Below are 46,255 nucleotides of genomic sequence, written 5' to 3'. Positions count from 1 at the left end.
GCGTCAACACCCGCACGAAGAGGATCATGCGCCAGATGCACGGCCGCGCTGGGTTCGACCTTCTGCGCCACCGCATCCTGCTGCAGTGAAGATCACTCAACGCCACCACCGATTACGGGCCAGAGCCGGTTGCCGGACAGTCCCTACAGGCCGGCGCGCTGCATGAGCAGATGAAAAGCTGGAAGGCGCTGACCAAGCTGCGCTGTTGCCCGCGCCGTGCCACCGCACTCGTACAAGCGATCCTCGTGTCGTAGCTCGTCGAGGAGGGCCGCTACTCAGGATGAAATGGGCTCATATGCACCCCTTTGCCGTCGGCGGCAGGAAGCCTGCCGCCGACGGCGGGCCGATGGCTCAGAAGGCGCTCAACATCGTCCAGGTCTCCCGGGGGACGAAGCCGAGGCTCTGGAACAATCCGATCGAGGGGTCGTCGCCGGCGTGAAGGTACGCGGCGATGCAACCGGACCGTGCCGCCACCTGGAGCATGTGCCGGGTCAGGAGGCTGGCGTGGCCACGGCGCCGGAAGTCGGGCAAGGTTGCGACGTTGCCAATGGCCACATGGCGGTCGGCCAGAACCGCGACTCCCGCCGCGACGGCAGTACCGTCGTGCTCGAGGACGTAGGCCTGGATGTCTGGCACGCCGAGCACGTCGCCGTCGTACACCTGCGAGACGATCTCCGCGGGCACGCCGAAGGCGGCCCCGATGATCTCGCCGAAGACCGCGAACTCTGCACCCGCAAGCAGGCGCACGCTCGGGGACAGGTTCGCCACGGACTCCTCAGCGGTCAATCCCTTCGTCATGAGAAGCTGCTGCGAGGCGACCGTCAGGTGGTGCTTGTCCGCTGTCTCGCGGATCTCCGCGGCCACGAGCTCGCCCCGCACGCGGATGCTCCACGGCCGCCCGTCGCTGAGCTCGGCGGCCTTCGCGGCGAGCACGGCGATCTCGCCGGCGTCCGGTTCGCGGGACGGGCTCAAAATGGGGTTCAGCGCGGGGACAACGGCGCGGTTGAACGCCAGCAGCGTGCCGTGTGGAGCGATCTCGAAGTGTGCTCCGGCCAGCGATTCCGCGATTCTCGCCATACCCGTACGGAAGGCGAGGGCCGCCGCGTCCGTCGCCGCGTCCTGCGACAGCGACGGCGAGTTGCCGGGAGTGGTGGTGTCCATGGGTCTCCGATCAATGGTGGGTGGGATGGACGCCCGGCAAGACGCGTGGCGGAAGGGAAAGTTCGGTCCGGGGGATGTGACAGTCATCACACGAGGCGGGGCGGTGCAGGCCGGTGCGCTGAAAAGTACCTCGAGGCTCATGACCGGTGCCGGCGTACTGATGGGGCCGAAGGTGAGCAAGTAGGTAGCCGGCAAGGCGTGGAGCGATGCCGGGTTCAAGACCGCGGTCGCCGCCCATGGCGCCGGCCTGGGCACTGACGTGGAGGCGGTCCAGCACGCCCCGCACACGCTCGGCTTCGCGCCGCTGTCCAAGCGGTGCAAGGCCGAGCAAATCTTCGGCACCCTGATGCTGCACCGCCGGCTGGGCGGCACCCTTATAGCACCCCGAGGGCTTCGCAGGCCTTTCGCACGCCCTCACCGTAGGCGGAGTCGGCCCTGGCGCAGTTCTCGATATGCCTTTGTACGGTTTCCTTTCGTGCGCCCTTGATCGCGCGCGCGGTGTTCTCGAAGAGTGCCTGCTGTTGTTCGGCCGTCATCAACCGGAACAGGTCTCCGGGCTGGGTGAAGTAATCGTCGTCGTCCTCGCGGAAATTGAAATGATCGGCCGTCGACCCGCATCGCTCCGTCGCGGTGGTAGCTGTTCACCACATTGGCAGCGCGCGGGTAATTGACCGGGACCTGGTGATGGTTGACGCCGATCCGGTAGCGCGCCGCGTCACCGTAGGAGAACAACCGGCCCTGCAGCATCTTGTCGGGGCTGTGGGAGATTCCGGGGACGAGGTTGGCCGGGGTGAAGGCCGCCTGCTCGACCTCGGCGAAATAGTTGTCGGGATTGCGGTTGAGCTCGAATTCGCCGACCTCGATGAGCGGGTAGTCCTTCTTGCTCCATACCTTGGTGAGATCGAACGGGTGGAACCGGTAGGTCTCCGCGTCGACCTCCGGCATGATCTGCACGTACAAGGTCCACTTCGGGAACTCGCCGCGCTCGATCGCCTCGTACAGGTCACGCCCGTGCGACTCGCGGTCCTGACCGATGAGGTTCACCGCCTCCTCGTCGGTCAGGTTCTCGATGCCTTGCCGGGTACGGAAGTGGAACTTCACCCAGCGCCGCTCGCCTTCGGCGTTGATGAGGCTGAAGGTGTGCGAACCGAATCCGTGCATGTGCCGGTAGGACTTCGGGATCCCACGGTCGCTCATGATGATGGTGACCTGGTGCAACGACTCGGGCAGGTTCGTCCAGAAGCCCCAGTTGTTCTCCGGGTCGCGCAGGTTGGTGCGCGGGTCACGCTTCACCGCACGATTGAGATCCGGAAACTTCAACGGGTCTCGGTGGAAGAACACCGGGGTGTTGTTGCCGACGACGTCCCAGTTGCCTTCCACGGTGTAGAACCGCAGCGCGAAACCGCGGATGTCGCGCTCCGCGTCGGCGGCGCCACGCTCGCCCGCGACGGTGGAGAAGCGGGCGAACATCTCGCATTCGTTGCCGACCTTGTTGAAGATCGCGGCTTTGGTGTAGCGGCTGATGTCGTGCGTGACGCGGAACGTACCGAAGGCTCCGGCACCCTTCGCGTGCATGCGCCGCTCGGGAATGACCTCGCGAGCGAAGTGAGCGAGCTTTTCGATGAGCCACAGGTCCTGAAGCGGCAGCGGGCCCCGGGGCCCGGCGCTCATGCTGTTCTGGTTGTCGGCGACCGGCGCTCCTGCGGCTGTCGTCAACGGGTTGGTGTTCTCTTCGAACGCCATCATTTCTGCTTCGTGGTGGGCAGCGGATTTCCGTGGCGTGTACCGGTTCGTTGCCGCGTCCGGCAGGAGGCGCACAGGTCCCAGAAGGTCAGCCGACATCGGCTACGGCATTGCTCGCCCAGCACACGACGTGGTGGTGGTCCTCGTGTGTGCGCAGCTCGAAGAGGGCGGGCAGGCTCGCCGGCTCGATCTTGCCCACGAGGCCGACGTCGCCCAACGCGGCCAGAATGTCGTGGACGGCCTGCGTCGACACTGCGCCCATTTCCTCGCGCACTGCCTGCGCGACGAAGCCGGCATCCGAGTGAGGATGTCGTTCCAGTACGCGGAGTACGGCGGTGCGCTGTTTCGTGACGCGAAGCGACGCCTGGCGCAGCCGGTCCGCGGGATCGTCAGCAGACAGCGAGCGGCTCGCGCCGCCATGGCCGGGCCGATCCCGCACGTTACTCGGGCCAGGCGTTGTTCTGAATGATCTGGACGAAGTCCTTCCTGGAGAAGGACGGGTCGAAGTATGCGAGCACGTCGTCGTTCATGGTCCCGAAGGTGGTGTCGGGACGGTCGATCATGCCGTTGTAGAACGCCCGCAGAATGCGCTTCTTGAAATCCGGCCGCGGGTGTGCCGCGATGACCTCGGAGGTCTGCTCGTCGCTGATCTCGTCGAGGTCGAGACCGAGGACGTCGGTCTCCACACCGAGTGTCACGACCGCGACCTCCGGCGCGAGCTGGAGCGGCACTTCGGGAGTGGTGTGCAGCGCGATCGCCAGCCAGACATTCCGGGCCTGGGTCTCGTTCCGGCCGTGGTCGAGCAGGAACTTCCGCGCAGCCTCCGCACCGTCGAGCTCGAAACGTCGATCCTTGGTGGCGTAGGCGGAAGTGAGGCCGAGGTCGTGGAAGAGCCCTCCCACGTAGGCGAGCTCGGGATCGACCTCAAGGCCGCGTGCGGTCGCCTTGAGCATCCCCCAGAGAAACACCCGGCGTGAGTGGTTGAAGAGGGTATCGTCGGTGACCGCCCGTACGAGGGACGTGGCTTCCCTGACCAGCTCGGTGTCGGGAATGGTGATTCCTGCGATGGTCTCCGGCATGACGGTTCCTTGGCTGTGGGGCAAGTGGACTGCTTCCAGTCTTACGAGCCGCCACAGCCCCGGCACACAGCGCAAGCTGACATCCATCGCACAGATACTGACCTCACGCGGACGCCGTCACCGTCGTCCAGCAGCCACGTCACAGCGGTGAGAGGCCTTCGCCGGCGCCATCACCGATCGTTGCCCGGCTTCCGCTTACCCGGGCCGGTGGTCTCGAACCGGGCCCGGTACTGGCTCGGTGAGATGCCAAGGCGGGCGGTGAAGGTCCGGCGCATGGTCTCGGGGCTGCCGAAACCGGCTACCCGCGCCGTCTCCGCCACGCTGTGCCCCGCGGCCAGCAAGACCTTCGCGTGGTCCAGCCGCACCTGCTCGACGTACTTCGCCGGAGTCGTGTTCAGCTCGGTGGCGAACAGCCTCGCCAGGTGACGGGGGCTGACCGCGACGAGAGCGGCCAGCCTGCTCACACTGTGGTCGAGCGCCGGCTGCGCCGCGATCAGGTCAACGACGCGCCTGAGCGTGGGGGTACGGGGCGGCCGGACCTCCAGCGGAGCGGAGAACTGGGACTGCCCGCCGGGCCGCTGCATGAACATCACGAGACTGCGCGCGACATCACGCGCCAGGTCGGGGCCGTGGTCCTGTTCGACGAGCGAGAGCGCCAGATCGATACCCGCCGACACTCCTGCGGAGGTGAAGACGCCGTCGTCCTCGACGAACAAGGCCTCAGGCTGCACCTGAACATCGGGGTAGGCGCAAGCCAGGAGCCGGGCGTGCCGCCAGTGGGTGGTGGCCCGACGGCCCGCGAGCACCCCGGCCGCGGCGAGCGCGAATGAGCCCGTACAGATCGACACCAGCCGGCGGGCGCGAGGGCGGAGGCTCTGGATCGTGGTGATCAGGTCGGGCGGCACGGGGAGGCTCACAAGGTCGTCGCCGCCTACGACGATGACGGTGTCGGGATCGGGCTCGTCCTCAGCCGTCCCGTCCACGGGCAGTTCGACCCCCATGGACGTCAGGACCGGCTTCCCGGACGGCGAGACGTGACGCAGCGCGTACTTGGCGCCGAACAGGTTGGCTTCGGCGAAGACCTCGGCCGGTCCGGCCATGTCAAGCATCTTCATGCCGTCGAAGACGACGAACACGACACGGTGGTCACCTGCCATGATCTCCTCCTTCGTCGTACCCCTCGCCGACAGGTGTCAGAAATGGTGGGATGCGCGGCTCGAGTGCAGGGTCCCTGGTCAAGAGCCCTCAAGTTCCGAGGCTAGTACTCCAGCCGGTGTGCCCGGAGGTCGAGGAGGTGGTCGTCCAGCGGCCATGCGGACAAGGACCACCACGCCATCGTCACGCGTGCACCTGGCGGAACGTGTCCCGTTCGGGCCGCCACGAGCGGCCGGCCTCGGCCACCGCGCAACGCGGCGAGCTGCCGACCGGCTGCGACTCCACCGCCGCAAGCAGATCCGCCACCGGATCCCCACCGGGAATGGCCCGATCCGGCACCACAACCCATCCCCGGCGGTGTCCGCCGTGCCCGGAGAAAACCAGGGCCCGCCTCCCGCAGCCGGTCCGCCCCGGCCTTGCTCTGCAGGGTGGATCGCCGCCAGCACGTCCGGATCGCGCAATTCCGACAGTCCGGACAGCGCCGCCACGCTCGGCGCATCGGCGGTGAACCCGGTGATGAGGTGGACCCTCCGCGCGCAGGCCGCGCCAGGGCCGGTCACGTACCGGTTCCCCGTCGATCACCAAGCCGTACGGGGCGACCTCGCACGACCATACGTGACCAGTTTCACGAAGCCGCCGCCGGTGTCTCCTCGACGGGTAGCCAGGTCTCGGCCCAAATGGACAGCTCCCGCACGGCCGCCTCCAGGGCGCGGCCCTTTTCCGTGAGCCGGTATTCGATGGTCACGGGCGTGGTCGGGAGGATGACGCGTTCGATGACGCCTTCACTCTCGAAACGCTTCAGCCGTTCGGAGAGCAGCTTGTCAGAGATGTCGGGGATGGCAGCGCCGATCTGCCGGAAGCGGGTGGCCCCATGGAGCAGCTCACGCAGAATCACCCCGGCCCAGCGGCGGCCGATCATCTCGACGGCTGAGTGGTAGCGGGGGCAGAAGTCGGGCTCGTACGTGGACACGGCTGACAGATTACCAAAGGATAGCTACTTGCTCCTAGTTATCGCGCGTGTCAGCTTCTCACGGCAAGCCGCTTTCCACGCGTACGGTCGCATCCGCATGGTCCAGACCTTCACCAGGCGGATCACCGAGCCGGAGTGCTGCCGTGGGGATGTCCGGTGACGCGGCATCCGGCCGCGTGGTCATCCACGGCGCTCGCCGAAGAACGGCCACTCTCGATAGCACGATCTGCGGGGCTGCACCGTGCCAGACGTGTGGCCAACGCGAGGCCACACCAGATTGGATGGCACCTGACAGTCGCCGACCACCTCGGGAGCCGGCGCGGGTGCGCCCGGGAGGTGTGCAGGCTGGAGGCGCCAGGGATCCCGCGGGTGACGGCGAAGGAGCTCGCCGTGACGCCCATGGTTGCGAAAGTTCAGCCGGTGGGTGCGTGGAAGAGCCGCAACTGATCACACCGGCCGTCTTTCATGGACATGAGCCAGGCGACCGCGGGCGGGCAGTGATTCGGATCGTCCGGCGGGTTCACCAGGTCCATTTCCCAGATGGTGATGTCCTTGCCGGCGACGGCGGTGACGAAGCGCTGCCGTACACCCGCCTCCAGATCACCCTCCATGCCGCGGACCAGGAAGTCCCGGCCGCCCACGCGTTCCCGGCCGACGTAGTAGCCGAAGTCCGGGGCCCAGCGCTCGGCCACCAGTTCGGCGAACCATCCCTGCTCCGCCGCGGCCAGCGTCTCCTCCGCCTGCCGGGCACTGGCCCGGGTCAGTGTGACGGCGTCATCGTGCACCGAGTCTGCGGTCGTGGCCAGCGCCCGCGCCAGTTTGGCCCTGGCCTCGCTCAGCCTGCTGCGGACCGTGCCAACCGGCACGCCGTACAGGTCAGCCATCTGCTCGTAGGAGGGCGTTCGCGGGCTGAAATGCCGCAGCATCACCGTCATGCGCAGGGTGGGGGACAGCTCGTCGATCGCCCGCCAGAGCCAGTCCCGCATCGCGTGCCGGTCGATGACCTGCTCGGGACCGTCCTGTTGCGCGGGCGCCGCCAGGTCGGGAAGCGGCGCGGTGGGGACCGCCGCACGCAGGCGCGAGCGGCACACGTTCCGCACAATCATGCGCAGCCACGCGCCGACGGACTCTGGCTGCCGGACGTCGCCGATGCGCCGCAGGGCGATCAGCGACGCGTCCTGCACGGCGTCCTCAGCGTCCGGCACGTTGCCCATCACGCTCAGCGCGACCGCCCGCATCCCTGCCTGATGCCGGTCGAGGAGCGCGCCGAGCGCGGCGGCCGTACCGTTCCGTGCGCCACGCCACAGATCCACATCGGACGGAGATCCGGACTTGTCGCCTGTCACCCGTCCAAGCGTACGGACGCGCGCCGATGCCTCGAACGCGCGTCGAACCATCGGCCGGATCGCATCGCCCGGCCGCGATCTGCCCGTTGGCCGGCCCCTCGCCGAGGCAGCCGAGCCCGTCGCGCTCGCTCAACGCGTCGGCCTTCTCGCCGGCCGGTCCTGGTGTGGTCGCCGATCCTGGCGGAGCTCGCGATGAGGTGGCGGGCGGCGACCAGGGACAGCATGGTGCGCCCGGAGCCGCCACCGTGACGAGGGTCGCGCCCCTGCCGCGCCGCGCCCCGGGACGAGCAGCGACGCGGCGGCGCTCAGGCAAGCCGTCACCCGGACGGCCGCGATCTCGGGCACCGCCACCTCGAATCGCCGGTAGCCGCCGCGCAGGGGAACGCTCCAGGCCGCCGAATCGCGGCGCAGTATGGTCACCGGGACTTCGGACCGCGGGACCGTCCATCGCACCGCGAGACGAGGCCCAACCCCCGATTCCGCATTCAATTCTTGACGAAGTTAATTAGTGGTACGATCGCGCACATGCCGCCTCGCCTCGCTGTCGCCACGCGCGCTGAGACCGCCGTCTTCACCATGGTGCTCGTCCAGGGTCCGGTTTCCCGGGTGGAGATCGCCAGGCGCAGTGGCCTGTCGTCCGCTGCCGTGACCAAGGCCGCCCGCCCGTTCATCGAGGCGGGCTACCTGGAGGAACTGGCGGCCACCGAGCGGACGGGGCCCGGCGCCGGACGTCCGGCCAGCCCACTGGCCATCAGGCCGGACCGGGAGTTCTTCACCGGTGTGAAGATCACCGACGACGAGCTCATCGGCGTGGTGACCGACCTGCGCGCCCGGCCGGTGGCATCGGCGCACCGGAGACTGGCCACGACCTCGGCCGAGGGCGTGGTCGAGGCGCTGGCCGAGCTGGTCGGCGAGCTGCTCGCCACCGACCCCGCCTACCGCGAGCGCTGCCACTCGCTGGGCCTGGCCGTCTCGGGCGACGTGGACAAGGCGCACGGGATGGTGCGCTACTCCCCCTTTCTGGGCTGGCACCAGGTGCCGCTGGCGCGGCTGGCGGCTGAGGCGACCGGATTGAGCGTCACCGTCGAGAACGACGTCAAATCGCTCACCGTGGCCGAGCAGTGGTTCGGAGACGGAGTGGGCGCCTCGTCGTTCGCGCTCGTCACCGTGGGGATCGGAATCGGCTGCGGGCTGGTGGTGAACGACCGGGTGGTGGCCGGCGCCCATGGCGTGGCCGGGGAGATCGGCCACATCCCTGTCGGGGGCGACGAACCCGTGTGCCACTGCGGCGGACGCGGGTGCGTCGAGGCCATCGCGGGGAGGGCACCCCTCGTCGCGGCGGCGCGCGCGGCCACCGGCGACGCGTCCATGGACATCGACGCGGCCATCGACGCCGCTCACGCCGGGGATCAGGCCGTGCGTGAGGTGTTCGACCGGGCCGGGCACGCCATCGGCCTGGCCATGGCCGCGATGGCGAACCTGTTCGGCCCCGAGCGCATCATCGTGACCGGTGACGTGGGCGGCCTGGCCGCCTACGACCTGTTCGAGGAGCACCTCAACCGGTCCTTCGCGGCGCAGGCGTTCGGGGCGGCGGCCGACTGCCGGCTGCTGCTGCGGCCGCGCACGTTCGAGCAGTGGGCGCGCGGCGCCGCCGCGGTCGCCATCCAGACCCTCTTCACCTGAGCAGGGAGCGTCGAGTGAGCGTGGCCCCCGGAATCTGGCAGCCGCACGACCAGGCCGAACGGCGGGAGGAGGTACGCATCCCGGCGGCGGGGCTGGAGCTCACGGGCACGTCCGCGGCCGCGCTGACCTGGACGGTGCACGAGGAGAGCCCGGGCGTCGTGGAGGTGCGGGTCGTCCCCGACCGGGCGGCCGAGGTGCGGCTGGGCTGGCGGGTGCCCTGCGTGGACGCCACCGCCTTCTGGGCCGCCGACGGTGGTGAGCATCGCGGGCTGCCGCCCTTCTGGCGCAGGCCCCGCACGGCTGCGCTGGAGAAGAACGCACCGGTGGGGTGCCTGATCGGCGCCGGGGACGTGGCCCTGTGCACGTTCGCCGCCGGTGAGGTCGTCAGGCCCGTGCGCACCCGGACCGGAGTGGTCGAGGAGACCGGCGAGTTCGGGTTCTGGGTCGAGCACGAGGCCGGGCCCGGGACCGGGCTGCTGCTGCGGATCGACCTCTCCCGGCGGCACTTCGCGACGACGCTGGCCGGCGTGGCGGACTGGTGGGGCACCCTGCACGGCCTGGGCCGCGACGTCCCGCTCGCGGCGCGGATGCCCGCCTACTCCACCTGGTACGCCATGCAGCAGCACGTCGACGCGGCCGGCGTGGAACGGCAGGCGGGCCCGGCGGCAGAGCTGGGCTGCGAGGCGCTCATCGTGGACGACGGCTGGCACAGCGACGACCGGGGGCGCGGCTACGGCCACGTCGGCGAGTGGCGGCCCTCCCCCACCTCGTTTCCGGATATTTCAGCGCATGTCGCGAAGGTTCGTGGCGAAGGCCTCGCCTACCTGCTCTGGTACGCCCTGCCCTTCGTGGGCCGCCACACCGAGCTCTGGGATCGCGTGCGACCGTACACGCTGGTCTACAAGGAGCACATGAACGCCGCCATCCTGGACCCGCGCTACCCCTACGTCCGCGACCTGCTCGCGGGCCACCTCACGCGGGCGGTCACCGAATGGGGCATGGACGGCCTCAAGATCGACTTCATCGACCAGTTCGCCGTCGAGGACCCGCCCCGGCCGGGCCCAGAGGCCGACTGCGCCACGGTGAACGAGGGCGTGCGCAGGCTTCTGGCCCAGCTGCCCGAGGAGTGCCTGGTCGAGCTGCGGCAACCGTACGTGAGCCCGGGCCTGTGGCCGTACGCCACGATGATCCGCGCCTCCGACTGCCCGCTCAGCCCGGCGCACAACCGGCAGCGCACCGTGGACCTGCGGCTGATCGCCGGGCCCATGGCCGTGCACGCCGACATGCTGATGTGGCACCCGGACGAGAGCCCGGAGCGGGTCGCCACCCAGCTCATCAACGTGCTGTTCGCGGTGCCGCAGATCTCGGTCGACCTGACCACGCAGACACCGGCGCAGGCACAGGTGCTGCGGTTCTGGCTGGCGTTCTTCCGGCAGCACGTCGATGTGCTGCAGCGGGGCGACTTCGCACCCGCGCGCCCTGACCTGGCCTATCCGCAGGTGTCGGCCCGCTCCGGCGACACGGTGATCGTCGGCAGGTACGCGCCGATGCCCGTGGAGGCGCCCGCCACCGGCACGCTGTGGGTGGCCAACGGTGACGCCTCCACTGACGTGCTGCTCCGGACCTCCCGTCCCGGTACGGCCCGGGCCACGGTCCTCGACTGCCGGGGCCGCACCGAAAGCGACGATTTCGTGGACCTGACCCCCGGGTCGGTGGAGATCACCGTCCCCGAGGGCGGGCTGCTACGACTGGAGACCACCGCGTAGCCGGTCCAGGAACTGCGCCTCGTACAGCGAGGGCGGGAGGAGCCCCGGCTGGTTCGCGCCCTCGATGTAGCCGGCCGGCTGCTGGAAGGGGCCGTCGCCGGTGATCGTGCCGTGGCAGCCGATCGCGTAGTTCTGCGCGGTCGGCGGCTTCTGGACGATCAGCCTGCTGGTCGCGACGTCGCAGTTCCAGGCCACCGAGTGGGCCGCCGACCAGCCGTGCGAGGTGCCGTAGCGGCCCCGGTTGTACAGGCCGAGCGTGTAGTCGTAGTGCGGGTCCACGTCCTTGTGGCCGTCGAACAGCAGGCCCTGGGACCAGCGGCGGTGACCCTCGCTGGAGTTGAGGGCGTACTCCGACGTGCCACGCAGGAACACCACACCCGACACCGTGCTGTGGCCGTTGGAGACGAACGCGTGCCTGGCCTTGTAGGCGTAGCAGTCGCGGAAGAGCACCTGCTGCGAGTAGACGTAGGTGTTGAAGTTGTAGCGCCTGCTGCCGGTGACGATGCTGACCGGGTCGATGGCCCGGCAGTTCGCGACGGTGGCCCGCGTGGTCTCCTGGGTGGCGACGCCGGCCTGGGTGAAGTGCAGCATGGTGCAGTCCCGCACCCACGAGTCCTCGGTCCGCAGCAGGACGATCGCGTTGTAGGCGTGCTCCTCGTCCTGCTCGGGGTCGCCGTGGTACTCGATGTCCACGCGCAGCCGTTCCACGCCCACCTCGGTGACGAGCCCGGCCCGGTCCCACCGGTAGAGGAAGGAGGTGGCGTGGGCGCGGTTGAGGTGGTTGAAGACCGGCACATCGATCTTCACGACATTTCCTGATACGTCGCGTACATAGCGGTTGTAGTAGATGGGGTGCTCGCCGACCTTCCACGGCGGCCCCACGTCGTGGCCGCCGTAGTCGATGGCCTTGAGCCACTCCTCGGTGCAGGGATGGGTGATGATGATGTTGTCGCCCGGGCGCAGCGCCCCCGGGTTCGCCACTGCGAACTCGCGCGACCCCACCTGCACGAACCCGGTGGTGATGTCGGTACGGGTGCCCGGCACCTCGCCCGTCCAGCCGCCGCCCGCGGCGCCGCCGACCACGATGACGTCGCGATCCTCAGGCGTGTTCCCGGTGGCCTTGATGATCGTGTCCGTGGCCGGGTCTCCGCCGTCGCCCACGCCGCGGAGCACCGTGCCGCTGGCCCGCACGTACAGGGTGCCCGCCACCGGGTACACCCCGGGCAGCATGAGCAGGGCGCCGCGCCGGGCACGGGGCAGTGCCGCGATCGCGTCGAGCGCCGTCTGGATGTGAGCCGTGTTGTCGCCCTCGATCGGGCGGATGGTCTTGACGACCGGCACGTGCGGGATGGGCCGCTCGCCGTTGCGGTACCCGGCGTGGCTGAAGTCGGGGACACGGTTGCCCTCGGCGTCCTGCTCGTAGGCCAGACGTCCGTGCCGGTCGTGGCGCACGAGCCGGGACTGCCAGATCGCGGTGGCGCCCGCGGGCCGCGCACCGGCCGCCGCCAGGGCCAGCGCGCCGCCCGCGGTCAGCACGGCGCGCCTGCTGAGGTTCTGTCTCATGGGCTGATGACAATCTTGTCGAGCTCGGGTGAGCGAGCGGTGTGGCTGTAGAACCGGATGGTGTTGACGCCGGCCACCAGGTTCACCGGCACGGTGGCGGTGGTCACCGTGTCCTTGGTCCCGGTCATCGGCACCTGGACGGCGTCGCCGCCGTTGACGCTGACCGAGAACGTCTGTGAGCCGTCCGCCAGCGCGTGCACGGTCAGCCGCCGGGGCCCGGTGGTCCCCGACAGCACGCCCTTGACCACGGCGTAGTCGTAGATGTTGCCGCCGATGAGGATCACCTTCCGGCCGCCGGAGCAGACGGCGCAGTAGGCGGGCTCGGCCGCGCCCTCCCAGACGTTGCCGACCCGTTCGGCCTCGTACGTGCCGGGGCTCCGGTCCGGCGGCGGCAGCCGCACCGGCGGTGTCGCCGGCTCGAGCTGCTCAGCCTTGAGGTCCTTGACCAGCAGGTACGTCTCCTGCAGCCCCGCGCTGTTGATGCTGCGGTAGATGCCCCACTTGGGCCGGTTGTACTGCTCCTGTGTCCACCACAGGTCGACGTTCTCGGCCTTCTGGTCGACGATCGTCCGCCGCCCGTCCTTGAGCACCCAGCGCAGGTAGCCGTCGTCGCCCGACCTGAACTCGATCGTGGTGTCGATCCACCGGTTCTGGATCGGCGCCAGGTCGGCCGTGGCGAAGTCGTGGGACTTGTTGTCCTCCAGCGTCCAGTAGCGGGCCGCGATCTTCGGCACGCCGTTCACGACCGGGAGCGAGAGCTGCGCGAGCGGCGTGCCGACGTCAGAGTTCTTGAGCTGCCAGATGTGGGTGAAGCTCGTGGTCGCGTCGAGGGTGTCCGGGATGTACATCTGGTAGCTGATCCGCCAGGTCTCGTCCTTGCGGATCTCCAGCGGTCGGCCGTCGGCCGCACGCATGCCGCGTACCTCGTTGCGCATGCGGTCGGACCCGTCGCGGTCCTCGAGGTGGGCGTCGAACCGCCAGGCGTTGCCCTGGACGCGGACGTGCGGCTGCCCCTCGGGGTGCGAGCCGCGCCGGTCGTCCTCCAGCGCTTCGAAGGCGTTCACCCCGTCGCGCCACGGGTTCGGATTCCACCGCGTCTCCCAGCGGGGAGCCACGGCGTGGGCGGGCGGGGCGATCGTGAGGATCAGCGCGATCGCCGTGAGCACGCCCGCCGCCCGCCGGCCGCGCGTCCGCATCGAAGAGGTGCCGGGCGTCATGAGAGCGTCACCCCGTCCAGGTCGGGCGCGCCCGCGCTGTCGTTGGAGAAGCGGATGGCGTTGGCGCCCGCGGAGGAGGGCTGGACGTTGTGCGTGACCGCGTTCCCGGAGCCGCCGCCGATCCAGCCGACCGTGGTGCCGCCCGAGCAGCCGGAGCAGGACGCGGTCCGCGCCGTGCCACTGAAGGAGCTCTGCTCGGCCTCGTAGGACGAAGGATCCTCGGCGCTGCCGGTGAGCTGGTGCGCCTGGAGGTTCCTGATCAGGAGGTAGGTGTCCTGCAGGCCCGAGCTGTTGATGCTGCGATAGATCCCCCACTTGGGCCGCAGGTACTCGTCGTCGCCACGCCACAGGTCGGTGTCGTCCAGGCGCCTGTCGACGAGCGTGGTGGAGCCGTCCTTGAGCGTCCAGCGCAGGTAGCCGCTGTCGGCGGCCTTGAACTCGAAGGTGGTGCTCAGCCACTTGCCCTGGATCGGGTTGAGATTCGTGCTGCCCACCTCGTGGGTCTGCTCCGCTTCGTCCCAGTACCGGACGTTGATCTTCGGTGTGCCACCGGAGATCGGCAGCGACATCGTGTAGAGGGGCGCACCGGACCCGGGTGTCTTCATCTGCGCGATGTGGGTGAAGCTGCTGGTGGCGTCGAGCGAGGTGGGGATGTACAGCTGGTAGCTGATCCGCCAGGTCTCGTTCTCGAGGATCTTGAGGTACGAACTGCCGCTGCCGGTGCGCATGCCCTTGACCTCGTTGCGCTGCCGGTCCGAACCGTCGCGGTCCTGGGTGTGCATGTCGAAGCGGTAGGCGTCCCCGGAGACGTAGATGTGCGTCACGCCGGGATGGGAGCCGGCTCGGTCGTCCTCGATTCCCTCGAACGCCTCGGCGACGGTGTCGTCCGCCGGGTTCGGGCTCCAGCGCGGCGTCCAGGCGGCGGCCGAGGCGGCGGGGGCCTGCAGGGCCGCGACGGCGGCGAGGGCCAGGGCGGCCAAGCTCGCGGTCGATCGCTTCGTCATGGGGTTTCTCTCTTCAGGTGGAGGGTGAACCCGCCGTTGGGGGCGACGGCGAGGTCGAGCTTGTCCCCTGCGCAGACGGTGACCGTCTCGGCGAGGATCCGATCGTCCGGGGCGTCCCGGTAGATGTCGGCCGCCCACTCCCCGTCACCCAGGAAGCCGAGCGGCACCGTGAGCGTGCGGGCCTCGCCGGACACGCCGGCACCGACGTACCACTCGCCGCCGCTCCTCCTGGCCAGCACGATGTGGTCGGCGGGGTCGCCGGACAGCAGTCGCGTCGCGTCCCACGCCGTCGGGACGGCCGACAGCAGCCGCAGCGCCTCCGGCCTGGCTTCGTAGGCCTCCATGCTGTCGGCGAAGTGCTGGATCCCGGACTCGAAGAGCACCGCCAGGGCGAGCTCGAACCCGGCCGAGATGGCGCGCACCCCGGTGAAGGTGCACGGCGTGAAGTCCATCGGCCCCTGCACGTTGCGGGTGAACGCCAGCGACAGGTAATGGGTGGCCGGGTAGAGCGGCTCCTTGCCGGGCCTCGGCTTGATCCACTCAGCGCCCTTGACCGCCTCGGCGGTCATGAAGTGGGGCCAGGTGCGCTCGGTGCCGCGCGGGATCGTGCCGCCGTGGAAGACCACCATGAGCCCGAGCCGGGCGGTGGCCGCCAGGACGGCGTCGAACCAGCGCATCCGGTCCTGGCCGTCGGACTCGGTGAAGTCGATCTTGACTCCGGCCGCGCCCCACTCCTTCCACAGCGCGAGCTTCTCGCGGTGCTCCAGCTCGGTGTCGACGTGCTGCCAGTGCGACCAGAGCCACACGCCGACGCCCCGGTCGCGGGCGTAGGCGATCAGCTCCGGCATCCACTCCTTGTTCCAGCCGGCGTCGGCCAGCACGTACGGCCAGCCGTGGGCGGCGGCGAAGTCGACCCAGCGCTTCTGGGCGCCGAGGTCGCGGGTGGAGGGGCCGTCGGACCACCACGACCAGGCGGCCGCCCCCGGCCTGATCCACGAGGTGTCCTCGACCCTGGAGGGCGCGGCGAGGCTGGTGACCAGGTCGCTCTCCACGATCGTGGCCAGGTCTCCCATGATCGTGGCACGCCAGGGCGTGGTCAGCGGAGAGGCCGCGGTCACGTACGGGTCGGGCAGGTCGAGGCGGAAGGCCCGGCCGTCGAAGCGCAGGCGTGACCCGGCGTATCCGCTGTCGAGGCCCGCCTCCGTGACGAACAGCCACGTATCACCGGTCCGGAAGAGCGACGGGTAGCCGTACAGGACGGGCTCGGCGGCGGCGACCGTGGTGTGCCGGTGGATCTCCTCATAGTCACAGCGGCCGTTCTCGTACGGGAGCAGGACCGCGCGAGCGTCGGCCGGCACCACGTATTCCGACATTTCCTCGACCACGGTGACCGGCCCGCTCCATGGCACTACATACCGATATGCCACGGCGCCTGCGCCGACACGTACCTGCAGGTCGAGCCGGTGCCCGTTCTTGGCGAACGACAACGTCCACTCCCCTGCCACATACCGGTGCTCGCGCCGCTTCCCCGTCACCGTCCGGTAGGACTCCTCGACCTGCCGCTCCGACATCCCGGCGAGCCTCAGCCCGGTGCTCAGGTCCTCGTGCGCGGTGCGAAGACCGAGCCTGGACGGCTCCACCACGACCCGCCCGGCGTACCGCAGTTCCAGCGTGAGCTCTCCCCTGCCGGAGAGGGCGAGCGCCGCCTCCACGTCCCCGTCGTTGAGCGTCCAGTTCGGCACGTGGCCCTCCAGGAGTCAAAGAGATAGGAGGAGTCGATCGCAGCCCGCTGACCGGTCCATGCCCCGCCGGCGGCGGCGGATGGAGCCGTCCGGCTCCCCTCACAGTGGGCATGAGCCTAGGTTGAGAGCGGTTTCAATTCAATTCTTGACGAAGTTAATTACCAGGTCTACGGTACGGCCATGCCCCATGGATCAGAGCGAGACGACCGGAGAGCCGGCGGCATTCATCCGATCTCTGCCGCCAGACTGGCAGAATTCCGTGAACAGCGCTTCGGGTTGTTCGTGCACTGGGGCCTGTACGCGCTCGCCGCCCGCCATGAGTGGGTCAAGCAGCGCGAGCGGTTGACGGACGAGCACTACCAGCGGTATCTGGACCACTTCGACCCCGACCTGTTCGATCCGGACGCGTGGGCGGAGGCGGCGGCCGGGGCAGGGATGCGCTACCTGGTGCTGACCAGCAAGCATCACGACGGCTTCTGCCTGTGGGACTCGGCCCACACGGACTACTCGGTGGCGCACACGCCGTACGGCAAGGACCTGGTCGGCCCGATCATCGAGGCGTTCCGGGCGCGCGGGCTCGGGGTGGGGCTCTACCACTCGCTGATCGATTGGCACCATCCGCACTTCCCGATCGACGGTCTGCATCCGGCGTACCACGAGGGTGTGAGCAATACTGGCCGAAATATCGGGATATACCGCTCTTATTTGCACCACCAGGTCGAAGAGCTGCTTACCCGCTATGGCCGAATCGACACCATGTGGTTTGACTTCTCATATTCGACGAGAGTCAGGAACGGCCGGCTCACACCCGGCGGAAAGGGCGCGGCGGACTGGCACTCGGAGGAGCTGGCCGCACTGGTCCGCCGGCTGCAGCCGGACTGCCTGATCAACGACCGTCTGGAGATCCCGGGCGACTTCACCACGCCCGAGCAGTTCCAGCCGGCCGCGCCGCCGGCCCGGGTCTGGGAGGCGTGCCAGACGCTCAACGGCAGCTGGGGCTACGACCGCGACAACCTCGACTACAAGCCGGTGGACCTGCTGGTGCGCATGCTGGTCGACACCGTCTCCAAGGACGGCAACCTGCTGCTCAACGTCGGGCCCGACGGGCGCGGCGCCTTCGACCCCCGGGCGCTGGCGACGCTGCGCGGCATCGGGGACTGGACGCGGCTGCACGGCCGCGCCCTCTACGGCGCCGGCCCGAGCGCGTACCAGGCGCCACCGGACTGCCGCTACACCCAGCGTGACGACCGGCTCTACCTGCACCTGTTCGCCTGGCCGTACAAGTATCTGCACCTGCCTGGGCTGGCGGGCAAGGTGCGTTACGCCCAGTTGCTCAACGACGCATCGGAGATCCGCACGCTGACCCCCGACCCGGCCGTGGACAGCGGGCACACGAAGCTGGGCGCGCTGCCGCCCGGCACCCTGACCCTGCAGCTCCCCGTGCAACGGCCCGACGTGGCGGTGCCGGTGATCGAGCTCTTCCTGTGAAAGGCCCACCCCCATGGAGATGAACCGTCGGCAGATCCTGGCTCTGGCGGCGGCGGCCGCGGCCGCGCCGGTGTTGGCCGCCTGCGGCGACAGCCGCACGCAGAAGCAGGCCGCGGCCCCCGTCAAGTCGGGCGCGCAGGTCATCGACCCGAACCGGCCGGGCAGCGACGCCTGGCCGTTCGAGGAGGCCGAACAGCTCAACAACTCGCTGACCTGGCCCAGGACGAGCGTGCCCGACCCGGCCACCAAGATCGTGATCACTGTGGCGCTCACCACCGACGCCGTCACCGAGGTGCGCAACGCGCAGTTCGACTTCTTCTTCAAGCAGCGCCACCCGAACATCGAGATCAAGCGCGAGTCGGCGCCGTTCGACCAGTTCCTCACCAAGTACATGACGCAGGCGGCCGGCGGCACGCTGCCCGACGTGCTCTACAACCACTACTCCTGGACGCAGAACCTCGTCGCCAACAAGGTCCTGCATCCCCTGGACGACTACATCGGCAGGACGCCCGGGTTCGACATGGACGACATCCCGCAGTCCGGGCTCGGCTACTTCAAGCGTGACGGCAGCCTGTACGGCCTGCCCACCGACATGGCGCCCAAGCTGCTGTTCTACAACAAGGACCTGTTCGACCAGGCCGGCATCGCCTACCCCGACGAAACCTGGACCTTCGACCGCCTCTTCGAGACCATGCGGAAGATGACCAGCGGATCGGGCGTCGAGAAGGTCTACGGCTTCTCCCCGATGCCCAAGCCGTCACCCGACCTGACCGCCGTGTTCCTCCTCCCCTACGGCGGGCGGTTCCTCGACCAGGCCGAGGCCAAGGTGATGATCGATGACCCGGCGGCCAGGGACGTCATGGCTCGCTGGCTGGACCTGCTGATCAAGGACAAGGCCGTGCCGAGCCTGGCCGAGCTCCAGCTGCTGGAGAAGGTGGATCCGTTCAAGTCCGGGCACGCGGCCATGATGATCAACGGCGCCTGGCTGATGCTGGAGCTGTCCAAGCAGAAGGCGTTCAAGTGGGGCGCCACGCACGTGCCCAAGGGGCCCGAGGGCCGCTTCACCCCCGCCGTGGGCAGCGCGCTGGTGATGGCCGAATCGTCGCGGAACAAGGACGCCGCCTGGATCTACATGTACGAGTGGCTGTCGGCCTCCGGCTACAAGTTCCGCCGGATCGCCGCGCCGGCCCGCCAGTCCGCGTGGGAGGACAACGCCAAGGCGCTCGGCATCCCGGCGCAGGAGGTGAAACTGGTCAAGGACGTCCTGGCCGACTACGCCTCCGACGACGGCGTGCTGCGGCTGCCGGCCAGCAAGAAGGTCGAGAACACCGCCGCGCCGGTCTGGGAGCGGGCGATGCTCGGCAAGATCGGTGTGGACGACGCGCTGAGGGAGATCGCCGGCAAGGTCACGCCCGTCCTGGCCGAGAACAAGGTCGCATGACCGCCGTGAGCGCCACCAGCACGCCGGCCCGCCGGGAGGCCCGGCGCTTCCACCTGTTCGTCTCGCCATGGCTGATCGGGTTCGTGCTCTTCAGCGCGGGCCCGATCGTCGCCGCGGTGGTGCTCAGCTTCATGCAGTGGAACCTGCTCCAGCCGCCGAAATGGGTGGGTCTGGCCAACTACGAGCGCATGCTCGGCGATTCCGAGTTCTGGGAGTCGATCGAGAACACCGTGCAGTACGGCGTGGGGGCGGTGGCGCTCGGCGTCACGTTCACGTTCCTGCTGGCGATGCTGCTCAATCAGCCGCTGCGCTTCCAGGGCCTGTTCCGTACCGTGATGTACCTGCCCTCGGTTGTGTCGGGCCTGGCCACCGCGCTGCTGTGGCTGAACATCCTGCACCCCGACTACGGACTGATCAACAAGATGCTGGCCTCGGTCGGCATCGAAGGACCCGGCTGGCTCGCCTCCCAGGAGTGGGCCATCCCCGGGCTCGTGCTGATGAGCGTGTGGGGCGCGGGCAACACGATCGTCATCTACCTGGCGGGCCTCCAGGGCATTCCGAAGACGCTCTACGAGGCGGCCGAGATCGACGGCGCCGGATGGTGGCGCAGGTTCTGGAGCGTGACCGTGCCGATGATGTCGCCGGTCATCTTCTTCAACGTGGTGACCGGCTTCATCGCCGCGTTGCAGAGCTATGTGCTCATCCTCGTCATGACCGAGGGCGGCCCCGGCAACGCCACGATGGTGCTGGGGCTCTACATCTACCGGCACGCCTTCGTCTACTTCGACATGGGATACGCGGCCACGTTGTCGTGGGCCATGTTCGTGCTGGTCATCGTCGTGACCGCGATCCAGTTCAGCCTGGCCAGGCGCTGGGTGCACTACGAGTTCAAGTGAGGTACGCCGAGTGCTCGTCGAAACCGCGACGCATGATCGGGGACCCGCGCGCACCAGGCCGGGCCCGCCCCTGACCTCGGAGCAGGCCGAGCGGATCAGGCGGATCCGGCGCAGCGGCGCCTACGTCCTGCTGATCGTCAGCTCGGCGGTGTTCCTGCTGCCTTTCCTGTGGATGCTGACGACCTCGCTGAAGTCGGACGCGGAGAACCTGGCCTTCCCGCCGCAATGGTTCCCCGATTCCTTCCACTTCGACAACTACGTCAAGGGCTGGACGGGCTCGCTGCCGTTCGACAGGTTCCTGCTGAACACCATCGTGATCACCGCCCTGTCCATGGCCGGCAACCTCGTCTCCTGCGTGCTGCCCGCCTACGCCTTCGCCAGGATGCGGGCGCGGGCCTCCGGCTTCATGTTCGCCGCGCTGCTGGCGACCATGATGATCCCGCGGGAGATCACCCTGGTGCCGAAGTTCATCATGTTCTCCGAACTCGGCTGGGTGGACACCTACCTGCCGCTGATCGTGCCGGAGTTCTTCGGCGTGGCGCTCTACATCTTCCTGCTGCGGCAGTTCTTCACCACGATCCCGCAGGAGCTCATCGACGCGGCCCGCATCGACGGCGCCTCCGAACTGCGCATCCTGTGGAGCATCATGCTGCCGCTGGCCAGGCCGGCCATCGCGGCGATCTGCCTGTTCTCCTTCGTCGGCAACTGGAACCAGTATCTGGAGAACTCCATCTACCTCCGCTCGATGGAGAAGATCACTCTCGCGCAGGGCCTGGGCATGTTCAACGGCCAGTACGTCACCCAGTACAACCAGATGATGGCCGTCGCGCTGCTGTCGATGCTGCCCATCCTCGTCGTCTTCTTCCTGGCGCAGAAGACGTTCATCCGGGGCGTCACGCTCACGGGAATCGCCGGAAGGTGAGCTCTTGAATCACGAACGACAGCCATACCGCGGCGGACCGGCCACCAAGGGGGCGGGCGACGGTGCGTAGGAGCACGCTGGCGGACATGCGCGCGGGGGTTTCGCTGCCCGGCTTCCGGGTGGCGTCCGGTGGGGTGTCGACACTCCGCCCCGGCCAGGTGAGCCATGCACACGAGGCTCATACGCACGTGGACCCGGAGATCTTCCTCATCCTCTCTGGCAGCGGAAAGGTCCACATAAACGGCGAAATTTCACAGTTTTCTGGGGGCGATGTGCTCATCGTGGAGGCCGGCGAGGATCACCACCTGGAGGCGGTCTCCGAGGTGGTCACCACCTGGCTGCACCTGGAACTCCGATGACGCCCGCCGTGGGGCTGGGCGGCGGGCCACTCGGCAACTACGTGCACGCCGTCTCGGACGCGCAGGCCGCCGCGGTGATGGAGGCCGCCTGGGAGGGCGGCATCCGCTACTTCGACACCGCCCCCTTCTACGGGCTCGGCCTGTCGGAGCGGCGCATGGGCCGCGCACTGCGACTGCGGCCCCGGTCGGAGTTCGTCCTGTCGACCAAGGTCGGCCGGCTCGTCCGCCCGGGGCCGGGTGACAACGGCGGCTTCGCCGTACCGGATGACCGGCACGTCGAGTGGGACTTCAGCCGCGAGGGGGTCCTGCGCAGCGTCGCGGAGTCCCTCGACCGCCTGGGCCTCGACCACGTGGACATCCTCTTCATCCACGACCCGGACCACCACTGGCCGCAGGCGCTGAACGAGGCCTATCCGGCGCTGGCGGACCTACGTTCCCAGGGCGTCGTGCGGGCCATCGGTGTAGGCATGAACCAGTCCCCCATGCTGGTGGACTTCGTCAGGCACACGGACCTCGATCTGCTGCTGGCCGCCAACCAGATCACCCTGCTGCGCCGCACGGCCTTCGACGAGTTGCTCCCGCTCTGCCTGGATCGCGGGATCCCGGTCATCGCCGCCGGCCTGTTGCACCGCGGCCTGCTGGCCGGATCCCAGCCACCGCCGGACGCGCCCGCCGAGGCCCACGCACTCGCCGCCGTGTGCGCCCGGCACGGCGTCCCGCTGCCCGCGGCGGCCCTGCAGTTCCCGCTGCGGCACCCGGCCGTGCGTACGGTCCTCGTCGGGGCCCACCACCCGGCCCACGTCGCCGCCAACCTGCGGGCCCTGGACCACCCCGTCCCGGCCGCCCTGTGGGACGACATCGCCTCTCACTCCACGACCCCCCGGTGGTGACCATGCCCTCCCGACGCTCTCTGCTCAAGGCCGGAGGATCCCTCGCCGCGGCCACACTCCTGCCCGGGACCGGCCCGGCGGCGGCCGAGTCCCGGCCCCCCGATCCGTGGCGGAAGGTGCCGGACATTCTGCGCAAGATCCGACCTCCCCGGTTCCCGAGCCGGAAGTGGGACATCACCGCGTTCGGCGCGGTGGGCGACGGCACGACCGACTGCACGGCCGCGTTCGCGGCGGCGATCGGCGAGTGCCATCGCCGGGGCGGCGGCCGGGTCGTGGTGCCGCCGGGACGTTTCCTCACCGGTGCCGTCCACCTGCTGAGCAACGTCGAGCTGCATGTGTCGGAGGGCGCGGTGATGGCCTTCAGCACCGATCCGAACGCGTACCTGCCAGTTGTCCTCACCCGGTGGGAGGGCACCGAGTGCCGCAACTACAGCCCCTTCATCTACGCCCACGGGCAGCGGAACATCGCGGTCACGGGCAGGGGAACGCTCGACGGCCAGGCGCGGCAGGGTCCCTGGGAGAGCTGGTACGCCAACGGCGGACCGCAGGGCGGGGACCAGCGGGCGCTGCGGAAGATGGGCGACGACGGCGTGCCGGTGGAGGAGCGCGTGTTCGGGGCCGGGCACTACCTGCGTCCCGCCATGGTCCAGTTCGTGAAATGTCAGAACATCCTGGTCGGCGACATCACGATCCTCGAGCCGCCCATGTGGACCGTGAACCCGGTCCTGTGCACGAACGTGACCGTGCGCGGCATCACCGTCGTCAGCACGCTCTACAACACCGACGGCTGCGACCCTGAGGCGTCGTCGTACGTGCACATTCACCATTGCCGGTTCAACACCAACGACGACTGCGTGGCGGTCAAGTCCGGGCGTGACGCCGACGGCCGCAGGGTGGGCGTGCCCAGCGAGAACATCGTGGTCCAGGACTGCCAGTTCTCCGGCCGCTGGGGCGGCATCACGGTGGGCAGCGAGATGTCGGGCGGGGTGCGCAACGTCTTCGCCGAGCGGTGTGTGATCAACTCACCGGACTTCCCCGGCAACTACCCGGTGAAATACCCCGTCTACATCAAGGCCGGCAAGAAGCGCGGCGGCTTCATCGAGGGTGTCTACACGCGCGACTTCACCGGCGGGAACGTGGACCGTGAGGTGATGTTCGTCAACATGGACTACGCGAGCAACGAGCAGGGCACGGAGCCGGTGTCGGTGCGCGACATCCGGATGGAGCGGACCCGGCTCGACGGGGCCGACGCCGTGCTCAACCTCGTCGGCCTGGAGACCGACCACCTGGTCGGGGTGCGCCTGGAGAAGTGTGCGTTCACGAACGTGACCGGGCCGGACACGATCGCGTACACGGACGGGCTGAGCCTGCGGAAGGTCTTCGTGAACGGGGTGGAGCAATGAGGCACCTCCTCGCCGTCCTGATCCTGCTGGCGACGGGCGTGGTGGCGCTGCCCGCGCGGGCCGAGGCCGGACAGCCGGTGCGCGGGTGGACGATCCTGTCCGACAGCGACGCCGGGGCGGACGCCGTGATCGCCGCCGCGAAGCCGTACAAGATCAATCACCTGCAGCTGAGCCACGAGATCGTGCACGACCTGCGTGAGGTGCGCGACCCGGTCAAGCGGGCGCGGGCCAACCGGCTCGCCAAGGCCGCGCACGACGCCGGGATCGCCGAGGTGGCGATCTGGGACCACTCGCTCTACGACCTGAGCCACTACCCGGCCGAGTTCCGCACCGGACCGGGCGGCACCATCGACCTGGACGACCCGGCGTTCTGGGAGTGGTTCAAGCAGGACTACCGGGAGATGCTCGATCTGGTGCCGGACATCGACTCGGTGGTGCTGACCTTCATCGAGACCGGCGCACGGGTGGAGCGGCAGCACTCGGCGAAGCTGGCCACGGCCGAGCAGAAGCTGGCCTACCTGGTCGACCAGGTCGCCGACGTCATCATCGGCGAACGGCAGCTGGGGCTCTACCTGCGCACCTTCGGCTACTTCCCGGAGGAGATGGAGCGCACGATCGGCGCCATCGCGTTGGTACGCAACCCGGACGTCAAGGTGATGGCCAAGGCGACGCCGCATGACTTCTTCCTCACCCACCCGAACGATGCCACGATCGCGCGGATCGGCAGGCCGGTGCTCGTCGAGTACGACGCGGCGGGCGAGTACAACGGCCAGGGGAAGATCGCCAACGCGTGGCCGGAGGAGCACGTCAAGCGGCTGCGCCACTATCAGCGGCTCCCGAACGTGATCGGCTACGTGGCCAGGACCGACCGATACGACGACTCCGGCATCATCGGCACGCCCACCGAGATCAACCTGTACGCGCTGGCCCGGGCCGCCGAGGATCGCCACGTGAGCGTGGAGACGATCTATCAGGAGTTCGCGGCCAAGACCTACGGGCGGGCGGCGGAGCCACGGGTTCGGCCCGTGCGGGTCAGGGCGCGGTGCGGAACCGTTCAGCGTGTTCCCGCGCCCACTGGGCGAAGGTTCGCGCGGGCGTGCCGGTGACGTCCTCGACGGTGGGCAGGACCACACCACCGGCCCCGGGCGGGTTCGTGGCCAGTTGGATTCCGAACTCCACGTAGTCCTCGTCGTATCCGTAGCCGCGCAGCCGGGCGCGCTCCGCGTCCTCGCTGAGGTGTACGAAGGCGATGTCCTGCCCGGTGGCCTCGGCGATGATCCGGACGCGTTCCGCCGGGGTGAGGGCTTCGGGCCCGGTGATCGGGTAGCTCCGGCCCTCGTGGCCCTCGTGGGTGAGCGCGGTGGCGGCCACGGCGGCGATGTCGGCCTCATGCACCATCGCGCTGGGGAAGGTGGCGAGCATGGACGCGGTGCCCTGGGAGCGGATCTCATCGGCCCATTCGAGGGCGTTGCACATGAACTCCGCCGGCTGCAGCAGGGTCCAGCGGATCGCACTGGACTCCAGGGCGCTTTCGATGCTGGTGGGCGACCAGCCGCCGAGGACCGTGGCCCGAGTGATGCCGTGGCGTACGGCGAGGTGGATGATCTCGGGGCCGTTGGTCAGGTCGTGGTCGCCGCCGAAGGTGATCAGGTGGATCGCGTCGACCCCCTCGAAGGCTGTTGCGAGCGTGGCGGCATCGGTGAGCTCGCCCGCCACCACCTCGACACCGGCCGGGAGGTCGGCTTTGGCGGGGGTGCGGGAGAGTGCGCGGACGTCGTGTCCGGCTTCGTGGAGTTGTCCGACGAGGTGCCGCCCGACCTGGCCGGTCGCTCCGGTGACGAGGATGCGCATGTTCGTGGGTCCTTTCGCGTGAGTGTTGTCAGTCGGTGCTGGCGCGCAGCCCAAGGAGAAAGCCGAGGGCGGCGGTCGCACCGGTGGCGAGGAATCCGTAGCCGACGCCGGGGGTCGCGATCTGTCCGGCGAAGAGGTCGCGGGCGGCGGCCCGGTCGAGGCCGTAGATGCGGCCCTGGGTGACGACCTCGTCCAGGGCCGGTTGGGTGTGCCCGGCGCCGTTGCCCTGGCCGACGTAGCCGATGCGCTCGCGCACCAGCGGAGCCTGGGTCCGTACGCCGAAGCCGGCGACGCGCGCGGTGCCGCCCGTGGGCGGGAGCAACGTCGAGAGCATCCGCATGAAGGTGCTCTTGCCCGCGCCGTTGGGGCCGAGAGCGGCGACCGTTTCCCCGTGCGCCACGGAGAGGTCGATGCCCCGGACGGCGCGGACCTCATCGCCGCCGGGAGCCCGAAGACTCCGGGACAGATCGGCAGTGCTGATCATGTGTCGGCGTACGCTCCATTCCCGCTTCGGTGGCGGTTCCCATCATCACCGGGCTTGTGGCCGCTATATGTCCACAAGCGGGCCTAGAGTGGGCCCATGTCGACCGGCACCCGCGTCCTCGAACTCCTCGGCCTGCTGCAGAACCGGCGCCATTGGCCCAGCCACGAGCTCGCGCGCCGCCTCGGCGTCAGCCAGCGCACGCTCCGCCGCGACATCGACAGCCTCCAGGAGCTCGGGTATCCGATCACCGCCGCACGGGGCACCGGCGGCGGCTACCAACTCAGCCCCGGCGCCTCGCTCCCGCCCCTGGTACTCAGCGAGGACGAGGCCGCCGCCATCGTCATGGGGCTCCAAGAGATCACCTCCGGCCCCTCCCTGATGTCAGCCGACGCCGCGCTGAGCGCCATGGCCAAGATCGTCCAGGTGCTTCCCGTACGGATCCGACGCCGCATCGACAGCCTCCGCGCCGTCGCCGTCCCAGCGCCCACCCCAGAGGCACGCGTGGGCGTCACCGATGTCGCCTCGTTGACGACCCTCGCCCTGGCCTGCCGCGACACCGAGACCGTGGGGTTCGCCTACCGCACCCGCACCGGTCAGACCGCGGCCAGGACCGTCCACCCGCACCACATCGTCCGCGTCGAGAACCGCCTGTACCTCATCGCCTGGGACCTCGACCGGGCCGACTGGCGCACCTTCCGCGTCGACCGCATCGGTGATGCGAGCCGCACCGGCACGACGTTCGCTCCCCGCCCCCTGCCCGCCGACGATCCCGTCGAGTACGTGCGCGCCCGGATCAGAGCGATGCCCGCCAGGTATCCCGTCCGCGCCACGGTCGGGGCCCCCGCCGAACGGGTGCGGGCGGAGATCGCGCACTACGGGACAGTCGAACCCATCGACGACACCTCGTGCCGGGTGGAGATCGCCACCGACTCCCTGGACTGGGCCACCTTCTGCATCGGAGCGCTCGAGGCCCCCGTTGTGGTCCACGGCCCACCGGAAGCCATCGCCTACATGCGCGCCTGGGGACGACGCCTCACCGCCGGCACCCAAGAGCCCCCGTGACCGGCGCAACCGTCTTCAAAGGGCACAGAACCGGGCGACGCCGACCCGGAGCAGCGGACACGCACCGCCCCAGGCCCCCGGCCCACCCGCCACCCCTTTTGCGTCAACGCCCGGCGCCGGGCTGCATGGCCGGCGAGGGGTAGACGGTGAACACCCGCTGGCAGCCACGCGCCCAACCGCCGCGCTTCGGCCGCCAACGCCTCGCGGGCCTGCGGGGAGACCTCGTCACCAAGCAGACGCAGCTCGACCACACCGCCGGGATCCCGCACCCATGCACCGACGACGCGTCCGTCGACCCCAGGCGGTGGTGCCGGAGGCCGAGATGCGGCGCGAGGTCGGCGATCCATGGCTGGAAGGCGGCCTGTGGGCCGTGCAGCGGCTCATAGACGGTGTGGCCGATGTCGGCAGGATCGCGGGCCGGCGGGCCAAGCCCTGGACGAGGTGGTCCAGGGCTTGGCCGTTCAGGCGAGGGTGTAGTCGATCATCAGGTTGTCGCTGTCGGTGCCGCCGAAGCGGCCGCAGTCGATCTTGCATGCCAACGCAGTACTTGCCGGGGTGTGGGGCGATACCGAGTTCGACGCAGCCGCCCTCGTCCGGGACCCGGCCGTCCAGCACGGGCTTGAGCACCTGGCACTCGTCCATGCCTTGCGCGACCAACCGGGCGGCCTCGCCACCGTCGCACTGCGGCAGACAAGTGTCCAGGCCCAGGCCGCGTACGGCGGCGTCCAAGACCAGGTTGAACTGCCTGTCGGCGTCGCAGGACAGCGGCGCGGCCGGCTAAGCCTTCACGGTCGTCGCCCAGGACCGGAGGGCGGCGCTCCGACGTGGCTCATCTCACCTCGATCAAGGTGAACTCCACCTCGGGCACGCTTCGCCCACTGTCATGGTCGTAGACGGCCGCGCCCCACTGGGTGAACTCGGGGGTCTTGTCGCGGTAGCCGCGGTTGCCGCGCAGGGTGATGCGGCGGGAGCCGCGGACGCTCACGGCGTACGGGTGCGGCCCCAGGACGGTGGCCACGCGGAAGAGAACGGAGTTGGCCAGCAGGATGTCGCGGCTGCGCTCGATCTCGACGGCCTGGGATCGCCAGCCGTAGATGTGGTCCTCCGTCTGCAGGCCGAGGAAGCGCCATCCTGACACGCCGCGCAGCACCACCTCGCGGGTCTCGTGGTGCTCCACCGAGATCTCGTACAGGCGGGCGGGGACGTGGGTGTCCTCCACCAGCAGGCCGTTGTCCGCCCAGCCGTTGACGCTCCACACGTTGGCGAACGTGCCGCCGCCTCCGCGTACCCAGATGCTGTACTTGTGCCTGCCCCGGTAGCTGTAGCCGGGGTCACCCGTCGGGGCGTCCGCCGGGTGCCACTTGACGAACTGGGTCGCGATGTCGGCCAGATAGGAGTCCGCGCCCGACTGCCACAGCAGGTTCACCGCGCCCGGTGTCTGCCTGGCGGTGTCGAGTCCGATGCCCGTCACGACGGTACGGCCACCGCGCGGGGTCGACACCAGTGCGCGTGGCGCGTCCGGGTCGGAGAAGGCAGGGTGGCCGTCGGCGGCGAGCAGCCAGGTCTGGCGCGGATGCAGGCCGATGAGGCGGGTGCCGGCCCGCAGCCGGAGCGTGCCGGTCAGCGTGTACTGCCCGATGGGGACGAACACGGTGTCGTGGCGGTCCACGGCCGCCTGGAAGACCGCCAGGTCGTCCTCGCCCATGCCGATGGTGCGCCCCATCCTGGCCGCGACGTCGGCGACGCTGACCCACTCGCGCGTCGGCGGCGGCACGGGGGTGTCGGGCCTCAGGTTGGTGAGGGAGCGGCCGATCGGGGCGCCCGGGCGAAGGTCGGCGTGCACGCCTTCCCGCCGGGTCTCGCCGCTGGTCAGGGCGTGTTCGACGCGCAGTCCGTACGTCAGCTCGCGGATGTGGACCGACGGCGACGGTGCGGAGGTACGCGACCCGCTCTGCGCGAGCAGGAGCAGGTCGCTGACCCGCGAGGACGTGCAGTTCAGCAGGGTGAGCTGGGTGCTGCGCCGGATGAGGTCGTTCTCCGAGCCGGGGACCTGGTCGTTGAGCACCACGGCGACGTCGCGGACGTCGTGGAAGTGGGAGTCCTGGACGTACAGGTGCTGCCACTGCCCCGGCGCGCCCTCGAACGCCCTCGGCGTGCGCGCGACCACGGCCCTGACGACGACGAGCTTGGCGTCGTTGACCATCGCCACCGCGGCGCGGCGCTGGCCCTCGAACCGGCAGTCGAGCAGCGTGGTCTGCCAGCCGGCCGAGGCGGCGTAGGCGTTCAGGCCGACCTCGCCGCCGCGCACCCGTACGCGGTGGATCAGGTTGGCGTTGTGGTCGATGCCGGCGCGGGCGTCGCCCGCGTCGATGTCGAGGTCCTGCAGCAGGCAGAGCTGCGCGCCGCCGAACCGGACGGCCACCGCGTCCGGGTTGCCGGCCGCGATGGTGATGTCGAGGTTGACCAGGCCGGAGCCGAAGGTGTCGTTGTTGGCGTAGGCGATCGGCCCGCCCACGGGACGCCGTACGAAGGAGAGCACGTCCTTCGCCGTCCCCGACGCGTAGCCGAGGGTGTTCTCCCCCAGCAGGAGACGGGGACGCCGGCGGCCGAAGCCGATCACGCGGACCGAGTCGTACACCCGGACGGTACCCGACAGCCGGTACGTGCCTTCGGGCACGAGGACGACGCCGCCCCCGTCACCGTGGGGGAAGTCGCGCACGCCACCGAGGATGTCGCAGAGCTTGTTGGCGATACCGCGCCGGGAAGCCTCATCGATGGCGGCCTGCAACGCCGCCGTGTCGTCGCCGACGCCATCGGCGTGGGTCTCGAAGCCGGGCCCGCCGAGCAGCACGGCCTGCGGGTCGGGCGGCGCGGTCACGAACACCGACCCCGGCAGGTCCCACCCGCTCGCGAGCGGATCGGCGGCGGCGGGCTCGGGCAGCAGCGGTAAGGCGGCCGCGCCGGCGGCCAGGGAGACGAAACCACGTCGGGAGTACACAGGACATCACTCCTTAAGCCCGGTGTGCGCCAGTCCCTCGATGAACTGGCGCTGGGCGAGGACGAAAACGATCAGGATCGGCACGGCGGTCATGGAGGCGGCGGCGAGCTGGACGTTCCACATGGGCCTGCCGAAGGCGTCGACGAACTGGGTGAGCGCCTGCGGCTGCGTGAACATGTCGGGCTGGACAGGCACACGATCGGCTCCAGGTGGAGGTTCCAGGAGTGCAGGAAGGCGAAGATGGCCGGGGCGCCGAGCGCCGGTCTGGCCGGCGGAAGCGCGACCCGGTAGAAGGTGCCGAAGTGGCCCAGGCCCTGTTGAACATCCGGAACAGCGGCACGATCGTGACCTCTCGGGATGAGCAGGCCCTGGCTGTCGTCGTTGAAGATCCGCCGCTTGCCGCGCGTGGCCCGCGCGCTGGTGAACAGCAGCAGGTCGTACCCGGCCTCCTCGGCGAGCCTGCGGGCGGCGGGGTCGGCGATGTAGCCGGTCTCCCTGATCACCCGCAGCACCCGTTGCCGGGTCTCGGGCGAGATGCGCACCGCGCTGTCCACGCGGTTGCTGAGCACCAGCGACACGGTGGTCTGGCTCACCCCCGCCATGCGGGCGATGTCCTGCTGGGTGAGGCGTCTTGCCACCATCCGTCTCCTCGATAATGCGCATTAGCAGAGAGTGTGGGACTTCACGAAGGGTGGGGTCAAGAGGTGATAGCCCAGTAATAATCCGTATTAGCAGAAAACGCCCGGATCGCAGCCCTCCGACCGGGCCCGGAGCCGCCGACTCGCCGGAGACCGCAACGACCGCCTCGGGCAGCGGCTTCCCCCGCCGCTCCCCCGGTGCGCGCTCGCCCTTCTGACTGGCGTGTTTTCATTAACACGATCAGCGCCACGTACGCAGTACGCAAGGGCTCAATTGCACAGCTCCTGACCTGGGACGACGCTCCCCGCACCGATACGACATCATCGGTCCTCGTACTCGTGCGACTGCTCCACCTGATCGCCACGCGGATCTTCGCGTGGCTCGTCCCGCTGTCTCGTTCCTCCGCGGCCGAAGACGCAGAAATATTGATCTTGCGGCACGAGATGGCGGTGCCGCGCGAACCAGGACGACCGGAAGGGCCATGATCGGGCGACACGCCGTGACGCAGTCCGCCACAGCGGACACTCGCTGCTTAACCTGGGCATACGCCAGCACATGAAGATCGATCACTGGATCGGCCGCGTGGGCGTGCCCTGCGCTCCAAGGACGATGTTCCGCGATGCCGCGCACGGGATTTCGATCGTCGGCATGCGGCTACGAAGGAGAAGTCATGACGAGTACGTCGCCGCACATCACTTCTTTGGCGGCTCTGCCACCCGCATTCGAGAACGAGCTCGGATCGGTCACCATGGTGGACGCCACCGTGCTGCCGATCCTCAACCGGCTCTCGCTCAAGCATGTCGTGCTGGAGCCCGGCGCCATCCGCGAGCCGCAGTGGAACGTCAACGCCAACCAGCTCGGCTATTGCCTTGCCGGCACGGTCCTGGTGTCGATCCTGGGCGACGCCGACGCCTTCTCGTCGTTCATCGTCCGAGCCGGTCAGATGTATCACGTCGAGTCCGGCGCCATCTACCACATCGAGAACATCGGCGACGAGCGCGCCGAGTTCCTTCTCGCGCTGCGCAGCGAGCGCCCGCAGCACTTCTCGTTGCACGCCAGTTTCAACGCCATGACCGATGCCGTGCTGGGTAACACCTACGACCTGCCCGCGTCGGCGTTCGCCGCCTTCGAGCGGTCTCCGGCTCAGCAGATCGTCCGGCGCGCCGGTTCGGCCGATGTCCCGTCCACGGCGGGGCTGCCCAACGCCCATCTGTTCGACGCGGAAGGTCAGCATACGCCGCTGTCGTACGCCTACGGCGACGCGCGCCTGGCCCGCAAGCAGTACTGGGCCGCCCTGGAGGACATCTCCATGTACTCCCTGCGTATCAGGGAGAGCGGGATGCGTGAACCGCACTGGCATCCGATCACCGCCGAGATGGGATATGTCGCCAAGGGGCACGCCCGCATGCGCGTCCTGGACCCCGACAACACCCTCGACGAATACCTGCTCGGCCCCGGCGACATGTACTTCGTGCCGCGCGCCTTTCCGCACCACATCGAGGTCATCGGCGACGAGGACATTCACTTCCTCATCTTCTTCGACCAGCCCATGCCCGGCGACATCGGCTACCGGGCCACCGCCTCGGCATTCTCCCGCGAAGTCCTCGCCGCGAGTTTCGACATTCCCGAGCGGGAGCTGCCGCAATTTCCCTTCACCCCGATCGACCCGCTCATCGTCGCCCGCGCAAACCCCGGTGACCCGGTCCGCCGATGACGGCTCACGGCTTGCATCGCGATTCACGCTTCGGCGGCATGAGGAGAACGGAACGGATCAGCTCCGTCCCGCCCAGGATCCCCGCGGCCAGCAGAATGGCGACAGATATGAGCAGCAGCACGAGGGTGAGCCACACGGTCGCCTCCACCATCGCACAGCCGACGGTCAGACCGGCGAACACGAAGAACTTGCGCCTTATCCGGCACAGGGAAATCGGAATGAACGTCTCCGGTGAGGCCCCGCCGGAGCCGGGCCCGGTCTGGTCGTGCATCGAAAGATCCCGTTCACAGCTCACAACAGCAGGAAAACCGGCAACGAGCAGCCCAGGGCCGCGACGATCACTGCGGCCGTACCCGCGATCCAGGTCGTGTGCGGGGCGTTGACCAGCTCACCCATCAGCGAACGATCACGACAGAAAGAGACGAGCAGGAACAGCACCACGGACACGCCGAGGGAGATGACCACCTGACTCAGAACCAGCAGGTCGGTCAGGGAAGCGCCGGAGAACAGGGCAAGAACCGCCGGCGTCATGGTCACGATCCGGCGCACGCGCACCGGCACCCGCCGGCCGAGGAAACCCCTCATCACGATGTCGCCGGCGAGGGTTCCGATCCCGGAGGAGGAGATCCCCGACGACAGCAGCGCGACAGCGAAGGCGAGGGCGGCGGCTCCACCGATCCGGGCGCCCAGCTCCGCATGGGCGGCCTCCAGATCGCCGGTCCACCCACCGCCGGTCGCGGCGCCGAGCCCGGCGCCGAGGGCGATCATCGACACGTTGATGACCGTGGCCACGCCCAGGGCGAGCGAGCAGTCCAGGCGCAGAATCCGGCGGACGAGGACGGGCTGGCGGCGGACCGCCTCGGTCGTCATGCCGCGCCCCTGCACCAGGGCCGAGTGCAGGTAGACCGCGTGGGGCATGACCGTGGCGCCGACGATGCCCATGGCCAGCAGCAGCGCTCCCTCACCGCCAAGGCTCGGGATCAGCCCGGCGGCCAGGCCGCTCACCGACTGGTTGCCCGTGACGACGATGTCGTAGCCGATGCCCGCGCCGACGAACATGAGCGCCGCGGCACTCATGAGCTCGAACGGGCGAGTGCGCCCCTTGCGCCGCAGTTCCAGCAGCGCGAGCGACACCACGGCCGTGGACAGCGCCGACACCGCCACCGGCATCCCGAACAGCAGGTGCATGCCGATGGCCGCACCCACGAACTCGGCGAGATCGGTCGCGAGCACGACGACCTCGGCCTGCAACCACAGCATGAGACGGCCTGCCCGGGTGAAGCGCCGACGGCACAGGCTCGGCAGGCTCTCCCCGGTCGCCATACCGAGTTTCGCCGCCTGGAACTGCACCAGGATCGCGACGAGACTGGCCGCCACGACGACCCACACCAGCGTGTAGCCCAGCGTCGCACCTGCGGTGAGGTTGGTGGCCACGTTCCCGGGGTCGACGTACGCGATCGCCGCCACAAAGGCCGGCCCCAGCATGGCGGCGACCCGGGTGGCCCCCGTTTCCTGCGGCGGGACCGGACGAACGCCCGCACCACCGGTGGACCTCGGCGAAATGGTCCACCATGATGCGCGTCGGCCTGCCCACCCGCGCGAATGCGCTGTTCTGTGACGAGCAATCACCGGGATCCTCATGATTATGCGATGGACATTTCCGTCGGCCACCGAATAGGCATATCGAGTCAGGGGTACCCAGGAAAAGCCGGCCCTGAAACATGCGCCACCCTCGACGGCGACTCCAATGAGAAATGGTGTCATTCCATTCAAAGCCGATTTATTTCTTGATTTGTCCACTAAAAGCGGGCGATCCGGATACGGTGCACGTGGGACTCTTTTCGCCGCTCCCGCACCAGCCGTTCACCGTTCTGGCGGCGAAACCCTGCCGCCGACCGACCCGCTGTTTGTGTGCGAGACATGGAGCGAGCGCGGCGGCGCTGACCCGCCGACAGGCGGGATGCTGCGGCGTGCGACAGCTGCCGGCAGGCCGGGGGCGGCGATGAGCTCGTGCACGCCCTCGCGCCGCAGGCGGACGCACACACCTGACCCGGCCCGATCGCCAACCGCGCACTGTTGCGGCGGCTGCTGGTGCACGTCGAACACGTCGCCGCAGGCGATCCGACCGCCGACCACCTTGCACGCCAACGGCCGCGCCCTGCTCAGCCGGCCACCTCGATGACGGATCGCCGCATGTCGAGGCGGTGCACCGCTGCCACCTCGATTACAGTCAGTGATCGAAAGGAGGCGGTGATGCGTGTGACCGCCGGCCCGTGAAGGAGTGGGCGAAGCGGGTCCTGATCGGCCGCCCGCTGCCGACCGGGAGCCTTGCCACACAGCTCCTGCCCAAGCGGCTGGCGTTGCCCGTCTTCTGCAGCGACCCCATCTCATCGGTGGCGTACGCGACCGAGCAGATCATCATGGCCCTCACCCTGGGCGGGCTCGCCCTGCTGCACGTCACGGGGTGGATCGGGGCGGCCATCGTGGCCATGCTGGTCATCATCATCGTGTCCTACCGGCAGACCTGCTACGCCTACCCCAACGGAGGCGGAGCGTACGTCGTCAGCCGGGAGAACCTCGGCACCAACGCCAGCCTGGTCGCGGCGAGCGCGCTGCTGGTCGACTACGTGCTGACGGTAGCCGTCTCCGTCGCCGCCGGAGTCGACGCCATCACCTCCTATCTACCCGCGCTGGAACGCTGGTCGGCCGCGCTGAGCGTGGCCTGCATCGCGATACTCACCCTGATCAACCTGCGCGGCACCCGGGAGTCCGGGCGCGGCTTCGCCGTGCCCACCTACGCCTTCATCGCCGGCATCTACCTGCTGTTCCTGGTCGCGGCGTGGCGGCTGGCCACCGCCGACCTGCCACGCGCCATCAGCGCGGACTTCGCCATCGACCCGCTCTACCAGCCCGCCGGTGTGGTGGCGATCTTCCTGGTGCTGCGGGCGTTCGCCTCCGGGTGCACGGCACTGACGGGAGTCGAGGCCGTCAGCAACGGCGTGCCTGCCTTCCGGCCGCCCAAGAGCAAGAACGCGGCGAACACCCTGGCGATCATGGGCGTGCTGTCGATCACCATGTTCTCCGGCATCACCGCGCTGGCCCTGTTCACCGGCGTACGGATGACCGACCCCGATCACCCTGGCCGGGTCACCGGGATGCCCGCGAACTACGTCGAGCCGACCGCGCTCGCCCAGATCGGCGACGCCGTCTTCGGCGGCGGCGTCCTGTACGCCTACCTCCAGGCCACCACCGCGGCAATCCTGATCATGGCCGCCAACACCGCGTACAACGGGTTCCCCCTGCTGGCCTCCATCCTGTCCGCGGACTCCTACCTGTCCCGGCAGCTTCACAAGCGGGGAGACCGACTGGTCTTCAGCAACGCGATCCTGCTGCTCGCCACGGCCGCGGCGATCCTGCTCGTCGCCTTCGACGCCAACACCTCCCGGCTGATCCAGCTTTACATCATCGGCGTCTTCGTGTCGTTCACACTCAGCCAGGCAGGCATGGTCCGGCACTGGCAGCGCCTCGGCCGGCCGTACACCCTGCAGGTGCGGCGGCGCCAGGCGATCAACGCGGTCGGAGCGGTGGTGACCGCCGTGGTGCTGGTGATCGTCCTGGTCACCAAGTTCCTCAACGGCGCGTGGATCGTCTGCCTCGCCATGCCGGCGCTGTTCGTGCTCATGAAGGCGATCCGGCGGCACTACGACCACGTGCGGGAGGCGACCGAACCGGACGCGCCCCCGGTTCGCCCGGCCATCGCTCACGCCATGGTGCTGGTGTCCCGGCTGAGCAGCCCGGCTCTGCAGGCGCTCGCCTACGCCGCCGCCACCCGGCCGGCCAGCCTCGAGGCCGTCCACGTGTGCACCGATGAGGAGATGACCCGGGAACTGCGGGACGGCTGGGAGCGGTACGCCCCGGATGTGCCGCTGACACTGATCGACTCGCCGTACCGGACCACGGTGGGCCCGGTGCTGCAGCATGTGCGCGAACGACTGGCCCGGCACGACGGCGAGATCGTCACCGTCTACATCGTCGAATACATGACCGGCCACTGGTGGGAGCGGATGCTGCACAACCGGCTGGCCGCGCGGCTGCGGGACCAGCTGCTGCTGATCTCCGGAGTGATGGTCACGCTGGTGCCCTACCGCCTGGCCTCGGGTGAACGCCGCGCCGCCGACCGGCGTCCTCCTCGGCGGGCCCCCCGCCTGGTCACGCTGGCCCGAGGGCTTCCCCGAGACTCAGCATGACGCCGCCTCGCCGGGGGCCCGCCGGCCGACGATCCGCCGATCCGCCGATACGAGCCGCCTGGCCCGGGACGGCAATCCGGGCATCGCTCTGCTCGGCGACGCCATCGGCCAGCGCCCGCACCCGAACCCCGCCCTGATGACGACCCTGCGGGGACCACCTCATCGGCACCTGACCGCCCTCCTGCAAACGCCGGACCCCGCCGCCGCGGCCATGGCAGCACCCGGCAAGCCTGACAAGCCCCCGCCGTACGCCTGACCGCCTCCCTCCCGCCCGGGGAGCGCGTTTGTAGGAGTCCACGACTCCGATCGCGGCCCATCCGCCATCGATGCACGCGCTCCCGCACCGCCAGTCCAGCGGGTACGAGCCGGTGTTGTGCAGGGCTCCGTCGGAAGTGTGCACCCTGACTTCGCCCGTCTGGACGTTCCAGGTCACGATGTCCAGGTTGCCGATGAACGGGCAGCATCCCCAGTCCGGGTCGAGGGCCTGTCGCAGGGCAGCAGCCATTCGGGGTGCCGCCGCTTCTGATCACCTCGGCCCAAGCCGCCACGCTCGATGGGATCATCCGCGCATGCCGGATTTCGCGCGCCTCTCGATCTAGCAGGTACGGAGGATGAGCCGGGAGGAGCTGCGGCCCTCAACCACCTCAAGACCAGCACTTTCAACCGCATCCTGCTCAAGCCGACTCCCCTTTCTGGGAACCTGGCCAGCCTCACCGCCTGCACCCGTCCGAGATCGTCAAGGACCTGGACTTGCCCGGGGCCGCGCCGCTCTCGGCCGGAGAAGGACGACGACCCTGGGAAGGTGATACGCCCATCTGGGCCGCTGCTCCGCGAGAAGCTCACGGCCTGGGCGAGCAGCCGCGACGTCGAACTTGTCGGTAGCTTCACGATCATGTCCGATCCCGACTTTCACACCCCTTCGTGTCACCCATCTCACCCATGGCCTCGCGGCTGCTTTCCTATAGTCCGATCATGGATTCTCTGTCAGGCCACTACATCGGTGACGTCGCATCCGCGATGGCGGCGGTGCTCGGCTCGCGGCTGACAGGCGTCTACCTCCATGGGTCCGCAGTGCTCGGCGGCTTCGACGCGCGGCGCAGCGACATCGACGTCATTGTCGTGTGCGAGCGTCCCATGACGGCAGATGAGCAGGCAGCCGCCGCAGAACGGCTACGCGGCGACCGCCTGCCTTGCCCTGCTCAGGGGCTGGAACTGAGCGTCGTTACCCTCCCGGTCGCCCGGCACCCCACGGCACAGCCGCCGTTCGAGCTCCATGTCACGACAGCTGCCGATGACACCAAGGTCGTCGATGGTCATGGGCATGAGGGAGACCCCGACCTGGTGCTGCACTTTGCCGTATGCCGCCGGGCCGGGCGCCTGGTCGGTCCCGGGCGCTCCCCCGCCGAAGTGTTCGCTCCCGTCGCCCATGACCTGGTGGTGGCCCAACTGGTGTCCGAGTTGCGCTGGGCCGCGGAACGCGCGCCTGGTGAGTACGCGGTGCTCAACGCCTGTCGTGCCTGGCGGTTCGCAGCGGAGGGCACACTCGTGTCCAAGATCGACGGTGGACAGTGGGCGCTCCACCGCGTGTCCGCCATGAGTCATGAGCTGGTCCAGTCGGCCCTCGATCGCCAGCGATGCCTGCCCGCCGCCGAGCTCGACCCGCGCGAGGTCACCCGATTCGTTCGCTGGATCCTTTCCAGGATCATCGACGCATCGGCATGACGCGGCCTCGGTGTGGAGGCAGGGTGACCTCGATGAGCAAGAGCGCTTGTTGACCGTCCGCGACGGTGACTCCCCCGAGCGTCTGGAGCGCCATGGCGAACTGGCGGCTGGAGGAATCGGCCACTCATCTTTGCGAGAGCCACCTCCCCGGGTGGATACGGCAGACAACCAACCACTCTCCGGCGCTCTCAGCGCCTTCCATTCCTCCGCACCATGGGAACGCGAACGGACCGTCGCCTCGCTGCGAGACGATGAGGCCGTCTGGGCCGCCCCTCCTGAGAGGTGGCTTCGACTCTTCAGGGACTCCCGGAACTGGGAGGTTCACCCAAGGGTCAGGCGCTTGGTGTCCGACACCACCACTTCTGGAAGAACGGACCCCTGCTGAAGCTGAACGCCGGCCTCTGCTTTTTCGCCTCGTTTGATGGTGTTGTAGTTACTGGAGACGGATACGTCCGTGGTGTGACTCTGCCCGTCGCAGGTGAGCGTGGCGAGCCTGCCATACACATTGCCCCAGCTGAACTTGAGCCTTGCCGCGATGAAAGGACTTTCCAGGTTCTGGTCGCAGGTGTAGGTGACGTTGATGGCGGCGTTCTTGCCGCCCTTAGCGGCGGCAGAATTGATGCTGATGGAGTTGGTTTGGGCGATCGCTGGGGTGGCGGTGCCCAATGTCGCGGCTGCCGCCAGCAGGGCGGCGGTACGGGTAAGCGGGGAGAGCATGGACCCTTCCTTCACTAGATGACTTGCTGTAGTCATTTAATTACCCGGTGTAGTTGAATGTATGTTGAGGAAGAAAAGAATTCGAAGTTTGACCGTCTGGGCAAGTCCGCTTGCCACTGCAGATCTCGAGAGGCGACAGATGACCGCGGGACGTTTCCGTCGGCGTGCCGCCTGACGTACGGCCGCCACCATGTGGTCGCGCGGGTGGCCGCCTGTGCACGACGTCGCCGAGGTTGTCTGGAGTGAGGTCATCGATCCCGCCGCACGTTGACCCGCGAGCGTTTCGGCAGCGCGCCGCAGTGCCGCCGCGCTCACCACGGCGACCACGTCCATCGCCACCCGATGGAGACGTGGGTGTATGCCCCGATCGACAAGGGCGCGGTGGCACACCGGCCCACCGGCCGCGCCCGGCGACGCCGCGGACGCGCTCACCCTGCTCGGCGCCGCCCGCGCCCGGCTCGACCGCGATGAACTGGGCCTGCTGCAGGCCGCCCGAGCCGACGGCCGCGACTGGGACGCCATCGCCGCGCTGCTCGGCGACGCGGCGACCCCGCGAGCCGCCCGGAACCGGCACACGGAGTTCCTGCGCGCCTTTCCGGACCATCAGCCGGTCCGTGCCGCCTGGCCGACCGTACCACCGTCGCCGAGCTCGACGATCGCCCGGTCCGGGCATTACTGCTGCCCGATGACGCCTGCGGCATCGGGTCGCGTGGCCGGCGCACACCGCGTACACATGGGGGGCGTTCGGCTCACTGCGGTCCCAGGCGTCGAGCTGCCTGGCGTCGCTGGTGACCAGGTGCCGCATGCTCTGGCGGCACACCTGGTTCAGCCGGTCGCCCGGCCGTCGCCTTCACCGCCCGCCAGGACGGCTTCATCGTGGTCGCCCTCCGGTCTGTCCCGGCCCGTCCTCCGGCCAAGCGCTGGCCCCAGCGGTTCGACCAGGGGGCACAGCGCGACCACGCCCGCTATGTACGCCGCCGCTATGGGCAGCCCGCCGCGAAACGGCTCGGCCGCATCGCGCTCGAGGGCTGACCCGGCACCATCATCGGTTCTGCGACGCCTACCTGCGCGTCCGCTTCGACGAAGCTCGGGGCCACCCCCTGCTCTGTCACCCCATCGCGGGTGTCACGTATCTGGATGCAGCCAAGGCGCCCCCCGCAGTGAGTGAGAGGCCGGGCCCCAGGGGACCAGCGTCATCCGCATCGCCGGCCGGATGCAGCAGGACCCGACGACGGGGTCGACGCCAGCGAGATGCATCTGCATGGCCAGGACCTCGTCCACCAGGCCGACACCGCGTACTACGCCGCGTTCGGCCTGAGATATCTGCGCGATCCTCCCCGCTGGATCGCAAAGTACGGCTGCGTACAGCACCTGGAGGATGTGCACCCCACGACCACGGGTCCGTTGATCTGCCCGCAGCTTTCCACGCTGCGGCCGGGTGACCCCGGCCCCGGTCCCCATCCGGACCGCCGGGTGACCCGGTCTGGTCCCCATGCGGCGGGTCAGCCCACTCGGCCGCCGTCGAGGTTGGCCTGTTGAGCCGCAGGCGGGTTGCCGTCGGAGACCCGCCCGGCTTTCAGGACGGCAACGGCGGCCAGGGTGGTGAGAGCCGCCAAGAGGGCGGCGGCGGCCAGGGTCAGAGCGTCGGGGCGGATGAGGGGCTGGGCGCGTAAGGCCTGCCAGATGAGCAGGGCGATCAGGCCGGTGTAGCTGGTGGCCGCCACGCCGATCAGGCGAGCGCGGAGGCGATCGTCCCGCAGGAGGGGATGGCGCGCCGCCAGCGCGGCCAGCAGCAAGGCGGCGATCAGCATGAACTGCAGGCCGTGCAGCCCGACGAAATGCGGGATCCGCAGGTCGCCGCCGGTGGTGCTCCACTGCGTGAGCGGCAGGCCGGGCCCGCCGTCGGGCACGCCCACGCTGTGCCCGCTGCTCAGGAGGACCCTCTCGCCGCCGGTGGTCAGCGCGGTCTGCGCCGTTCCCTGCGCCGGGATGAGGAAGCCCAGGGCCATGCCGAGGACGGCCAGACCGAGGCCGGTGTGGATCGCCCGGCTCATCGCGCGGTCGGCGTGCACCCGCTGGACGGCCAGGATGATGGCGAGCGCGAGGTTGGCCAGCATGATGCACAGCACGCCGTTGCCGAAGATGACCTGCATGACCCTCTCGGCGGAGGCGGTGGACTTGTTGAAATGGCTGAAGGTGCCACGGGCGGCCTGGATGGCGACGATGGCGGTGTCGACGAACCCGGCGACGGCGAAGACGGTGGCCAGTCCCGAGGTCCACCTCCTGCCCCGATGGGGCAGGGACAACATCCAGGCGAGGGTGGTGCCGTAGACGGCCATCGACACCGCGAACTTGAACGGCTTGAGCCAGACGGGGGCACCGAGCAGGACCCGGTCGTCGAACGCGAGCCCGGCCACCGAGACGACCACCAGGAGCAGCATCGAGGCGACCATGAGCATCAGCGGCCGATGCCACCGCATCACCCGGCCGAGTGGCGCACGGAGAACAGGGGACATCGGACCTCCTGTGGACGACCAGAGCTACGGCCCAGCCTCCCGGTCGCCGGCCCCGGCCACATTGCCGTACACCCCCTTGTCGCAGTGAGGTCAGCCCTACCATCCAGGGACGCCCGCCAGACTCAGCGGCGCTCGCCTGCGGGCGGAGGAACAACACCCGGAGGACGCAGCGCCATGGGCGCGGTGCATGCTTCAACTGACGGGGTGCGGCTGGACCGGAGGCTGTTCACCGAACGGACGCCGGCCAGGGCCGCCGGGCTGGCGTCCTGGCTGTCGCGACCATGGGCTTCAACGACGGCACGAGTGACCCGCCGGCCGGCGCAGCGATGATCCGGGCGGCCTGAACGACCTCGGCCGGTGGTCACCTCCTGTGCAGAGAGCGCCGGCGTCTGACCGCGAGGCCAGGAAACCATCGCCGCCGCCGACCTGGATGGTGGTGGACGACACCACCATCCAGTGCAGAGCCCCGCGCACGCCGCCGGCGCGGTGGCCGTCGTGGTGACCACGGACGCGGGCGCGGTGACGAACAGCTCCACCTACGCCTGACCCGCTGCTCAGGGGATTGTGATCGGGAGTGCCGGGGTGGATGCCGGCGCCAGCGGGCACCAGCATCCATTCGGCAGCGGTCAGGCTGCTGCGGCGCGGTTGCAGGCTTCCTCTGCTACATCGTTGGGCGCGAAGCTGGCGATGAGTCCCTTGCACGCCTCGATGTCGCCGTTGCTGCCGAACACGCAGCCGATGGGGCCGGTGGCGATGCCTTGGCCTTCCAGGTAGGACATGCATGCTTCGATGTCGGCCTGAGCGGGCGTAGCGGAGACCGTCAGGCTGGGCGCGGTGGCGGTGATCGCGGCGGCGAACAGGATGGTGAGTCGGCGACGTCGGGGGGAACGCATGATGCCTCCAATGTGCGGGGGATCTTCGGGGGGTTTGGGAGGTTGGCCGGATTCGGCGCTGTACTCCTCGGTTGCTTCTCTACCCATCAACTACTGAAAGTAAGCAAATAACTACAATAAGTAGCCTCTGGGTAACGCGAGCATGCCCCTCGCTCCGGACGCGACGTTAGCGGCGGCTTCAGGCGCTCTGCCCCGATTCGTACGTCGGGAGGGTGGCCCAAGTGAGCGTGCAGCTCGAACACAAGTCGGTGGCGGTCTCGCCGATCGCCGATCGCCGCGGCCCTACGACCCCGGTCGCAGAGCGGTCGTGAGAGGTCATACCAAGGTCGCGCACAACTCTCCACATTGGGGCCGTTGTCCGGCTGAGGTCACTCCGCCACGGTGATCAACATGACTGTGACCGTATTTTTCGGCCTGACCCTCCCAGAGCTCTTGGCCTTGGCCGCCGCCGTCGTGCTGGTGCTGGCCCGCTGGCTGCCGCCCGGCGCGCGCCGACCCTCGACGTGGGCTGGTGCGGCTGCCCTCGCGGTGTCCGCGATCGTGCTGGCCGTGCTCGGGATCCGCTGGCAGCTCGTACCCGTCCTCGCGGGCGGGGCCATCGCGCTTGCGTTCGCCGCTCCCTGCCTGCTGAGGCGGCGTGCCGGGCGGCCCGCACGGCGGGCTCGGTGGTGGCTGGCCCTGCCGGGGTCGGCGGCATGTCTGGCTCTGCTTCTCGCGGGCGCGGCGGCGGCGTGGGCGCTACCCCGGCCCGTGTTCCCCACGCCATCGGGCGCATACGCCGTCGGCACCACCGTCGTGCAGTGGACCGACCCCGATCGAGCGGAAACCGCCACCTCCCGGACCGATGACAAGCGGACGGTCGTCGTCCAGCTCTGGTATCCCGCGCAGCGCGATCCTGCCGCCCGGCGGGCGTGGTACTTGGGCCGTACGCCGCAGGAGGCACGGCTCGTCGCCCGCGGCGAGGCCGACTACCTCGGCCTTCCGAGCTTCATTCTCGACGAGGCCGCACGCGCCCACACGCGCTCGGTGCCTGATACTCCAGTGGCCGCTGGAGGCGGCCGGTTCCCCGTGGTCCTGTTCTCGCCCGGGCTCGGAGGCGTGCGCACCCAGAGCACCGCCTGGGCCGAGGAACTGGCCAGCCGCGGCTACGTCGTGGCGGCCCTCGACCACCCGTACGACTCCGCCGTGGTCACCCTTGCCGACGGCCAGACGATCCGCACCCGGGTCGCGTCCACCGGCGACCAGGCGGAGGACGACAGGCGCGCGGCCGGGTGGACGGCGGTCAGGGCCGCCGACCTCGGCTTCGTCCTCACCCAGCTCGGCCGCCTGGACCGCGGTGAAATCCCGGGCCTCCTGACCGGGCGGCTCGACATCCACCGGGCCGCGGCGACCGGCCACTCCCTCGGGGGCGCCGCCGCCCTGCAGGCCGCCCGCCAGGACCCCCGGTTCGCAGCCGTCATCGACATGGACGGCTTCCCGCGAGACCCCGCACCGCAACCATTCAACCAGCCCGTGCTCGCGCTCACCCACGACGTGAAGCCGGGCGAGGAGCCGGACTACATCCCTCGCCTCACGCGGGTGCTCCAGCTCAGCACAGCGACGAGCTACCGGCTCACCATCCCCGGTTCGGCACACCTCACCTTCACCGACGCTCCGCTCTTCCTGCCGCCGCTGCCCACGCTCGTCGGCTCCCTCGGTCGGAACGCCGGGCCACGAATCACCGCAGCGGCCACCGTCGCCTTCCTCGACGCCGCACTCCGCGGCAAATCCGGCGACCTGGCCGCAGCCCTGTCCAGGTACGGCCACCTAACCGTCCTGTAGGCGGCCACGGCCACGTACGGGTCGTGGCCATCCCGGGGGGCGAAGATCTCCCGCTGCTGCGCACTGCCAGGGGACCTTGCCACATCGAGTGACAACGTCAGGACCCCACGCCCTTGGCCCGACGAAGCCTCAACGCGGTAGTGCCATACCTCCCAGCGGCGCCTCGTACGGCGGGTCCCGATCCCGCCACCACTCCCGCGTCGCCGCCCACGCCTCCAGCACCGCGCCCACCCGGTAGGTACGCGCCCGCCGGCCCCGCCGGGGTCCACGTGAACCATGATCGCCCCGCAGATGCGAGAAGTCGGTCCGCGATGGCGATGGAGGTGCAAGGCGGCCGGCGCCAGCAGGAGCCGCAGCGGCGTTGACGCAGGACGCGACGACCGCGCTCGTAGCCTGGCGATCCACACGCTCGGCCGTCCGGATCCGCAGAACGACGCGGTTGCAGCCAGATTGACGCGCCCGGGAGGCGAGACGGCCGGCAGCCGGGTCAGGTGCCGCCGGGGTGAGGTTCAGCCGGTCAGGCCGGCGTCGTGGGCGAGCAGGGCGATCTGGGTGCGGTTGTTGAGGTCGAGCTTGTCGAGAATGCGCGAGATGTGGGCCTTCACGGTCGCGATGCTCATGAACAACTCGCCACTGATCTCGGCGTTGGACCTGCCCCGGCCCACGGCGACGGCCACCTCCCGTTCCCGTTCGCTGAGCAGGCTCAGCACGCGTACGGCGTGCTGCCGCCGGGCGGCGGCGCCGGAGTCGGCGACGTGGGCGATCAACTGGCGGGTCACCGTCGGTGACAAGATGGGCTCCCCGGCCGACACCCGTACGATCGCGCGCAGGATCTCGGCGGGCGGCGTGTGCTTGAGCAGGAAGCCGCTGGCCCCGGCGCGCAGGGCGCGCAGCACGTACTCGTCGGCGTCGAAGGTCGTCAGCACGACGACCTCGGGCGGGTCGGGCCGGGCACGCAGCAGCTCGGTGGCGGCCAGGCCGTCCAGCACGGGCATGCGGATGTCCATCAGCACCACGTCCGGGGCGCAGGCCTCCACCGCGGCGGGCACCTCGGCTCCGCAGGCCGCCTCGCCCACCACGCTCAGCTCGGGCGAACCGCCGATGATCATCGCCAGGCCGGCCCGTACCAGCGGGTCGTCATCCACGATGAGAACCCGGATCGCGGCGTTCACCTCGGCCACGGCAGCCATGCCCACAGCCGGAACTCACCCGCGGCGGTCGGGCCGTACTCCAGCCGTCCACCGGCCAGGCCGGCCCGCTCGGCCAGGCCGATCAGGCCACTGCCGCCGCCCGGGATGCCGGCGACGGCGGTGGCGCCGGCCGGGTTGCGCACCTCGACCGTCAGCCCCTCCCCCGCCGCCCCGCCGACGGCCACCGACACCTGGCCGTCGCGGCCGTGCTTGCGGGCATTGGTCAGTCCTTCCTGCACGATCCGGTACGCGCCGCGCCCGATCGCCGCGGGCGCGGCCGCCGGTTCCCCCACCCGGCAGTCGAGCAGCACCCGCATGCCCGCGCGCCGTGACTGATCGACCAGGTCGGGAAGATCGGCCAGGGTGGGCTGGGGCCGCTCCGGCCCCTCCTCGGACCGGTCGAGGCCGGCGCGGAGCATGCCGATGACCTCGCGCAGATCCTCCAGCGCCCGGTACGCGCTGTCGCGGATCACCCCGGCGGCCCGGGCGACCTCCTCGGGCGCGGCGTCGGGACGAAGCTCCAGTGCCCCGGCGTGCAGGCTGAGCAGGGACAGGCGGTGGGCGAGCACATCG

The 46,255-nt window shown here is 69.5% G+C and carries 38 protein-coding genes and 2 pseudogenes; 17 read left to right on the top strand and 23 right to left on the bottom strand.

Annotation, left to right across the window (positions count from 1 at the left end; genetic code table 11):
* Positions 1-170: 170 nt before the first annotated feature.
* A pseudogene (locus tag ACTWPW_RS46340) lies at positions 171-254 on the top strand (IS5/IS1182 family transposase); the annotation flags it as partial.
* Positions 255-351: 97 nt separating this feature from the next.
* On the opposite strand, the gene ACTWPW_RS46335 reads toward ACTWPW_RS46340, so the two are convergent.
* From ACTWPW_RS46335 to ACTWPW_RS46300, 8 genes and pseudogenes are all read right to left on the bottom strand, one after another.
* Positions 352-1,341: a GNAT family N-acetyltransferase gene (locus tag ACTWPW_RS46335; protein WP_443172506.1), complete on the bottom strand. Its 990-nt coding sequence runs from the start codon at positions 1,339-1,341 to the stop codon at positions 352-354.
* Positions 1,342-1,535: 194 nt separating this feature from the next.
* A pseudogene (locus ACTWPW_RS46330) lies at positions 1,536-2,904 on the bottom strand (catalase).
* Between the two features lie 88 nt (positions 2,905-2,992).
* On the bottom strand, positions 2,993-3,343 hold the full coding sequence (locus ACTWPW_RS46325) for a Fur family transcriptional regulator (protein ID WP_443172505.1): 351 nt from the start codon (positions 3,341-3,343) through the stop codon (positions 2,993-2,995).
* 1 nt (position 3,344) lies between these two features.
* Positions 3,345-3,983 carry an HD domain-containing protein gene (locus tag ACTWPW_RS46320; RefSeq protein WP_443172504.1) on the bottom strand — a complete coding sequence of 213 codons (639 nt, stop codon included), beginning with the start codon at positions 3,981-3,983 and terminating at the stop codon, positions 3,345-3,347.
* 170 nt (positions 3,984-4,153) lie between these two features.
* Positions 4,154-5,140, bottom strand: coding sequence for a GlxA family transcriptional regulator (locus ACTWPW_RS46315; RefSeq protein WP_443172503.1), 987 nt, complete (start codon positions 5,138-5,140; stop codon positions 4,154-4,156).
* Between the two features lie 181 nt (positions 5,141-5,321).
* The gene (locus ACTWPW_RS46310; RefSeq protein ID WP_443172502.1) at positions 5,322-5,444 is read right to left on the bottom strand and encodes a hypothetical protein; all 123 of its coding nucleotides are present in this window, start codon (positions 5,442-5,444) and stop codon (positions 5,322-5,324) included.
* A 319-nt stretch (positions 5,445-5,763) separates the two neighbouring features.
* Positions 5,764-6,108: a winged helix-turn-helix transcriptional regulator gene (locus ACTWPW_RS46305; protein ID WP_443172501.1), complete on the bottom strand. Its 345-nt coding sequence runs from the start codon at positions 6,106-6,108 to the stop codon at positions 5,764-5,766.
* A 413-nt stretch (positions 6,109-6,521) separates the two neighbouring features.
* Positions 6,522-7,454 (bottom strand): RNA polymerase sigma factor, encoded by a 933-nt coding sequence (locus ACTWPW_RS46300; RefSeq protein ID WP_443172500.1) that lies wholly within the window; start codon positions 7,452-7,454, stop codon positions 6,522-6,524.
* A gap of 525 nt (positions 7,455-7,979) precedes the next feature.
* On the opposite strand from ACTWPW_RS46300, the gene ACTWPW_RS46295 reads away from it, so the two are divergent.
* Both ACTWPW_RS46295 and ACTWPW_RS46290 read left to right on the top strand, forming a co-directional pair.
* Positions 7,980-9,137, top strand: coding sequence for an ROK family protein (locus ACTWPW_RS46295; RefSeq protein ID WP_375117459.1), 1,158 nt, complete (start codon positions 7,980-7,982; stop codon positions 9,135-9,137).
* A 14-nt stretch (positions 9,138-9,151) separates the two neighbouring features.
* Positions 9,152-10,903: a glycoside hydrolase family 36 protein gene (locus tag ACTWPW_RS46290; RefSeq protein WP_443172499.1), complete on the top strand. Its 1,752-nt coding sequence runs from the start codon at positions 9,152-9,154 to the stop codon at positions 10,901-10,903.
* Here the strand turns inward: ACTWPW_RS46290 and ACTWPW_RS46285 are convergent.
* Genes ACTWPW_RS46285 through ACTWPW_RS46270 form a run of 4 tightly spaced genes read right to left on the bottom strand, consistent with a single transcriptional unit; the run spans position 10,880 to position 16,429 of the window.
* Positions 10,880-12,466, bottom strand: a complete 1,587-nt coding sequence (locus ACTWPW_RS46285; protein ID WP_443172498.1) for a hypothetical protein — start codon at positions 12,464-12,466, stop codon at positions 10,880-10,882. The genes ACTWPW_RS46290 and ACTWPW_RS46285 overlap by 24 nt on opposite strands.
* Positions 12,463-13,683: a hypothetical protein gene (locus tag ACTWPW_RS46280; RefSeq protein WP_443172497.1), complete on the bottom strand. Its 1,221-nt coding sequence runs from the start codon at positions 13,681-13,683 to the stop codon at positions 12,463-12,465. Before ACTWPW_RS46280 ends, ACTWPW_RS46285 begins: the two co-directional genes overlap by 4 nt.
* On the bottom strand, positions 13,680-14,687 hold the full coding sequence (locus ACTWPW_RS46275) for a hypothetical protein (RefSeq protein ID WP_375117455.1): 1,008 nt from the start codon (positions 14,685-14,687) through the stop codon (positions 13,680-13,682). Before ACTWPW_RS46275 ends, ACTWPW_RS46280 begins: the two co-directional genes overlap by 4 nt.
* A complete protein-coding gene (locus ACTWPW_RS46270) occupies positions 14,684-16,429 on the bottom strand; it encodes a glycoside hydrolase family 97 catalytic domain-containing protein (protein ID WP_443172496.1) in 1,746 nt (581 codons plus the stop codon). Before ACTWPW_RS46270 ends, ACTWPW_RS46275 begins: the two co-directional genes overlap by 4 nt.
* Positions 16,430-16,609: 180 nt before the next feature.
* On the opposite strand from ACTWPW_RS46270, the gene ACTWPW_RS46265 reads away from it, so the two are divergent.
* The 8 genes from ACTWPW_RS46265 to ACTWPW_RS46230 all read left to right on the top strand — a co-directional run bounded on the left by ACTWPW_RS46265 (position 16,610) and on the right by ACTWPW_RS46230 (position 24,934).
* Positions 16,610-17,917 carry an alpha-L-fucosidase gene (locus tag ACTWPW_RS46265; protein WP_375117453.1) on the top strand — a complete coding sequence of 436 codons (1,308 nt, stop codon included), beginning with the start codon at positions 16,610-16,612 and terminating at the stop codon, positions 17,915-17,917.
* A gap of 13 nt (positions 17,918-17,930) precedes the next feature.
* Complete coding sequence (locus ACTWPW_RS46260; RefSeq protein WP_443172495.1) at positions 17,931-19,358, top strand: ABC transporter substrate-binding protein; 1,428 nt, start codon at positions 17,931-17,933, stop codon at positions 19,356-19,358.
* Positions 19,355-20,254 (top strand): carbohydrate ABC transporter permease, encoded by a 900-nt coding sequence (locus ACTWPW_RS46255; protein ID WP_375117451.1) that lies wholly within the window; start codon positions 19,355-19,357, stop codon positions 20,252-20,254. The genes ACTWPW_RS46260 and ACTWPW_RS46255 overlap by 4 nt, the downstream gene beginning before the upstream one ends.
* A 10-nt stretch (positions 20,255-20,264) precedes the next feature.
* Positions 20,265-21,176 carry a carbohydrate ABC transporter permease gene (locus ACTWPW_RS46250; RefSeq protein WP_443172494.1) on the top strand — a complete coding sequence of 304 codons (912 nt, stop codon included), beginning with the start codon at positions 20,265-20,267 and terminating at the stop codon, positions 21,174-21,176.
* A gap of 86 nt (positions 21,177-21,262) precedes the next feature.
* Complete coding sequence (locus ACTWPW_RS46245; protein WP_443172493.1) at positions 21,263-21,535, top strand: cupin domain-containing protein; 273 nt, start codon at positions 21,263-21,265, stop codon at positions 21,533-21,535.
* Positions 21,532-22,425 (top strand): aldo/keto reductase, encoded by an 894-nt coding sequence (locus ACTWPW_RS46240; RefSeq protein WP_443172492.1) that lies wholly within the window; start codon positions 21,532-21,534, stop codon positions 22,423-22,425. Before ACTWPW_RS46245 ends, ACTWPW_RS46240 begins: the two co-directional genes overlap by 4 nt.
* Before the next feature lie 2 nt (positions 22,426-22,427).
* Positions 22,428-23,828, top strand: a complete 1,401-nt coding sequence (locus ACTWPW_RS46235) for a glycosyl hydrolase family 28 protein (RefSeq protein ID WP_443172491.1) — start codon at positions 22,428-22,430, stop codon at positions 23,826-23,828.
* Entirely contained in the window at positions 23,825-24,934 is a 1,110-nt protein-coding gene (locus ACTWPW_RS46230; protein ID WP_443172490.1) for a hypothetical protein, read from the top strand. Before ACTWPW_RS46235 ends, ACTWPW_RS46230 begins: the two co-directional genes overlap by 4 nt.
* On the opposite strand, the gene ACTWPW_RS46225 is transcribed toward ACTWPW_RS46230, so the two are convergent.
* Together ACTWPW_RS46225 and ACTWPW_RS46220 are read right to left on the bottom strand one after the other, a co-directional pair.
* A complete protein-coding gene (locus tag ACTWPW_RS46225) occupies positions 24,861-25,679 on the bottom strand; it encodes an NAD(P)H-binding protein (RefSeq protein WP_443172489.1) in 819 nt (272 codons plus the stop codon). The genes ACTWPW_RS46230 and ACTWPW_RS46225 overlap by 74 nt on opposite strands.
* Before the next feature lie 28 nt (positions 25,680-25,707).
* A complete protein-coding gene (locus tag ACTWPW_RS46220) occupies positions 25,708-26,163 on the bottom strand; it encodes an ATP-binding cassette domain-containing protein (RefSeq protein WP_443172488.1) in 456 nt (151 codons plus the stop codon).
* Positions 26,164-26,259: 96 nt separating this feature from the next.
* On the opposite strand from ACTWPW_RS46220, the gene ACTWPW_RS46215 reads away from it, so the two are divergent.
* The gene (locus tag ACTWPW_RS46215; RefSeq protein ID WP_443172487.1) at positions 26,260-27,225 is read left to right on the top strand and encodes a helix-turn-helix transcriptional regulator; all 966 of its coding nucleotides are present in this window, start codon (positions 26,260-26,262) and stop codon (positions 27,223-27,225) included.
* Between the two features lie 829 nt (positions 27,226-28,054).
* Here the strand turns inward: ACTWPW_RS46215 and ACTWPW_RS46210 are convergent.
* Positions 28,055-30,223: a glycosyl hydrolase family 28-related protein gene (locus tag ACTWPW_RS46210; protein ID WP_443172486.1), complete on the bottom strand. Its 2,169-nt coding sequence runs from the start codon at positions 30,221-30,223 to the stop codon at positions 28,055-28,057.
* An 89-nt stretch (positions 30,224-30,312) separates the two neighbouring features.
* Entirely contained in the window at positions 30,313-30,864 is a 552-nt protein-coding gene (locus tag ACTWPW_RS46205) for a LacI family DNA-binding transcriptional regulator (RefSeq protein WP_443172485.1), read from the bottom strand.
* Between the two features lie 668 nt (positions 30,865-31,532).
* Between ACTWPW_RS46205 and ACTWPW_RS46200 the strand changes: the two genes are divergently transcribed.
* Complete coding sequence (locus ACTWPW_RS46200) at positions 31,533-32,576, top strand: cupin domain-containing protein (protein WP_375117440.1); 1,044 nt, start codon at positions 31,533-31,535, stop codon at positions 32,574-32,576.
* Between the two features lie 4 nt (positions 32,577-32,580).
* On the opposite strand, the gene ACTWPW_RS46195 is transcribed toward ACTWPW_RS46200, so the two are convergent.
* Both ACTWPW_RS46195 and ACTWPW_RS46190 read right to left on the bottom strand, forming a co-directional pair.
* Positions 32,581-32,847 carry a hypothetical protein gene (locus tag ACTWPW_RS46195; protein WP_443172484.1) on the bottom strand — a complete coding sequence of 89 codons (267 nt, stop codon included), beginning with the start codon at positions 32,845-32,847 and terminating at the stop codon, positions 32,581-32,583.
* Positions 32,848-32,867: 20 nt separating this feature from the next.
* A complete protein-coding gene (locus tag ACTWPW_RS46190) occupies positions 32,868-34,061 on the bottom strand; it encodes an Nramp family divalent metal transporter (protein WP_443172483.1) in 1,194 nt (397 codons plus the stop codon).
* 788 nt (positions 34,062-34,849) lie between these two features.
* Between ACTWPW_RS46190 and ACTWPW_RS46185 the strand changes: the two genes are divergently transcribed.
* Both ACTWPW_RS46185 and ACTWPW_RS46180 read left to right on the top strand, forming a co-directional pair.
* Entirely contained in the window at positions 34,850-36,823 is a 1,974-nt protein-coding gene (locus ACTWPW_RS46185; protein WP_443172482.1) for an APC family permease, read from the top strand.
* Positions 36,824-37,795: 972 nt separating this feature from the next.
* Positions 37,796-38,545 carry an aminoglycoside adenylyltransferase domain-containing protein gene (locus tag ACTWPW_RS46180; RefSeq protein WP_443172481.1) on the top strand — a complete coding sequence of 250 codons (750 nt, stop codon included), beginning with the start codon at positions 37,796-37,798 and terminating at the stop codon, positions 38,543-38,545.
* Positions 38,546-38,866: 321 nt separating this feature from the next.
* Here the strand turns inward: ACTWPW_RS46180 and ACTWPW_RS46175 are convergent, their stop codons facing one another.
* On the bottom strand, positions 38,867-39,262 hold the full coding sequence (locus ACTWPW_RS46175; RefSeq protein WP_375117435.1) for a hypothetical protein: 396 nt from the start codon (positions 39,260-39,262) through the stop codon (positions 38,867-38,869).
* Between the two features lie 876 nt (positions 39,263-40,138).
* Between ACTWPW_RS46175 and ACTWPW_RS46170 the strand changes: the two genes are divergently transcribed.
* A complete protein-coding gene (locus ACTWPW_RS46170) occupies positions 40,139-40,294 on the top strand; it encodes a hypothetical protein (protein ID WP_443172480.1) in 156 nt (51 codons plus the stop codon).
* Positions 40,295-40,764: 470 nt separating this feature from the next.
* Here ACTWPW_RS46170 and ACTWPW_RS46165 read toward each other — a convergent pair whose 3' ends face one another.
* Together ACTWPW_RS46165 and ACTWPW_RS46160 are read right to left on the bottom strand one after the other, a co-directional pair.
* Positions 40,765-41,778 carry a hypothetical protein gene (locus ACTWPW_RS46165; protein ID WP_443172479.1) on the bottom strand — a complete coding sequence of 338 codons (1,014 nt, stop codon included), beginning with the start codon at positions 41,776-41,778 and terminating at the stop codon, positions 40,765-40,767.
* A 626-nt stretch (positions 41,779-42,404) separates the two neighbouring features.
* Positions 42,405-42,671 (bottom strand): hypothetical protein, encoded by a 267-nt coding sequence (locus tag ACTWPW_RS46160; RefSeq protein WP_443172478.1) that lies wholly within the window; start codon positions 42,669-42,671, stop codon positions 42,405-42,407.
* Between the two features lie 390 nt (positions 42,672-43,061).
* On the opposite strand from ACTWPW_RS46160, the gene ACTWPW_RS46155 reads away from it, so the two are divergent.
* A complete protein-coding gene (locus ACTWPW_RS46155) occupies positions 43,062-44,492 on the top strand; it encodes an alpha/beta hydrolase family protein (protein WP_443172477.1) in 1,431 nt (476 codons plus the stop codon).
* Positions 44,493-45,001: 509 nt separating this feature from the next.
* On the opposite strand, the gene ACTWPW_RS46150 is transcribed toward ACTWPW_RS46155, so the two are convergent.
* Positions 45,002-45,682 (bottom strand): response regulator, encoded by a 681-nt coding sequence (locus tag ACTWPW_RS46150; protein WP_443172476.1) that lies wholly within the window; start codon positions 45,680-45,682, stop codon positions 45,002-45,004.
* Positions 45,661-46,255 (bottom strand): sensor histidine kinase (locus ACTWPW_RS46145; protein WP_443172475.1); only part of this gene is annotated, 595 nt, incomplete at its 5' end. The genes ACTWPW_RS46145 and ACTWPW_RS46150, both read right to left, overlap by 22 nt.

Source organism: Nonomuraea sp. KM90, assembly GCF_052246675.1.
Lineage (GTDB): Bacteria > Actinomycetota > Actinomycetes > Streptosporangiales > Streptosporangiaceae > Nonomuraea.
This window is presented reverse-complemented; position numbering and strand designations above follow the sequence as displayed.

Coding starts and splice junctions, on each gene's coding strand:
- ACTWPW_RS46175 (WP_375117435.1), bottom strand. CDS start 39,262: ATGCTCTCCCCGCTTACCCGTACCGCCGCCCTGCTGGCGGCAGCCGCG.
- ACTWPW_RS46220 (WP_443172488.1), bottom strand. CDS start 26,163: ATGATCAGCACTGCCGATCTGTCCCGGAGTCTTCGGGCTCCCGGCGGC.
- ACTWPW_RS46230 (WP_443172490.1), top strand. CDS start 23,825: ATGAGGCACCTCCTCGCCGTCCTGATCCTGCTGGCGACGGGCGTGGTG.
- ACTWPW_RS46160 (WP_443172478.1), bottom strand. CDS start 42,671: ATGCGTTCCCCCCGACGTCGCCGACTCACCATCCTGTTCGCCGCCGCG.
- ACTWPW_RS46240 (WP_443172492.1), top strand. CDS start 21,532: ATGACGCCCGCCGTGGGGCTGGGCGGCGGGCCACTCGGCAACTACGTG.
- ACTWPW_RS46215 (WP_443172487.1), top strand. CDS start 26,260: ATGTCGACCGGCACCCGCGTCCTCGAACTCCTCGGCCTGCTGCAGAAC.
- ACTWPW_RS46280 (WP_443172497.1), bottom strand. CDS start 13,683: ATGACGCCCGGCACCTCTTCGATGCGGACGCGCGGCCGGCGGGCGGCG.
- ACTWPW_RS46165 (WP_443172479.1), bottom strand. CDS start 41,778: ATGTCCCCTGTTCTCCGTGCGCCACTCGGCCGGGTGATGCGGTGGCAT.
- ACTWPW_RS46285 (WP_443172498.1), bottom strand. CDS start 12,466: ATGAGACAGAACCTCAGCAGGCGCGCCGTGCTGACCGCGGGCGGCGCG.
- ACTWPW_RS46200 (WP_375117440.1), top strand. CDS start 31,533: ATGACGAGTACGTCGCCGCACATCACTTCTTTGGCGGCTCTGCCACCC.
- ACTWPW_RS46225 (WP_443172489.1), bottom strand. CDS start 25,679: ATGCGCATCCTCGTCACCGGAGCGACCGGCCAGGTCGGGCGGCACCTC.
- ACTWPW_RS46235 (WP_443172491.1), top strand. CDS start 22,428: ATGCCCTCCCGACGCTCTCTGCTCAAGGCCGGAGGATCCCTCGCCGCG.
- ACTWPW_RS46255 (WP_375117451.1), top strand. CDS start 19,355: ATGACCGCCGTGAGCGCCACCAGCACGCCGGCCCGCCGGGAGGCCCGG.
- ACTWPW_RS46295 (WP_375117459.1), top strand. CDS start 7,980: ATGCCGCCTCGCCTCGCTGTCGCCACGCGCGCTGAGACCGCCGTCTTC.
- ACTWPW_RS46150 (WP_443172476.1), bottom strand. CDS start 45,682: ATGGCTGCCGTGGCCGAGGTGAACGCCGCGATCCGGGTTCTCATCGTG.
- ACTWPW_RS46245 (WP_443172493.1), top strand. CDS start 21,263: ATGCGCGCGGGGGTTTCGCTGCCCGGCTTCCGGGTGGCGTCCGGTGGG.
- ACTWPW_RS46195 (WP_443172484.1), bottom strand. CDS start 32,847: ATGCACGACCAGACCGGGCCCGGCTCCGGCGGGGCCTCACCGGAGACG.
- ACTWPW_RS46205 (WP_443172485.1), bottom strand. CDS start 30,864: ATGGTGGCAAGACGCCTCACCCAGCAGGACATCGCCCGCATGGCGGGG.
- ACTWPW_RS46320 (WP_443172504.1), bottom strand. CDS start 3,983: ATGCCGGAGACCATCGCAGGAATCACCATTCCCGACACCGAGCTGGTC.
- ACTWPW_RS46190 (WP_443172483.1), bottom strand. CDS start 34,061: ATGCTGGGGCCGGCCTTTGTGGCGGCGATCGCGTACGTCGACCCCGGG.
- ACTWPW_RS46260 (WP_443172495.1), top strand. CDS start 17,931: ATGGAGATGAACCGTCGGCAGATCCTGGCTCTGGCGGCGGCGGCCGCG.
- ACTWPW_RS46180 (WP_443172481.1), top strand. CDS start 37,796: ATGGATTCTCTGTCAGGCCACTACATCGGTGACGTCGCATCCGCGATG.
- ACTWPW_RS46275 (WP_375117455.1), bottom strand. CDS start 14,687: ATGACGAAGCGATCGACCGCGAGCTTGGCCGCCCTGGCCCTCGCCGCC.
- ACTWPW_RS46155 (WP_443172477.1), top strand. CDS start 43,062: ATGACTGTGACCGTATTTTTCGGCCTGACCCTCCCAGAGCTCTTGGCC.
- ACTWPW_RS46315 (WP_443172503.1), bottom strand. CDS start 5,140: ATGGCAGGTGACCACCGTGTCGTGTTCGTCGTCTTCGACGGCATGAAG.
- ACTWPW_RS46265 (WP_375117453.1), top strand. CDS start 16,610: ATGCCCCATGGATCAGAGCGAGACGACCGGAGAGCCGGCGGCATTCAT.